This is a genomic window from Alkalihalobacterium sp. TH-98, from assembly GCF_057473385.1.
Genome location: NZ_JBYCKM010000013.1, coordinates 1 through 57,671 on the forward strand (window position 1 = coordinate 1; position 57,671 = coordinate 57,671).

Annotated in this window: 42 protein-coding genes and 2 riboswitches (1 of these 44 running past the window's edge); of the genes, 16 read left to right on the plus strand and 26 right to left on the minus strand. The window is 34.9% G+C overall.

Annotation, left to right across the window (positions count from 1 at the left end):
• Positions 1-395: 395 nt before the first annotated feature.
• From AC2VNP_RS05970 to betB, 7 genes are all read right to left on the minus strand, one after another.
• Positions 396-1,706, minus strand: a complete 1,311-nt coding sequence (locus AC2VNP_RS05970) for an NCS2 family permease (RefSeq protein ID WP_486916469.1) — start codon at positions 1,704-1,706, stop codon at positions 396-398.
• 309 nt (positions 1,707-2,015) lie between these two features.
• A riboswitch (purine riboswitch) is annotated at positions 2,016-2,117 on the minus strand.
• Positions 2,118-2,202: 85 nt separating this feature from the next.
• Positions 2,203-3,741, minus strand: a complete 1,539-nt coding sequence (guaA, locus tag AC2VNP_RS05975) for a glutamine-hydrolyzing GMP synthase (protein ID WP_486916520.1) — start codon at positions 3,739-3,741, stop codon at positions 2,203-2,205.
• Positions 3,742-3,890: 149 nt separating this feature from the next.
• A riboswitch (purine riboswitch) is annotated at positions 3,891-3,992 on the minus strand.
• A 33-nt stretch (positions 3,993-4,025) separates the two neighbouring features.
• The gene (locus tag AC2VNP_RS05980) at positions 4,026-6,203 is read right to left on the minus strand and encodes a transglutaminase TgpA family protein (protein ID WP_486916470.1); all 2,178 of its coding nucleotides are present in this window, start codon (positions 6,201-6,203) and stop codon (positions 4,026-4,028) included.
• A gap of 5 nt (positions 6,204-6,208) precedes the next feature.
• On the minus strand, positions 6,209-7,408 hold the full coding sequence (locus tag AC2VNP_RS05985; RefSeq protein WP_486916471.1) for a DUF58 domain-containing protein: 1,200 nt from the start codon (positions 7,406-7,408) through the stop codon (positions 6,209-6,211).
• The gene (locus AC2VNP_RS05990) at positions 7,405-8,364 is read right to left on the minus strand and encodes an AAA family ATPase (protein WP_486916472.1); all 960 of its coding nucleotides are present in this window, start codon (positions 8,362-8,364) and stop codon (positions 7,405-7,407) included. Before AC2VNP_RS05990 ends, AC2VNP_RS05985 begins: the two co-directional genes overlap by 4 nt.
• A 263-nt stretch (positions 8,365-8,627) precedes the next feature.
• Positions 8,628-8,813 (minus strand): hypothetical protein, encoded by a 186-nt coding sequence (locus AC2VNP_RS05995; protein WP_275120801.1) that lies wholly within the window; start codon positions 8,811-8,813, stop codon positions 8,628-8,630.
• 384 nt (positions 8,814-9,197) lie between these two features.
• On the minus strand, positions 9,198-10,667 hold the full coding sequence (gene betB / locus AC2VNP_RS06000; protein WP_486916473.1) for a betaine-aldehyde dehydrogenase: 1,470 nt from the start codon (positions 10,665-10,667) through the stop codon (positions 9,198-9,200).
• Between the two features lie 309 nt (positions 10,668-10,976).
• Here betB and cudC (AC2VNP_RS06005) point away from each other — a divergent pair, with 309 nt between their 5' ends.
• The 5 genes from cudC (AC2VNP_RS06005) to cudC (AC2VNP_RS06025) all read left to right on the plus strand — a co-directional run bounded on the left by cudC (AC2VNP_RS06005) (position 10,977) and on the right by cudC (AC2VNP_RS06025) (position 15,696).
• Positions 10,977-11,537: a choline uptake/conversion transcriptional regulator CudC gene (gene cudC, locus AC2VNP_RS06005; RefSeq protein ID WP_486916474.1), complete on the plus strand. Its 561-nt coding sequence runs from the start codon at positions 10,977-10,979 to the stop codon at positions 11,535-11,537.
• 114 nt (positions 11,538-11,651) lie between these two features.
• On the plus strand, positions 11,652-12,686 hold the full coding sequence (locus AC2VNP_RS06010; protein WP_486916475.1) for an ABC transporter substrate-binding protein: 1,035 nt from the start codon (positions 11,652-11,654) through the stop codon (positions 12,684-12,686).
• Between the two features lie 112 nt (positions 12,687-12,798).
• Positions 12,799-13,650 carry an ABC transporter permease gene (locus tag AC2VNP_RS06015; RefSeq protein ID WP_486916476.1) on the plus strand — a complete coding sequence of 284 codons (852 nt, stop codon included), beginning with the start codon at positions 12,799-12,801 and terminating at the stop codon, positions 13,648-13,650.
• Positions 13,651-13,671: 21 nt separating this feature from the next.
• Positions 13,672-14,844 (plus strand): quaternary amine ABC transporter ATP-binding protein, encoded by a 1,173-nt coding sequence (locus AC2VNP_RS06020; RefSeq protein ID WP_486916477.1) that lies wholly within the window; start codon positions 13,672-13,674, stop codon positions 14,842-14,844.
• A 300-nt stretch (positions 14,845-15,144) separates the two neighbouring features.
• Positions 15,145-15,696 (plus strand): choline uptake/conversion transcriptional regulator CudC, encoded by a 552-nt coding sequence (gene cudC / locus AC2VNP_RS06025; protein ID WP_486916478.1) that lies wholly within the window; start codon positions 15,145-15,147, stop codon positions 15,694-15,696.
• A gap of 153 nt (positions 15,697-15,849) precedes the next feature.
• On the opposite strand, the gene betA is transcribed toward cudC (AC2VNP_RS06025), so the two are convergent.
• The 6 genes from betA to AC2VNP_RS06055 form a co-directional block, all read right to left on the minus strand.
• Positions 15,850-17,535, minus strand: a complete 1,686-nt coding sequence (gene betA / locus AC2VNP_RS06030; protein WP_486916479.1) for a choline dehydrogenase — start codon at positions 17,533-17,535, stop codon at positions 15,850-15,852.
• 1,053 nt (positions 17,536-18,588) lie between these two features.
• Entirely contained in the window at positions 18,589-20,373 is a 1,785-nt protein-coding gene (locus AC2VNP_RS06035; RefSeq protein ID WP_486916480.1) for a hypothetical protein, read from the minus strand.
• 895 nt (positions 20,374-21,268) lie between these two features.
• On the minus strand, positions 21,269-22,039 hold the full coding sequence (locus AC2VNP_RS06040) for a hypothetical protein (RefSeq protein WP_486916481.1): 771 nt from the start codon (positions 22,037-22,039) through the stop codon (positions 21,269-21,271).
• Between the two features lie 248 nt (positions 22,040-22,287).
• Positions 22,288-23,583 (minus strand): hypothetical protein, encoded by a 1,296-nt coding sequence (locus AC2VNP_RS06045; protein WP_486916482.1) that lies wholly within the window; start codon positions 23,581-23,583, stop codon positions 22,288-22,290.
• 335 nt (positions 23,584-23,918) lie between these two features.
• A complete protein-coding gene (locus tag AC2VNP_RS06050) occupies positions 23,919-26,444 on the minus strand; it encodes a DEAD/DEAH box helicase (protein ID WP_486916483.1) in 2,526 nt (841 codons plus the stop codon).
• Positions 26,445-26,454: 10 nt separating this feature from the next.
• The gene (locus AC2VNP_RS06055; protein WP_486916484.1) at positions 26,455-27,387 is read right to left on the minus strand and encodes a HamA C-terminal domain-containing protein; all 933 of its coding nucleotides are present in this window, start codon (positions 27,385-27,387) and stop codon (positions 26,455-26,457) included.
• A gap of 360 nt (positions 27,388-27,747) precedes the next feature.
• Between AC2VNP_RS06055 and AC2VNP_RS06060 the strand changes: the two genes are divergently transcribed.
• From AC2VNP_RS06060 to AC2VNP_RS06075, 4 genes are all read left to right on the plus strand, one after another.
• Complete coding sequence (locus AC2VNP_RS06060; protein WP_486916485.1) at positions 27,748-27,939, plus strand: hypothetical protein; 192 nt, start codon at positions 27,748-27,750, stop codon at positions 27,937-27,939.
• 160 nt (positions 27,940-28,099) lie between these two features.
• Positions 28,100-28,270, plus strand: a complete 171-nt coding sequence (locus AC2VNP_RS06065) for a hypothetical protein (RefSeq protein ID WP_486916486.1) — start codon at positions 28,100-28,102, stop codon at positions 28,268-28,270.
• Between the two features lie 6 nt (positions 28,271-28,276).
• Positions 28,277-29,698: a recombinase family protein gene (locus tag AC2VNP_RS06070; RefSeq protein ID WP_486916487.1), complete on the plus strand. Its 1,422-nt coding sequence runs from the start codon at positions 28,277-28,279 to the stop codon at positions 29,696-29,698.
• Entirely contained in the window at positions 29,691-31,307 is a 1,617-nt protein-coding gene (locus AC2VNP_RS06075; protein ID WP_486916521.1) for a recombinase family protein, read from the plus strand. Before AC2VNP_RS06070 ends, AC2VNP_RS06075 begins: the two co-directional genes overlap by 8 nt.
• Positions 31,308-31,629: 322 nt before the next feature.
• Here the strand turns inward: AC2VNP_RS06075 and AC2VNP_RS06080 are convergent, their stop codons facing one another.
• From AC2VNP_RS06080 to AC2VNP_RS06105, 6 genes are all read right to left on the minus strand, one after another.
• Positions 31,630-31,854, minus strand: coding sequence for a YdbC family protein (locus tag AC2VNP_RS06080; RefSeq protein ID WP_486916488.1), 225 nt, complete (start codon positions 31,852-31,854; stop codon positions 31,630-31,632).
• Positions 31,855-31,921: 67 nt separating this feature from the next.
• Positions 31,922-34,105, minus strand: a complete 2,184-nt coding sequence (locus AC2VNP_RS06085) for a Z1 domain-containing protein (protein WP_486916489.1) — start codon at positions 34,103-34,105, stop codon at positions 31,922-31,924.
• 67 nt (positions 34,106-34,172) lie between these two features.
• Complete coding sequence (locus AC2VNP_RS06090; RefSeq protein ID WP_486916490.1) at positions 34,173-37,130, minus strand: type III restriction-modification system endonuclease; 2,958 nt, start codon at positions 37,128-37,130, stop codon at positions 34,173-34,175.
• A 3-nt stretch (positions 37,131-37,133) separates the two neighbouring features.
• Positions 37,134-38,948, minus strand: a complete 1,815-nt coding sequence (locus tag AC2VNP_RS06095; RefSeq protein ID WP_486916491.1) for a site-specific DNA-methyltransferase — start codon at positions 38,946-38,948, stop codon at positions 37,134-37,136.
• A 13-nt stretch (positions 38,949-38,961) separates the two neighbouring features.
• Positions 38,962-39,747, minus strand: coding sequence for a DUF4391 domain-containing protein (locus AC2VNP_RS06100; RefSeq protein WP_486916492.1), 786 nt, complete (start codon positions 39,745-39,747; stop codon positions 38,962-38,964).
• Positions 39,748-39,750: 3 nt separating this feature from the next.
• Positions 39,751-42,990 (minus strand): helicase-related protein, encoded by a 3,240-nt coding sequence (locus tag AC2VNP_RS06105; RefSeq protein ID WP_486916493.1) that lies wholly within the window; start codon positions 42,988-42,990, stop codon positions 39,751-39,753.
• Positions 42,991-43,312: 322 nt separating this feature from the next.
• On the opposite strand from AC2VNP_RS06105, the gene AC2VNP_RS06110 reads away from it, so the two are divergent.
• The 4 genes from AC2VNP_RS06110 (at position 43,313) to AC2VNP_RS06125 (ending at position 47,429) form a co-directional block, all read left to right on the plus strand.
• Positions 43,313-44,110 carry a tyrosine-type recombinase/integrase gene (locus tag AC2VNP_RS06110; protein ID WP_486916494.1) on the plus strand — a complete coding sequence of 266 codons (798 nt, stop codon included), beginning with the start codon at positions 43,313-43,315 and terminating at the stop codon, positions 44,108-44,110.
• Positions 44,111-44,446: 336 nt separating this feature from the next.
• On the plus strand, positions 44,447-44,689 hold the full coding sequence (locus AC2VNP_RS06115) for a helix-turn-helix domain-containing protein (protein WP_486916495.1): 243 nt from the start codon (positions 44,447-44,449) through the stop codon (positions 44,687-44,689).
• A gap of 96 nt (positions 44,690-44,785) precedes the next feature.
• Positions 44,786-45,985, plus strand: a complete 1,200-nt coding sequence (locus AC2VNP_RS06120) for a site-specific integrase (RefSeq protein ID WP_486916496.1) — start codon at positions 44,786-44,788, stop codon at positions 45,983-45,985.
• Between the two features lie 229 nt (positions 45,986-46,214).
• Entirely contained in the window at positions 46,215-47,429 is a 1,215-nt protein-coding gene (locus AC2VNP_RS06125) for a site-specific integrase (protein WP_486916497.1), read from the plus strand.
• Between the two features lie 83 nt (positions 47,430-47,512).
• Here the strand turns inward: AC2VNP_RS06125 and groL are convergent, their stop codons facing one another.
• Both groL and groES read right to left on the minus strand, forming a co-directional pair.
• A complete protein-coding gene (gene groL / locus AC2VNP_RS06130) occupies positions 47,513-49,144 on the minus strand; it encodes a chaperonin GroEL (protein ID WP_418201696.1) in 1,632 nt (543 codons plus the stop codon).
• A 50-nt stretch (positions 49,145-49,194) separates the two neighbouring features.
• Positions 49,195-49,479: a co-chaperone GroES gene (gene groES, locus AC2VNP_RS06135; RefSeq protein WP_275120793.1), complete on the minus strand. Its 285-nt coding sequence runs from the start codon at positions 49,477-49,479 to the stop codon at positions 49,195-49,197.
• 607 nt (positions 49,480-50,086) lie between these two features.
• Here groES and AC2VNP_RS06140 point away from each other — a divergent pair.
• The 3 genes from AC2VNP_RS06140 to AC2VNP_RS06150 all read left to right on the plus strand — a co-directional run bounded on the left by AC2VNP_RS06140 (position 50,087) and on the right by AC2VNP_RS06150 (position 52,526).
• Positions 50,087-50,803, plus strand: a complete 717-nt coding sequence (locus AC2VNP_RS06140; protein WP_486916498.1) for a CPBP family intramembrane glutamic endopeptidase — start codon at positions 50,087-50,089, stop codon at positions 50,801-50,803.
• Entirely contained in the window at positions 50,800-50,994 is a 195-nt protein-coding gene (locus tag AC2VNP_RS06145) for a YdiK family protein (RefSeq protein WP_275120791.1), read from the plus strand. The genes AC2VNP_RS06140 and AC2VNP_RS06145 overlap by 4 nt, the downstream gene beginning before the upstream one ends.
• A gap of 278 nt (positions 50,995-51,272) precedes the next feature.
• A complete protein-coding gene (locus tag AC2VNP_RS06150; protein WP_486916499.1) occupies positions 51,273-52,526 on the plus strand; it encodes an MFS transporter in 1,254 nt (417 codons plus the stop codon).
• 76 nt (positions 52,527-52,602) lie between these two features.
• On the opposite strand, the gene AC2VNP_RS06155 is transcribed toward AC2VNP_RS06150, so the two are convergent.
• The 5 genes from AC2VNP_RS06155 to tatC form a co-directional block, all read right to left on the minus strand.
• Entirely contained in the window at positions 52,603-54,021 is a 1,419-nt protein-coding gene (locus AC2VNP_RS06155; protein WP_486916500.1) for a DHA2 family efflux MFS transporter permease subunit, read from the minus strand.
• Between the two features lie 387 nt (positions 54,022-54,408).
• Entirely contained in the window at positions 54,409-54,939 is a 531-nt protein-coding gene (locus tag AC2VNP_RS06160; RefSeq protein ID WP_486916501.1) for a DoxX family protein, read from the minus strand.
• 332 nt (positions 54,940-55,271) lie between these two features.
• Positions 55,272-56,060, minus strand: coding sequence for a carbon-nitrogen family hydrolase (locus AC2VNP_RS06165; RefSeq protein ID WP_486916502.1), 789 nt, complete (start codon positions 56,058-56,060; stop codon positions 55,272-55,274).
• Positions 56,061-56,078: 18 nt separating this feature from the next.
• Complete coding sequence (locus AC2VNP_RS06170) at positions 56,079-57,254, minus strand: aminotransferase class I/II-fold pyridoxal phosphate-dependent enzyme (RefSeq protein ID WP_486916503.1); 1,176 nt, start codon at positions 57,252-57,254, stop codon at positions 56,079-56,081.
• A gap of 258 nt (positions 57,255-57,512) precedes the next feature.
• Positions 57,513-57,671: the final stretch of a twin-arginine translocase subunit TatC gene (gene tatC / locus AC2VNP_RS06175; RefSeq protein ID WP_486916504.1), read on the minus strand. 612 nt of this gene lie beyond the right edge of the window; the window shows 159 of its 771 coding nt (coding positions 613-771); the start codon falls outside the window, past its right edge; it ends in the stop codon at positions 57,513-57,515.

The window sequence follows — 57,671 nt, forward strand, 5'->3', positions numbered from 1 at the left end:
CTCATTGTCACAAACGTGACGTTTTTAAAACATTGACGAGATATCATGTATCTCATTTATTTCGCTTGGCTTTTTGTTCAGTTTTCAAAGAACTTTATCGTCGCTTGTTGTTGGCGACTTTTATAGTATATCAAGTGTCTCTCTTTGTGTCAACAACTTTTTTACAATGCTTTTTCTTGAAAGTTTGTTTCGTTGACAACGAATATAAATATACCAAGTTACCGAGCAAAGATCAACATCTTTTTTGAGGAAATAGTTTCCTTTATAAGCGGTACACTCTATTTTACTCAAATAAATCAATCTTAAAGCTGTACAACTAGAGATCTTCTTTTCTATATTACTACATACAAAATCAAAAGGGATCCGCTTAGCGGATCCCTTTTGATATCTTTTAATTAATGTAAGAACGCAAAGAATAGGACAAAGATAACGAATAACACGTACATAATTGGATGAACTTCTTTACCCTTACCTTTTACGATCATTGTTATCGGATAGAATATAAATCCTAACGCAATCCCGTGGGCGATACTATATGTTAACGGCATTGCTACTACTGTTAAGAATGCAGGAACTGCAATCTCAAATCTCTTCCAATCGATTAGTCCCAGCGATGATGCCATTAAGATACCAACGATGATTAAAGCCGGCGCTGTAACTTGCGGTGTAACAACCATAAGTAGCGGCGAGAAGAATAATGCTATTAAAAACAAGCCCGCTGTAACAACTGATGTAAATCCTGTACGCCCGCCTGCTGCAACACCTGATGAAGACTCAATGTAGGCTGTCGTTGTTGATGTTCCTAGAATTGCACCAATCGAAGTTGCACTTGAGTCAGCAAGTAATGCCCTATTTGCACGTGGAAGTTTATTATCTTTTACAAACCCAGCCTGGTTCGCAACCGCATATAATGTTCCAGCTGTATCGAAGAAATCAACAAATAAGAAAGTTAAAATAACTACTAATAATTGAATAGTTAAGACTTGACCCCAACCTACTTCACCAATATAAGTGAATGCCTGCCCAAATGTAGGAGCTAAACTCGGAACTGAAGAAACAATTTGTTGTGGCATGTCAATTAACCCAACGATGATCCCAGCAATAGCTGTTAAGATCATCCCGTAGAAAATTCCACCTTTAACACCACGAACCATAAAAATAACTGTAACAACTAATCCAAAGATTGCAAGTAATGTAGTACTTGCTGTCATATCACCTAGCGTTACTGCTGTAGCTTCATATGGCACAACAATACCCGCACTCTTTAATCCAATAAAAGCAATGAACAAACCGATACCGGCACCAGCTGCATACTTCAATTCAGCCGGAATGGCATTAATAATAATTTCACGAACACCTGATAATGTAATAATAATAAAGATAATACCGGAAACAAATACACCGAACAACGCAATTTGCCATTCAATCCCCATACCAATAACAACGGAAAATGCAAAGAATGCATTTAGCCCCATACCTGGAGCTAGAGCAATCGGATAGTTTGCAACTAGACCCATAATTAGAGTACCGATTGCAGCAGCCAATGCTGTAGCAACAAAGACAGCCCCGATATCCATACCTGTAGCACTTAAAAGATCTGGATTAACAAATAAAATGTAAGCCATTGATAAGAACGTTGTTACCCCCGCAATTGTCTCTCGCTTGTAACTCGTTCCATTTTCCTTAAAACGAAAAAAACGATCCATTGAAAATTACCCTCCTCATTATTGTCTAAAAATTATTCTTCCCAGATTTTCAACAAATCATTTGAGACTATCTCAAAAGTCAGCAAGCGCAAGCGCCCGTTCAACTGCATCAGGACTGGAGCCATCCGTTGAGATAAAGGAAAACACGGCAAACGGTAGTAAACCGATGTTGACTTATCGTAAAGTGGAGAGCGAAGTCCATTAGCCGCTAGGCGCTGGAGCTAAACAAAAAAGCTCTAGGATTTCTACCTAGAGCTTTAACGACAAAAAATCTGGAAGTCACATATACGACACGTCACCCATCGTCCATGTTGACATCCGATCTTTCGTAGTTAAGCTATTTACGGTAGCTTGGTAGAGACTCACGGGCCATATTCCCATGATTATACGATCGATGGTTCTATTGCTATTTCAATAGCATTAGTTTATCAACATAGTAATGAAGTGTCAATAATAAAACCGAACATTTTCTGTTTATTTTTTTATATCGTTCGTGTTATTCCCATTCAATGGTAGCTGGCGGTTTAGATGTAATATCATAAACTACACGATTTACATGTTTAACCTCATTAACGATACGCGTAGAGATAATTTCTAACACATCATAAGGAATTCTTGCCCAGTCTGATGTCATTCCATCTATTGAAGTAACCGCACGAATACCTACTGTATAGTCATACGTTCTAGCATCACCCATAACACCAACACTTCTCATATCAGGAAGTGCTGTGAAGTATTGCCAAATTTCACGATCTAACCCAGCTTTTTTAATTTCATCTCTTAAGATTGCATCTGATTCACGAACAATCTCCAATTTTTCTTCTGTTATTTCACCTAGTACACGAATTCCAAGACCTGGTCCTGGGAATGGTTGTCTCCATACGATTTCATCCTTAATTCCTAACTCCGAACCTAACTTACGTACTTCATCTTTAAACAATGTATTTAAAGGTTCAATTAACTTAAACTTCATATCTTCTGGTAATCCACCAACGTTATGGTGAGATTTAATCGTTTGAGCGGTAGCCGTACCACTCTCAATAATGTCGGTGTAAAGCGTACCTTGAGCTAAGAAGTCCATATCTGTTAATTGAGAAGCCTCTTCTTCAAAGACATAAATAAATTCATTTCCGATAATTTTACGCTTCTGTTCAGGATCTTTAACACCTGCTAGTTTAGATAGGAAGCGCTCTTGAGCATCAATTTTAATAACGTTCATATTGAAACCTTCGCTGAATGTTTCCATAACACTCTCAGCTTCACCTTTACGAAGAAGACCGTGGTCAATGAACATACATGTTAATTGGTCACCAATTGCTTTATGAATTAATACTGCAACTACCGATGAGTCAACACCGCCACTAAGCGCACATAAAACTTTTTTATCGCCTACTAGATCACGAATTTTTTGCATTTCTAGTTCAATGAAGTTTTCCATTGACCAGTTTCCTTCACATTCACATACTTTGTAGACAAAGTTTTCTAACAGTTGGTTTCCATACTGTGAATGACGAACTTCTGGGTGGAATTGTACCCCATAATACTTTCTTGCAACATCACTCATCGCAGCTACAGGACATGATGGGTTTTGAGCATCAACTACGAAACCTTGAGGAGGAGCGATAATTTTGTCTCCGTGACTCATCCATACTGTTTGCTCAAGCGGAAGTCCATCATATAACTTTGAAGGATTTTCGATTTTAATCGCAGCTTTACCATATTCACGGTGTTCAGCCGCTTCTACTTTTCCACCAAAGTGTTGTGTCATTAATTGCATACCATAACAAATTCCTAGGATCGGAATACCTAAATCATAAATGGCTTCATCACATTTAGGCGCCCCTTCGACATAAGCACTGTTAGGTCCACCTGAGAAAATGATCCCTTTAGGATTCATTTTCTTAATTTCTTCCGCTGTAATTGTATTCGGGTGTAATTCACTGTATACACCTAAGTCACGAATACGTCTCGCAATAAGTTGGTTATATTGACCACCAAAGTCTAGTACAACAATCATTTCATTGATGTTCTCCATCATTCATCCACCTTCTATTATGATTTAACTCATAGACAAAACTACGCCTATTCGCCGACTACGAGAATTTTAATTCTCTTATGTAGTAAAGTATAGAAAAAGCTAGAATTCCTTCGTACCTATGCTGCGAAGACAGAATCCTAGCTTACTCTCTAATATCCCGCCTTCATAGTCAGATCATTTACGGTGATCTAGTAGAAACACTTAGGCCTTATCCCTAAGAATATATGAAGGATTAAATTAATAAAATCACGGATATATTTTATCAATCACCTGCAGCATGGTCAAGAACCGATCTTTTTAATTAAATTTTCCCACAACTTCTGATTTTCTTTCCAAACCTCTTTTGCATGACTGTTACCATAAGATACTTTTTCATAGTTTAACGTAATTTCCGTCATATCATTCATCGAATAAAAAGAATCTATTCGAGCTGCAAATTCACGTAACGTTTCACTACGCTTTTTTACTATGCCATTATATCCTAAGAGCCAAATAAGTGAATGGAAGGCTAATTCAAAAGATCTCTCATTGTTAAGTTTTCCATAGCGATAAAGTAAAAATTGAACGAGTATTTTTTTCCGGAACACAAAGGCTATAATCGCTAGTATTAATAACGTTGTGATCACAACAATCCAAAAAGCAAACTGAAAGACCAATCCATCGCGTTTAGGAGAAGTCCCTGCTGCCACCTCTTCTTCTTGAACCTCAGCAAGTGTCTCTTCTACTTCTGGTTCAACGGTTGGGTTTTCCATCTCACGTTCCCACTGAGCTTCTAATTCAGGTGTTTCAAAAACAAAGTTGGAGGCATTATTAAAGCCTTGAGTCGGCTCAAACGGGACCCATCCATGTCCAGGAAAATAAACTTCAACCCATGAATGTGCGTTGGCATTCGTAATTTGATATATACGGTTACCATCCAATAAGTTTTCCACTCTTTCCCCTTGAGTAAAGCCTTTGACCCATCTAGCCGGAATTCCAAGCGTCCGTAACATGACAACCATAGACGTCGAGTAATTATCACAATACCCTTGCTTCGTTTCAAATAAGAACTGATCAACATAGTCTTCATCGGGTCCTGGTACTGCGACATCCTTCGTTTCATATCGGAATCCCGCCATACGGTAATAACGCTCAATTGCTTTTACTTGGTCGTAACGATTGTTAAAGTTCCTCGTGATATCTGCAGCCAGCTCTCCTACTCGGTCTGGTAATGTATCCGGAAGCTGTAAATAAATATTTTGGATGGCTTCAGGATCACCACCTGTCACTTGTCTTAACTTCGAAACTGAAAAATGCGGTTCTAAAAACGTTAGATTATACGACTCAAGATGAATCGGATCATTACCATAATACGTATTCGCTCTTCCTGTATGAGCGTCGAAGAAAACGGAAATATCAATAATCGATCCGATAGAAATATCCGTCGGTTCACCAGCATAAAACACATGTTGAAAGTTTTGATACGGTTCAAATGAAATAGAGGCTTCTACTGTTTTCACTTCTACTTCTTGTTCGAATAATGGATAGTGCATTTCGAATTGTTCTTCCGGCGTCGTTACTTCCCAGCCTTTCCCTGTATAAAAGTCTTTAGATTCTCCGCGCCAATACTGTGCTTGAGGAGTGACAGCTTGGAAGACAGGTGTATCATCATCCTCAAAGCCGCCACCAAGCCTTCCATCATTATTACCGTAACCAATTCGTTGCCGCAGCGTACCACTTCCTTGACCTGTGTCCATTCCAATGGCTGCTTTCATAAACGGTACAGGGTCTGCCCACTGAGGTTCATACTTAGGAGCCGCATATCCGAAACTGCTTGCTACTAAAAGGACAACACATAATGAGGCGATCAAACGGATAGGTAATATATTAGAAAACGTCTTTACGTTTTCACGTTCAATCGTTCGATACAAGGTCATTAATCCGAGAAGTAAAAAACCTACCATAAATATACGCACAATGGAATAAGTCGCATCATACGGTGTAAACGTATCAATCACTGTAATATATATAATCGTAAAAAGTAGGAAGAATAAGATTCTCTTCGCATACACTGTCCAAAAAAACAGTAAATAACTCATGACAGCTAAAAGAATAAAGAATAGTAAACTTCTAAACATATCCGTAAGACCAACCCAATTTCCAGCAACCATCATCATGACATTTTGGGACAAGTCATTTAGAAACAACTCAAACCAGAGTAAGGACAGAAAAGATCCTTCTAAAAACATTAAGTGAAGTCCGTATAAAATAATTCCTAATTTTAAAGGTAATGAGATCCATACTTTCACTTGCATGAAAGTCAATAAGAAGAAAAATAACGTGACGCCTATAAAAAACGTAATATATCCAGTATCTGTTATATATGGTAGAGGCAATAACCATTCTAATAATAGGATATAGCTTAACATATAAAGGAAGAAGTGCCTTCCTTTATGAGCTTTCATATTAGCTGCAACCATAGTCATCACCTGCTTTTCATCAGTTCCGAATTAAACTTTTCATCGGTAAATTGATACACCTTGACTCTTTGCATACGAAGAGACTGTACATACTGTTGATCTTCAACTTGTCCAGAAACCCAGCAAACAATCACTTGAATATTCATAGCTCTTATATATTGGAGCCATTCGTAATCTTGTTGACTTAGCGAAACGGTTACGATTATAATCGTTCCATTACGATAAGGTTCTAACAAACTAGTTTCCGTCGGTAAAAACTGCTCTTTTTCTCCTTGAACCTTTGCTAGATGATAATATAGCATTTGATAATGTTCTAACGTTGTGTCCGGAATTAATACTTCAGTATCGGTTCCAACACTTACAAAACTTAGAGCATTTTGATTTTCATAACAATGTTCAGCTATGGAAGCTGTTAGTTCAACTGCTCTTTCAAACGTTTCCTTCGTGCTTTTTCCAACATACCGATTAAAAAATAAGTGAAACGCTTCCCCTTGTGACGTTTCAAATTCCTTCGTCATCAGTTTCTCACTACGAGCAGAATGCTTCCAATCAATACTTGTTAACCGATCGCCTGGAATATAGTGACGAACACCCGCTATAGACAGCTCTTCTTCTAACGAATGAGCAAAAGAAACACTTTCTCCAAATCCACCACCCGAGTTTACACTCCAACTCTTCAAAGATTGATAGTGAGGAAAGACAAGAATAGTTGTTTCAACACTTACCGTCTTCTTCCGCTCAAAGAAACCAAACATATCGCCAATGACAACTTCTATCTCACGGAAGCGATGCTCTCCCCTCGGCAGTTTTTCAATCGTATATTTGAAATCAAGCGTTCTTTTAAAAGACAGAAAGAAAAGAGCACTATTATTCACGTCACTACTTACCTCTAGACCTTGAGTAAGTTGGTCCTTCACTCTGACAAAGCAAAATGGATGAATAAGTTTATTTTTCACAAACACTTCTACCTCAATATCATCATAGGCTCTTAAGGTGTCTGCGCTCAACGTACGATAGGCGTCAATGCGCTGAAACGTAAACAAGAAGACACTAATTGATAATAAGCTAATCACGACGATACTATAAAATAAAAACCAACTAACAAATCCACCCTGGAACATCGCATAGGCAAAAAGAGTTATGTTTAACAGTAGTAGAAATAAAGGTTTTACACCCTTTTTAAGAGAAGAAAGAATCAGCTTCATCGACGAGCTGCTTCCTTTTTAGCCGTAGGAACCGGAATTTTATCTAACATATTTTTAATGAGCTGTTCTGAGGTCATTTTTGCCATGCTCATATCTGTTTTTAAGAGAATTCGATGTGAGAATGTATATGGCGCTAATAGTTTAATATCATCCGGAATGACATAATCTCTACCTTGTAAGAAAGCATACGCTTGAGCCGCTTTCATAATGGCTATCGAGCCACGCGGACTCACCCCTAAACGGATCCCCCGATTCTCACGTGTTTCATTGACTATACTTAAAATATAATTTTTTACTAATTCATCAACAAAGATGTCCTTTACTTTTCGTTGGATCTCAAGGACTTCTTCCAGTGATAAAACCGTTTCGAGTTTTTCAATCGGATGCCCTTTTTCAATTCTTTCTAGAACATCAAGCTCTTCTGCAAACGAAGGATATCCCAGTTTTAATTTAAATAAAAACCGATCTAATTGTGCTTCTGGTAAAGGATACGTACCTGCATATTCAATTGGGTTTTGAGTCGCCATCACAAAGAACGGTTGTTTTAAGCGAATCGTTTCCCCATCAATCGTCACATGACCTTCTTCAAGAGATTCGAGCAGGGCTGCTTGAGTTTTCGGCGACGTACGGTTAATTTCATCTGCTAAGACGATATTGGCCATAATTGGACCTGGACGAAACTCAAAACTCATTGTTTTTTGGTTGTATATTGAAACACCTGTCACATCAGAAGGGAGCAAATCTGGTGTAAATTGTATTCGTTTAAACTCAGCACCTAAAGTTTTGGCGATCGCTTTAACCATCATGGTTTTTCCAACGCCAGGAACATCTTCTAATAGAACGTGCCCGCCAGAAAGCAAGGCAACCATACTTAATTCAACTTCTTTTCGTTTACCAACTACTACTTTTTCAATATTATCTAATGCTTCCACAAGCCGATCTCTTACGTTAGACATAACAGAAAACCTCCATTTTCAATAACAACCTATCAATCTTATCTTAGCATGTTCAAATTCTCACGCTACTATCTTTCATTTCCAATTTTACTATAGTCTTAATCATATAGGCGAATAATATTAGGGTATTTATTATAAATTTAAAATTAAAAAACAACTTTAAATAGAAGAGTTTTTTAGAGTGCTATCTTTATTGTACTAGGATTAATTACTCTTCTTTTGGAAAGAAAAAAAAGCCGTTGATATACAACAGCTTACGAAAGTTAAGAAGAACGGATCCCTGATGAAGCATAACTTTGAATCATCTTTTGTAAATTTTTATGTGACTCTCTTAATTTAACCGTTTCATCCATTATTCTTTGAAAACCTTCCAAATCTTTATCAGATGCATTTAACACAGACTTTGGAATTCCTTCTGCAATTTGTTGTAAAGATAAATCTCGGCTCACGACAATGACCACCTTCCTATTCTTTTCTTGGACCTGTGATTTTGCCCTGTTAATTATTTATGGGTGGAACTGAATTTCTCCTGCAAACAATACCTAATATTTATCTACACTTAACACCACAATCACTGAAATATAGTAAAGATCATTCCGCATTTAACAAAAATCGACGGAAATCCACGCATGAAAAAGCTATATGTAGAAAAATTTTTATATGGTAGCAGGCACCTTTAATACAATGCAGTATTAAAGGTGCCTGCTACCTCGATGACACATGACAATAGCCCCTGCCTTGGATTTGCAAAGCAGGGGCTTTTTTGACACTTGATCGCTTTTATTAGAATAGGAATGATTAACACTAATCCATAAATAGATAGATGGATAGAGCTAGAACCAGTTGATAGGTTGAGGTTTAAGGTTTTGGAATATATGCTTTGTTTCTGTATATTCTTCAATACCAATTCTTCCTAGTTCGCGTCCAATACCAGACTGCTTAAATCCACCCCATGGTGCTTGTGGGAAGTAAGTGTTGTAGTCATTAATCCAAACAGTACCCATACGCATTTTTGCTACACAGCGTTCAGCTTTTACAATATCGGTTGTCCAAACACCACCAGCAAGCCCGTAGATAGAGTCATTAGCAAACTTAACTGCTTCATCTTCTGTACGGAATTTCTCCACCGTAATAACAGGTCCAAAGGCTTCATCTTGAACAACCTTCATGTCTGTTGTACAGTCTGTAAAAATAGTAGGTAGGTAGAAAAAACCATTTTGTAGTTCTGGATTTTTTGGACGGCTACCACCAACTGCTAATGTAGCACCTTCTTTAATACCTGTTTCTACATACTTTTCTACTTTTTCAAGGTGGTCAGCTGAAATAAGTGGGCCCATTTGTGTATCTTCGTCAAATCCGTTTCCAATCTTAAATTTTTTCACTCGCTCAACAAGTGCGTTAACGAACTCATCGTGAATACTCTCTTCTACAATAAGCCTTGTACCTGCTGAACAAATTTGTCCTGCATGGAAGAATACACCGTTTAATGCTTGGTCAACAGCTGTCTCAAAATCAGCATCCGCAAAGATGATGTTAGGGTTTTTTCCCCCAAGTTCAAGTGCAAGCTTTTTCACATTTACGCTTGCGGCTTGCATAATCTTCTTTCCTGTTACAAGTCCACCAGTAAAGGAAATAAGGTCAACATCAACGTTGCTAGCAAGCTCAGCACCAACTGTATGCCCCGCACCTAATACTAGGTTAGCAACTCCAGCAGGCACTCCTGCCTCTTCCATTAATTCGAATACTTTAATCGTAGTAAGAGGTGTGATTTCACTTGGCTTCATAATGAGTGTGTTACCTGTAGCTAATGCTGGAGCCAACTTCCACGATGCCTGTAATAATGGGTAATTCCAAGGTGTAATTTGACCACACACTCCAACAGGTTCACGGACTACTTTACTAATAGAGTTAGGAACTGGAGAATCAATTAGGTCTCCGCCATCTTTATCTGCAAGATCTGCATAATAGCGAAATACTCCAGCGATATCATCCATGTCCGCACGGCTTTCCTCCACTGTCTTACCAGTATCTAAAGATTCCAATGTAGCAAGTTCTTCTTTATCTCTTTCTATTAACTCAGCAATTCTCCTTACGATAGCCCCTCGCTCGATTGCTGGAGTAGAAGACCAATCTCCTTTATCAAAAGCTTCTCTTGCTGCAGAAACAGCAAGCTTTGTATCCACCTCATTCCCTTCTGTTACTTTAGCAATGACTTCCTGATTAAATGGGTTTATGATCTCTCGAACTTCTTTTGTTTGAGATTCAACCCATATTCCATTAATAAACATCCTTTTTACGTTCATTTATTTGAACCCCCTTACAAAGATTAACTTTGTTTTAAAAAAAATTAACGTTTTGAATGATTTTAACTCTAACATAACCAAATAAAAATTGTAAACTAAAAAACTATTGAGGTTTTCAAACAAACCAATACTTTTTTAAATATAGAAAGTTTTTTAATAAGCAAGTAAATGTGACAACAAATTGAACCTTTCCATTTGACATAATTTTTATTTACGATATGCTAGTAATTATAAAACGATCAAAACGTTCAAAATAAATTTAACAAATTTAATTCGCTAAACAGCTAACCTTGAAGGGATTTGATAAATGTGACAGATAAAAATATAGAAGAGAAACTAGAATATGCGAAAGATTTAGTAATCAATTCTATCTCAGAGACAATGGATTTATATGGCGTAACCCCTTCTGTCGGCAGGTTATATGGAGCAATGTTCTTTCATCAACATCCTATGACACTAGATGAAATGAAGGATGAATTGGGAATGAGTAAGCCGAGTATGAGTACCGCAGTTCGAAACCTGCAGGAAAATGAAATGGTTCAGAAATCCTGGAAAAAAGGTTCAAGAAAAGATATGTATACTGCTGAAAAAGATTTCTTTAAGAACTTTATTCATTTCTTTTGTAAAAAATGGGAAAAGGAAGTCCATGTAAACGAAGAGGCTTCCTTCAAAGCACAAAAACTTCTTATGGAAATCATAGAAGATCCAGAGGCCTCCTTAGAAGTTAGAGAATCGGCACAGTCTTATTATAATTCTATTGAGGAATCACTAGTTTACTACAAATGGCTCGAACGACTTGTGAATTCCTGTCGCTCAGGTGAAATTTTTGAGTTCTTACCGAAGGAAGAGACAAACGAGGAAAAAAAGTAAAAAGTATTTCATTCTTTTAAGGAGGTGGTAGTTAAATACCACATCACCAATGGTTTTTTCTTAATATTGCGACAAGAGACGTGTAGAAAAGAAGAACACAAAGGAGATTATTGTATGAATTTATTAATTAGAAATAGGATTAAAAGAATTTTATTAACATTGATAGTATCTAGTTTATTTATTTTTACTGCAGCATGTGGAAACCAAGAGAGTGGCTCAAATGCTTCTGGTAATAATCAAACGATTACGTTTGCAGATGCAGGTTGGGATAGTATCCGTATTCATAACGCTATCGCTAGTACAATTATAGAAAATGGATTTGGCTATAACACAGAAGTAATTCCAGGATCTGAAACTGGTTCCTTATTAGGAATTAGTAATGGAAGTATCGACGTTTACATGGAAATTTGGACTGGTAATTTCTATGATCAGTACAGAGATGCAATTGATCAAGGGGATATTATAGAGCTTTCCGTTAACTTCAGTGATACAAGTGAAGGTCTCTATGTACCTACCTATGTGATTGAAGGAGATCCTGAAAGAGGTATTGAGCCAATGGCTCCAGACCTAAAGTCTATTCATGACCTTCCAAAATATTGGGAGTTATTTGCAGATGAAGAAAACCCGAGTAAAGGAAGAATTTATGGTTCAATTCCTGGTTGGGCAGCAGATACGGTATTAGAGGCAAAAATGGTCAATTATGGTTTAGATGAGTATTTTAATTACTTTCAACCAGGCTCTGATACTGCATTAAATACTTCACTTATCCGTGCGTATGAAAGAGGAGAACCTTGGGTTGGGTATTATTGGGAGCCGACTTGGATTTCTGGTCTGTATGATATTACCCTATTAGAAGATGCGCCGTATAACGAAGAAGAATGGTCAGATGGGTATCGAACAGAATTCCCATCTCAAAGATTAACTATCGCTGTGAATAATGAATTTACAGAACAAACACCAGATGTAACTAATTTCTTAAGTAACTATGAAACTAGCAGTGAGATCACAAGTAATTTGTTAGCACACATGGAACAATATGATGCAACAGATAGAGAGGTTGCTATTTGGTTCCTGGGTGAATATGAAGACTTATGGACGACTTGGGTAGACGAAGAAGTCGTCGAAAAAGTGAAGACAGCAATTCAGTAATCTTGAAATCACCTGACTAATTAAGTTTAGTTAGGTGATCTCATACAACAAAGAGTTATTAATTCTATTGAGGAGGTGCAGGTTGCATCTTTCTACCTTGCAACTATAAAAGATGAACAATTTCCCTGAATTTCTTGAATTTAGCTTAGGTAAATATATTGAGCTATTTGTTAAATGGTTAGATACTAATTTCTCAGCATTTTTTGATGGCATTGGTGCTCCGTTATTGTGGGTAATGGTTAACATCGAAAGCTTTTTATTATGGATGCCATGGTGGTCATTCTTAATTGTTATTATTCTTTTAGGATGGCGTTTTACCTCACTTGGTGCAGGTATCATTTACGCACTTTTACTTATCCTTGTGGGCTCGTTTGGTTATTGGGATTTCATGATGATGACCTTAGCTATTGTTCTTGCTTCTGTCTTTATATCGTTACTTATTGGCATTCCAATTGGAATACTCATGGCCTATAGTAAAATAATTGAAACTATTATGAAACCGATTTTAGATGCAATGCAAACCATGCCAAGTTTCGTGTATTTAATTCCAGCCATGATCTTATTTGGTTTAGGAAAGGTTCCCGCCGTGTTTGCCACTATTATCTATGCTATTCCTCCTGTAATCCGATTAACAAACCTAGCCATTAGACATGTATCTAAAGACATGGTCGAAGCAGCATATTCTTTCGGTTCTTCCCCCTGGAAGGTTCTAACAAAGGTTCAATTACCACAAGCACTCCCTACAATTATGACAGGAATAAACCAGACTACAATGATGGCATTAGCAATGGTAGTTATTGCTTCTATGATTGGTGCACAAGGTTTAGGTATGGAAGTTTTAATCTCCATTAACCGAGTCGATATTGCAAGAGGTTTTGAAGCAGGTCTAGGTATTGTTATTTTAGCAATTATAATGGATCGAATTTCACAAGGCATCGCAAAGAATTCAAAGGTACCAGAATAAAATGAAAGTAGGAGTTCGATTATGACTGAAAAGGTAAAAGTTGAAAATTTAACGAAAATATTCGGACGAAATCCGAAATCGGTAATAAAGAAATTAAAACAAGGTGTGTCAAAAGAAAAGATATTAAAAGAATCAAACCATACTGTTGGAATTAACGACGTCTCCTTTTCCGTGAATGAGGGAGAAATCTTCGTTATTATGGGGTTGTCCGGAAGTGGTAAATCAACCTTGATAAGATGTTTAAATCTATTAAACAAGCCTACGGATGGGAAGATTTTTGTTGATGGCGAGAATATTATGGATTACTCCAAACAGAAGTTAAGGGAGTTTAGACAATCCAAAATAGCCATGGTATTTCAGCACTTTGGGTTATTTAGTCACCGTAATGTGATTGATAATGTGGAATATGGTTTAGAGATAAAGAACATAAGTAAAGAAGACAGGTTGAAGAAGGCGCAACAAGCTCTGGTTAATGTAGGTCTAGCAGGATGGGAAGATAAAATGCCCCATGAGTTAAGTGGAGGAATGCAGCAACGCGTTGGGTTAGCAAGAGCACTAGCTACTGAACCAGACATTCTTTTAATGGATGAACCATTTAGTGCCTTAGATCCTCTTATTAAAAGAGATATGCAGTTAGAATTGATGGAGCTCCAATCAAAATTAAAGAAAACGATTATTTTTATTACGCATGATATTAATGAAGCGTTTAAAATTGGAGACCGCGTTGCCGTAATGAAAGATGGACAAATGGAACAAATCGGTACCCCCGAAGAAATCATTGAGAAGCCAAAGAGTGAGTACATTAAAGATTTCGTAAAAGATATTGACCGTTCCAAGGTTTTACAGGCGCAGCATGTAATGTTTAAAACAAACGCTGTCGTGTATCTAAAGGAAGGGCTCAAAGCAGCTGTAAACGAAATGCGTACAAATGGTATATCCAGTGTATTTGTTCTTGATAATTCTCGTAAACTCCAAGGACTGATTACGATCGATGATACCATTAAAGCGATTAAGGAAAATAAATTAATAAAAGATATTCTCATCGAAGACTATTTTACAACTAATACAGAAACTTATTTACAAGAACTAATTCCTAAAGCAACTCAATCAAAATACCCTATTGCTGTAGTTGACGATGAAAACCGTTTTGAAGGAATTATATCCCGAGTTTCCGTGTTATCTGCTCTAGTTTAATAGGGATAATAAAATTTCAAACTCAATGTAACTTATAAAAGAGAATCAGTTGATAAAAAAATGTTAACACCTCAAAACGAAGTTATGTTAAGTTAAACTAGAACAACGCCTGTAATTTCTTAATTACAGGCGTTGTTCTAGTTTAGAAAATTATCAAAATATTAGTTAGTATTTTATCTCCAATTGGTTATAATCACATGTTATCCATTGACATTTAGTCTGAACCTATATTATAAAGTTTGTAATGAAGGTTAAACTAATTTTTAACACGCTTTACTTTTAAATTGAAGGAGAAGCTATATGAGTGAATCTACTGAAAGTTCCAGAATGAAAATAGAACAAGCACAAGATAAAGTCATTGGTGCCATTGCAGAAACAATGGATTTATATGGTGTAACACCAGCTGTTGCTAATCTTTATGCAACGATGTACTTTAAAGATCAGATGACTCTTGATGAAATGCGTACTGAGCTTGAAATGAGCAAACCTAGTATGAGTACTAGTGTCCGTAAGCTCCAAGAAATAGGAATGGTGAAAAAAACTTTTACACGAGGTTCTAGGAAACATACTTATGTTGCTGAGAAAGATTTCTTTCGTTCATTTATGATATTTTATTGTCAAATGTGGGAACGTGAAGTTAAGACAAATTTGAAAGCAATTGAGGAAGCACAAGAAGATTTAACAAATGTCATAAAAGATCCCACCAGTGCACCAGAGATTGTTACAGAAGCTAACAAATCCTACAGTCAATTAGAAGATTCTAAAACATACTATCACTGGTTAGAAGACTTAGTTGTAAATATAAGAAGTGGTAAAATTTTTGAGTTTATACCTAAAGATCGTCGAGGTTAATTTGAATAAAATAGTAAAAAAAATAAAGAAGTTGGTCCCTCCTATTTGGAAAGACTAACTTCTTTTGTATTTAAAAAACAATTAAACAATATTTAAATTCATTTTGTAAAAATACATTTTAAAAGAGATCATCTTATGAAAGCATTGTTTAGCTTATGCTTTTATTGTCCCTGCGTCGGGTGAATGTACTCCATGACGGTAGAAATCGGTATTAATAGGCTCTAGCGGTGTACGTCCAAGGATGATGTCCGCTGCCTTTTCCGCGAGCATCAACACCGGTGCATGGATATTGCCGTTAGTGACATAAGGCATGGCCGACGCATCAACCACACGTACATTTTCGAGCCCATGTACCTTCATGGTTAGCGGATCTACCACGGCCATTGGATCAGATGCTGGACCCATCTTTGCCGTGCAACTCGGATGAAGTGCAGTCTCAGCATCATTCTTTACCCATTCTAAAATCTCTTCATCTGTACGAACAGAAGGACCAGGTGAGATTTCTCCCGAATTATACGGTGCTATAGCGGGTTGAGACATAATTTCACGTGAGATTTTTACCGCTTCAATCCACTCACGGCGGTCCTGTTCAGTTGAAAGATAGTTGTAGACCATGCTCGGATGTTCTTTAGGATCTTTCGAACGAATTTTTAATGAACCTCTAGCATCAGAGTACATCGGTCCGACGTGTACCTGGAAGCCGTGAGCCGTGTCTGCTTTTTGTCCGTCATACCGCACAGCTACCGGAAGGAAATGGAACATCAAGTTTGGATATTCAACGTCATCGTTTGAACGAACAAAACCTCCACCCTCAAAATGGTTGGTTGCTGCTGGACCTTTACGCCCAAGTAACCATTGTAAACCAATCCATGGCATCTTTAATTTATTTAAGTTAGGCTGCTCAGAAACCGGTAATGGACAAGCGTATTGAATGTAGGCTTCAAGATGATCCTGAAGATTTTCACCTACACCTGGTAGGTTCACTACCGGTTCAATGCCAAGTGAGCGAAGGTGATCTGCATCACCTACTCCTGAAAGTTGAAGTAACTGAGGGGTATTGATGGCACCACCTGAAAGTATTACTTCACCTGCAGTGACTTGATGAGTCTTTCCGTTTCGTTGATATGTCACACCGTTTGCGCGTGTTCCGTCAAAATCAATACTTGTCACAAATGCTCGTGTTAGTACAGTTAGATTTTCACGCTCCATAGCCGGATGAAGATATGCACGAGAAGGCCCAAACCGTCTACCCTTGTACACATGCTTATCAAATGGAGCAAAGCCCTCTTGCCTGAAACCATTGACATCAGGTGTTTTTGAGTAACCAGCCTCAACAGCTGCGTCGAAGAAAGCTTGGAATAAAGGATTCGTAGCTGGACCTCGCTCCAATTTAAGTGGACCATCGTGACCACGAAATTCATCATTTGGATCAGCAGCTAAAGCATTTTCCATTCGCTTAAAATACGGAAGGCAATGTGCAAAATCCCATGTTTCCATCCCTGGATCTTTTCCCCAACGTTCATAATCTAATGGGTTTCCTCTTTGGAAAATCATCCCGTTGATTGAGCCTGATCCTCCAAGCACTTTTCCACGGGCATGTTTGATACGTCGTCCATTCATATGAGGCTCCGGTTCAGATGCGTATCTCCAATCGTACATCGGTTTCCCTGCTGGGAAGGGCAAAGCTGCTGGCATTTGAATAAGTAAATCCCATGAAAAGTCCTTACGTCCTGCCTCTAATACAAGAACACTACGTGTCCCATCTGCACTTAGACGGTCACCCAGTACAGAACCTGCACTACCGCCACCAATGATAACAATGTCATATGTTTTATTCATTTTCCGTACCTCCTTAGATGTTGACAATTGACTGAAGTGTTCAAAAGTATATTAATAGTATTCACTCGAATTCCTCCTACAGTTATTAAAAACAGTTAATAGTTTTATAGTTTTTTAAATAAAATTTACTTAACCCATTTAGTGCCTGAGGGTTGAGATTAAATAAAATCCTTAACCTCTAAGTCCTCCACCAATCCGATTTTGCGAAACTTATATCAGTTCCGACATTTTACTCTACCCTTTACCTGAGTAAAATGTGGTTGATGTAATATGGAAACCAGACCCAATTCATTCATGTGGATCTAACATTTCACCTTAGTGTTAATTTTGTTAAATTTTTATTTAACATATTTAATGTTTTTAATTTATCATATTATCATTTTTTTGTAAACTAATGTCTATTCTTAATTACATATCTTTTGCATTCACTTATGAAGGAAAATACAATCATGTAATTAGCAGCACCGTACACAATCACCTATCGTCATATAACAAAAGAAATGAAAAAGAAGCTTCCCAAGGGATTTTGGATCCTTTGAGAAGCTTCTAATGTTTTGTAAGTGTTAGCAAATTAATTAAAAATCCTTATAGATCAAGGAGTGAAGCGGCTTATTACATCATGCCGCCCCTATGGTGGGAGTGTATATTATCTTTAACGTGATGTGCGTAGAGTGCGATATATCAAGGTTTTTCTAAATTCTTACTGTAACATCTTTAACCTGAATTTACGTTTTTGAAATGAGTGCGTTAGCATTTGGTTAGCAAACTGTAATCAACCTATTTGGTTTATGAATAAAAATAAAAAAGAATAAAACGCAACCTGCCTTATCAATACACACAGCGACATTAAAATAAATAGCATCAATTATTGCTTCTATCTATTGCCATTGCCCAAAACATTGTACCAAACAATCTATTGTAGAGAACATTTTTCATTTAACACTATTTGGTCAATAAAATCCATACTGAAAATATTCTTCTGTCTAATAAGTAACAATAAAAATTTTCTTTTGCTTATTATTTAATTTTAAAACGAAGAATAGTTGTGATAAATTAAACCCTAATTAATTCCTGTCTATTATCAAAAATTTGTATATCTCCATCTTCAGACACTTTTATTGCTAACGAGTATTTTGAAGCTACATAAGCTGCATTGGTCTTTGCACCCCTATATATGTTTACAGGAGGATTTTCTTCTACCTCATTGTTATTAATTTCATTATCATTTATTATTTCTCCGAACAAAAGAATATTTAATTTATAATCCATTATTACTGCTCCATCAACAGAAGAAATTAATTCAAAAAGGTATTTATCACAACTTCTAATGTTCAATGAATTGCCTATTTGAGTCTCTATAATTTTTTTATACTCTGTTGCTTGAGGAGTTCCACCTTTTAATATCCTTTTATAAATCGTCGAAGTATAATGGTTACTTCTTTTTAATAAGCATATTAAAGCGCCAATGTTTTTCTCTGATAAGTTTTTTAAGTAGTTATATAAATCTATAGCTCTTGGAACTGAATACTCAATTTTATCTCGGATGTACTCGATACCATTACTTTCTTGAATATATTGCTCCAGTATAAAATTAGATAAAATACTTCTGAGAAAAAAGAGGTTTCTAAGTTTCCATTGTCCATTCTGAAATGTAATTTCATACTCTGCCGATTCTTTCCAGTAAATCCCCTTCTTATTTATATAGACAAAATCTAAATTATCTAACTTCTCTTTCTCTGCTTTAATAGAATTGAGTAAATCCTCCAAATACTTTAATGATGACTCTATTTCATTTTGACGATTCTCCAACTCTTCGAGTTGAGTTTGAGGATCTTGAAATTCTTTCAAATTATTAATTATTTGTAATAAGTTTCTTAACTTATTGAACCCCTCAATTATTTTAGGGTATTTTGAAAATTTTTGAATAATTTCTTCTGGTAATAACTCTCTATATTCGTGCATATTATTAATAATTTGATCAATATTTATTCTTTTATCTACCAGTTGGACATAACTTTTTAGTTCATCTTTATATCTCTCAACTCTTTTTTTAGTTTCTTCAAAATTATCTTTATTTGCCAACCCAAAAGTATTGCTTGTTGAACTGTTTTGATCTAAGGAACCATCTGTTGCTAACTCATAAGAGAAAAACTTAATATGTGATTCCTCAAAATCTCTTTCTCTATCATTCATAATGTCAGATATACTTTGTTTACCTTTCAATTTTTTGGCTAACCCTATTATGTTATAGCTTGAATCTACAACAAATGATAGTGACTTTGAATCGATTAGTTTTAAACTTTGCTTATCTTCTAATAGAACATGTGACTTTTCGTTTCTAACAGGAATAAACTCAATCGAAAGACTTAGTAGATGTTCCTTCACATTAATATCATTATTCTTTATAATAATAAAGCTGAACTGATTCCCCTGCTGTTCATAAGTCTTTCCACAGTATCGCTTTAAATTATCTATAAAATATGAAAGTCTTTTAACATCAAAGTCTTGTTTATTGTAAGTTATAAAACCGTGAACCAAATCCTCTATTAAAATGTGGTTATAGATTGGCTTATATTCTAATTCTTTATATGTTTTGTAAAATCCCACCAGAACTTCCAGAATAACTCTTTTCATTTTATTAATATAAATATCTACAATTGCTAAAATATTTTCTGAGATATCATTCACTCTTAAATCAAGTTCATATTTATCTTCATCAAAAAACAATGTTATCTTAAAACCTAAAAATTCATTAATAGCTTCTATATACTCATTATAGAAACTTACTATTTTTTCATCATATAAAATTTCCTTATTTTCCACATCAGTAGTAGGCATAATATACTCCTCACAATAATATTCTTTTATGTACTTAAATCTTATTAACTAATATTCCCCTATACTTCCTAGGTTTCTACAAAAATTTATCTAATTCAAATCTATAAAAACCTTGAGTTCTTGTAGCTACCAAAGATTGAATTAGTTACAAGATTATTATTGATATCTAAAGAAATATTATTAAGCTGATTATCTTTTTGAAGCTTAGTAATAAGACTCTAATTTATTTAGATGATAATTAACAAAGTCATCTTCTATTTTTAGTAACAATCGCTAGATTAATTATTTCTGAATCCGATTTGCCGCATAAATCTACATAGACTTCCTTACTACTCTCAGCATAATAATTCTCCATAAGAAGCTCCCATGTAAAATAGACTATTTCCTTCCCGCACTCTTTTTTTAAAAATAATTAAAGGTCAAGGCTATATTCTCTTTTAATGAGTTGTTCGATTAACTTGAATGTACATCTTATAGTAGTTTTCTTGCATGTTTGTTAGTTAGGCGTGAAAACTCAAAATCAGAATGTAGTTATTAACATCCTTAACAAACACAGTTTATATTTTATCTATAATACTTAATTCGGACCAATTTTCTATATTTCCCTTGGAAGCTGTTCCCTTAGGTGAGAGTGTGTAATATCTTACACGACGTGTGCGTAAAGTGCGGTTTATCAAGGATTTGTTAATTTGTTACTGTAACATCTTTAACGGGGATTTATTGTTTTTCACTGGATTGCGTTAGCATAATGTTAGCAAAAACAACGCAAGCATTTAATTGCTTTAACAAGAACTCCACCTTTAGTTGACTAACTTTTTTTAAAAATTTGTACCGGGTTGGTATTGTAATCAAATAAGAATAAGTTAGTTACAGATAACTTTTTACATGACCTTTCCTAACTTGGCAAGAGTTCATGGCGCATTTTTAACTTCAGCTTCTTTCTTAATTCTTCAATTTGGACAATTACTTCGTCATTAGATAACCATTCTTCATTAACCCTTATTTGGTCCCAAGGATAATCTGGGTCAAAATTCACCCATAATCCGTGAAGTTTTTTTAAAAGATCTCTTGCAATATTTTCAACTTCTTCCGATAAGTAAAGTACCATGAAGTAATAATAATCATTCGCTTCAATAAACTTTTCCTCTGCTTCATTATAATTGAGCCTCTGTAATCTTTTATTTAACAAAGAAATAGCATTATTTTTATCTGTATCCCAGTAACTTAAAATAAGTTCAATATCATTAGATGTGAACAGTTTATTCTCCATATAAGATTTAACATCGCTAGCATTAGCATTTTCAAATGTTAATACCCTCTGTGTTCCTCTTAACCTTCTAATAGAGCCATTACATATTTCTATAAGTTTAAATAGTTCAGGGTAACACTCGTGTCTTTTAGTTGTATATAATTCAAAATTAGTGAATAGTTGATTCTGCTTTAACTTTAGTTCCTCTATTTCAACATCAAAACTCCGTTTATGGGTTTCAAGATCCTTTTGAATATCTCCCTTAACATTTTCAGTAAGTTTAGTAATCTCAGCAATGTCCTCTTTGGTAGCAACGTTTTTTCCTTTTTCTTTCATATAACCAGGCAGAAATTTCCATGTAAATAACCCTAATAAAAAAACAGTAATCATTATTATTATTTCATTTAAATATTCCATAAATTATCTCCTTACCTATACCGAAAAATGCTGTTTTTCTATTAATTACAATAGCTGAACGTTAGCATTTTTTAGTGAATTATTCAACTACATTAAATTAGATAGTTAATATCATAGACTTATACATCTTATTTCCCATAATAATTCTTTTAAGTTAAACTTACATCTTCTAAGTTTCTCAATTACATTCTTAACAGTATTTTTAGAGAATTTGTAATCATCCCCAAAGTAGAATTAAAACATTTCAACTAATTGACCTTCTTTAACTTATACAAAGCAGTAATTTCACCTGTTTCATCGTATTCTACTTGTAGGTCAATTTGTTCATTTATTAAATCTGCATTTTTCCCTTGTTTTAATTGGTTTAGTTGTTCTTCCATATCTATGATATTTTTGGTGATTTTCTTGTTAAGGTCGGTGATCTTTCCATCTAATGTTTCTTTACGTACATTAACTGCACTTTCAAATCTAAATTTCCCATCCAGCTTTATTTGTTTTCCTTTTGTTATTCTATTAAAATCATCTAAATGATTAATAGTTTTCTTATAATCACTTTCAATATCAGTAAGCCTTAAAAGACTTACCTCATCAGTTCCTTCAATATAGGTTCTCAAATTTAAACAAATGACCATTAATTCTAGGTTCCCAAAGCATAGAGATAGATCTTTTTCAAACGTGATAGCTATAGTTTCAACCTCTGTTACAACACTATCTATATCATATTTAATTACTTCCTTTACGTTTTTAATGCTATTAATAATATTCGGCTGTTCTATAAAAATAGATTGTAAATCTTGGTAACAATCAAGATAGATATCCTCAATTTTAGCAAAATATGCATGGTTACTATTTATGATACCCTTTTGCAGATCAGGTAATATAGATTTTAAATATCGAACCGCCCCTTGGATTCTTCCAAGTTTATCATTTCTGTTGTATCTCAATAGTGTATTAACCTTATTATCAATAATATTTAACCTTTGGTTGATATTTTCTAAATGTTCTTGTGCCGAAATAACGGTCATTACTCCAAGTGCAACATTAGCTAATTGTGCTGGGTTTAGTTTTTTCACATTCTTTATCCCAATTGAACCATGACCATGGATTTTATGTTTAGAATCAATTACCATTGCTCTATATTCATTTGCCGCTCCCTTTGTTTTCATCAACGTTAATTCGCCAGACTTCACTTTATTTACAATCTCTTCACTAAATTTTATAATGACCTTCTTATCCGTTTTTAGAATATCTGCAGTTGATGGAGTTAGTTTGACAAGATTATTAATATTATCCTTTAAACTTCTATTTAGAGGTACTAGTTGTGGTGGCTCATATTCCTTTATTTCAAAACTATCTATACCTTTTACTTCCCAAGGTAGTTCATGACTTTCATTATTCCTTTCTACCGTAATAATTTTCTCAAATCTATCTTGATTCGATGTTCTATTATAGTTATTAACTCTTGCTATACTTTTAATAGTTAAAAAAACTACTATCATTGTCACTATGAGGAAAAGAGTTATATTAATAAAAACTCCCTGCATTTACAACAACCCCTTTTAGTAAATTTTCGACACTTCCATTTTTCAAAGAATTAAATATGACACTAGAATATTTTACCATGAATTTGGTTGTTTTTATTTATAAAGTGTTGAATAACTTAATCGCTAACTATCTACATCAATGACCCAATAGTAAGAGCTGGGAGTGTGTCATGTGACGCAAGAAATATAAAAAGAGCTTCTCATAAGTTTGGTCAACTTATGAGAAGCCCTCATTCACTTTCATATCGCCAGCATAATGTTAGCAAATGTTCACTTAAATTTATTACATATAAAAGCAGACAACTAAGAATGTTTCCTTTAATCTATCTTGTTTTTTACAAAATTGCATCTAACTGTACTTTTACCCAGTGATCCATATCTTTACTTTCTTTACTAAGTTTACTTTGAATTTTATACTCTAAATTTTCTTCCTCTGTAATATCTAATAAATATTTATCAGTTAAAAATATAGCAGTTTCCCTTGGAATACCCATTTCTATTAATTTTCTAGGAACTGTTCTATAAGCCCCCATTTCAAGAAAAGATAAAAAATTACTATCCGGATATACAATGGTATAGATTGGCTTTAATAATGCTGAAAGTTTATAAGTAATTGTATTTTGAAGCGTTGAAATTGTTTTCTCAATTTTACTTGAGTCGTTATGATAATTAGTGTTAAGTATATCCGCTAAGGAAGTTTCTTTAATCCATTTCTCTGAATTGATACATAGTGATTGTATTGTACCATTATTGTTTATACCTAAGTATTTATTATAGTAATATGGGTAGTATTCCTTCATAAAGTGGATTACATAATATAAGTTATTTGATAGATTCCTTTCAATCGGTGAATGTGGTAAGTACGGTTTATTTTTATCATTATACATCTTATTCAATTCTACAGGGTCCCAATATCTATTTTGAAAACAAATATCTTTTGGTATAGATAATTTTTCGATGGCACTTTTAATCTTTTTTAATTGAGCATAAGAAATACTTATCCCCACAGACTCTAGTTTGTCCTTTGCTCCTAAATCATATTTTAAAATATTATATCTTATGTAAGGTAATAAATATGCATTATTAAAATCTTGGCTTGTGGGTATATTTTCCTCAAGACATTGTACAATAAAATCTTTATTATTATTGAATTTCTCTTCATATCCTGTCTTTAATTCTTTTTCGGTATCATCAAAAAAAGTTTCTTGTTCACTTTGTTCTATTACAAACGAATTTTCATCCATAACATACGTTCTTCCAATTAAATCTTTTAATAACCTCCCTGCTCTTCCTCTTAAATTAGCAAATTCATAGTTTGACAATTTAGGCGGGTCTGAACTTCTTTTTACAACGAATAGATTAGGATTTCTAATAATTACATTTTGTGCCGGGAGATTTACCCCTTGCATAAGAGTTGTAGTACATACAATATTTTTTATAACTTTTTCTGAAATGGCACTTTCAAGAACTTTTCGAATATGATGCGGTAGTCTACCGTGGTGATAAGCTATATTCTTTTTTAAAGTTTCGACTAAGTCATATTTTGGATGTACAGTCTTTTCTACATATTTAATCAAAGAGGATACCTCTTGATTAACATTTGACAAACTTTCCTTAATAGCTAGTGCTGTTTTTCTTGCTTGTATAGAATTTGGGGAAAAAATTATATTAATAGAGTCATTACCTAACGAATTTAAAACAGATACTAAATAATTATGGAAATTTTCAGTGTACCTTTGCTGACCAATACCTTTTATATCAACCGAATTAGTTATTTGTAGAACATTTGGTGCATCTAAAACATCGGAATATTGCTTAATATAATAATTATTATTTTTCTTACTAACTGAATATGTTAAACTTACCACCGGTGAGTGCATTGTTTCTTCCTGTTCTGCTTTTTCTCCGAAGATATCCTCAGCCAACTCTTTTATTTTATTTATTCTAGGTCCAGAAATTATTATCTTCTCAGGTTTTGTGTTATATCTAAATTCTATTAAAGTATCATATAAAGTTTTTGCACGGTCTTCGTTATCCATTGTTACTCTTTCAATGTTTTGAATCTCATCCACAATTAAATACCTTAATTCTGGGTAAGGATTTGCATTATATGCAAAAGCACCAATAGCTCTTTCTTGTGTCAATACATAAACTTTATTCACATTACTATGTTCTTCATAATAAGTATTTAATATCTGGTACTGTTTTAATCCGAACATATTTAGCAATTTTCTAAAGTCAGAGGAAACTTGAGAAACCAAACTTAAATTAGGAACTATGTATACAACTGTTCCATTATTGTTCAATAATGTCTCCATAACCTTTAATGCAATTACAAAAGACTTGCCGGCTGACGTAGGGGCCGAGATACCAGTTATTCGAGCTTGGTTAATTTTTTCCCAAACTTCTCTCTGGAACTTAGTTAATGAAAAAGTATTATTATTAATGTTGACTTCATACTTAACTCTATTTAAAGCAACAGATATTTCAGATATAAAGCTATGAAGGCTTAGATGCTTATTACTTTCTTTGTCATAGTCCTGATCTATCATTATTGCTGTAGGAGATAAACCAATCCTTGATAGTGCAATAACAAAAAATTCTTCTATACCACGCCAATCCTGGTCCTTATACTTATACACCAATGCACATAGTAAAGTAACAATTTTATGAGACCGTTCATCAGTGTTCCTCGATAACTCATCTATTAGTCCAATAATGCTAGGTAAATCATCTTCTAGTATCAGAGTCGGTCTTTTTTTAATAAATCCAAGCCTACTTGCTACACTCGCTAGGTCAATATTTAATAACTTTTTTATTAATTTATTGTCAGAATCACTCAATACATAATCCTCTAACATTTCAACCACCTTACCTAATTTGATTTTGAAATTCTCTTACTAATTGATCTAACTTCCAAACAGGAAACAAAATATAATTTATCCTTTCTAGCAAAACATCATCAATTTCATTAAAAATATCCTTTTCAATCTTGCTACACTTATCAATTAATACACTTTCAATTTGTTTTTTTATTTCGTTTTCACTTATTTTCTCTATTTTACTTGTTTCGTTATAACCTACTACACATACTAAATGAACTTCAGTGTTTTTAAGTTTTCCTCTTTTGTAAGCCCTCGCAACTTTATCTAATTTCTCATCTAAAAAATCATCATATGTATAAAGTCCAAGTTCTTTTCTATGATCATAGTATGTTGATAGAATACTGGTAACCGATGTTTCAAAAGCTGCTCTAAAACGATAATCAGCTGTATATATTTTAGATTCACCTAATATAATTATATTTTTATGGTTTTCTTTTTTATAATGAATTGCATCTGCCCCAAATCTTTCATGACCTGTTGACGTTGTTATAGGCATTTTTCTTATTAAAGGAACAGCCTTGAAAAAGTGTTGAATAAAATTAAATAATATTAGCTCCCCCATCTGACCTTGAAGGTTTAGATCTCTGTCATCTCTATCCCGAAAATAATTTAATGCCAGTTTTCTAAGCTTTGAATTGGCATTTTGTTCAGAACGCCTCTCTTCATGTATCAATTCATCAATAATTTTCTTTGCTTTAGTGTTTGAATAAACCCATTCACATATTGTATTAACTAGTTCCTCCAAAAACTCCTCTCTGTATTCTTGTAAATCTACATAATTAATGCTTGTTCCATAATGCTCCTTATTAGGTAACAAGTTAAAACTTTGATTTATAAAATGAATGTGGTTCATTAAAGAGTCAGTATGCGTTAGCAAGTTATCTATTGTTTCATCAGTTAATTCCATAAAATCGTACATAATAGATTCACACCTTTTTTGCTTTAAAATTTATATAGCTAAGTCCTCTACCAACCCCCTGGAGTTCAATATATAGTAAAAGACCCTTTTAAAAGTAACCTCAAGTCTAATTCTACAGAATTTTACATACTTATCCAATAATTTTCATTTTTTTATTATTACATTGTTTTTTTAAAATTACTTTTTCTATTAAAATATCCAAAATCCCAAGATATAATGATTTTCGATTAACCGGTTAATTCAAATTTTAAATATGTAACAAAACAAGCGAAGACCGCTGTTACATGACGTTATCTCTAAAGGGATAGCCATGTTCTGCGGTCTTTTCTTTCTATTAGCGACAGATGGAGGAAAGTTCAAATGACAGAGGATAAGAGCAAAAAGCGCGAACTCAATGAAGAATGGATTGATAGACTACTAGACACTTGTGACGAAGCGGGCATCTCGAAGCACGTTATTCAAAGATTTATTCATTACTATGTCTGTCAAGGGGGTGACCACGGTGCAAAACTTAATTCAACTACTCAAGGAGCTAGAAGTACAATCAGTTGAGCCAAAGATACTAATTCTACCACGAGACCATAGCAAAAAAAGTGATCTTTCATACCAGATGCAGCTCGATTTAGAATCACATGACGAAAAGTAAATAGTATAAATTTCTCCCTACCCGTCAATGATTGTATTAATTTTAATCTGACGGGAGGGAATTATTTTGGATTTTAAACCTGTAGTTAAAGTGGCTTTCAATGAAGAACTTCAAAGAGAATCTCAATACTTTTTAAAAAGACTTATCGAAAAAATTGTTATTGAACAACTTGAATTAACTCCAACTACGAAAGGAATGTTGCTAATGGAAAGTGAGAAAATCATAGAAAAGGAGTAAAGTTTTATGTTTTATATTGATAAGGAACAAATATATGAGGAATTTATTGCTGTGTACTCAAGGGTTAGTACCGCTCAACAAGATATTCAAAAGCAAATTCAAACTGCAAAAGCGTATATTAACAACCATCAAATTAATGAAGATAAGATCATATGGTTTAAGGACGAAGGTTTTTCCGCCAACAAATTAACAACTAAGGAGATACCAAAGTTACAGGAGCTACTTTTGCTCATTAAACAGGGTAAAGTAAAGACCATTATTGTCTATCATCGTGACCGTTTAGCAAGAAATTTCTATGAATATGTTGCATTGGTAAAAGAACTTTATAAATACAGAGTAAAGGTCATCTTTACCGCAAGCAATCAGCCACCATTTTCTAAAAAACTATCGATTGAGGCTTTGTATGGAATGTTTGCTCAAAGTGACGGAATGAATATATCTTCTAGAAGAAGTGATACGAATAAACAATTCCCCTCAAACATTTTTGGATATCAAAGAATTGGAAAGAAGAAAGATGTGAAATATATACCCAATCCTCAAATTGAACATTCTCTAAAATCTTTTTTCTACGATGTAATGAAAGTTGAAAGTGCAGAAGATTTATTCCAAGTACTAATGACGTACAAGAAAGTTTTAAATAATAAACAATACCAGAACTTGTTAAAGTATTTGAGAAATCCTTTTTATACAGGACATATGGAAACCATATATGGATTCGAAAAACTCAACCACGTTACACCAATTATTTCATTGGAAGATTTTCAAGCTATGCAAGAAGTACTGAGTAACTTAAATGAGGATTTAGTAGGAGCTATGATGGTGGCAACAACACATAGCATTGTAGCCCCAGATTGCAGCATTTGCAAACAGAAAATGAATTTTAGAACTGCAGATTTAGGAGAGAATGGCTATTATGTGTGTCAAAAGAAGCATAAAAAAATAAAAATCGAGGTTAATCAACTGAATAACTTAATTTCACAACACTTAAACCACGTTATTAACAACATTGATCCAGACAAGGTTAAAGTCGAAGTTACTGCTTATTTAAATAAACTTAAAGGTCTTAATGATTCCAAAATTATTACTCTCAATAGAAAATTAGCTGCAATTCATAAAGAAATTACAGAAAAATTCTCACCTGAACGAAGTACTAAATACGAAAAGCTAGTTTACAAAGCTAGAAGTACAAAAACAGAAATTGAAGAAACTTACTCTCTATTGATTAAAATCGAAGATGCTAAGAGTCAATTAAAAGAACACGTTCAAATGATTAAAAATAACATTAGCGGAGAATTACAAGGCTATGATTTATATTTCTTGTCCAATTTATTTTTTTCTAAAATAGAAGTTAGCACAGATTCTATCATTTATTACGTGAACTTGGGTAAATTCATTAAGGAGGGTGATCCCATTGAACTTAATGAGTAGTTACTGCTACCAACATAATGGAATATATATCCTCACTGATAAATCATTAGAAAACTTTGAAATAGCAAAGATGCCTTGGGATATTTATAGGGATAATATAACACTTCTAACAGCATATATTCGTTGGTCAGATGAAAAACAAACATCTGGCCATTCACTCAAGACACAATTGTTAGAGGTAATAGCAAGAACTAAAATGGAAGGTTTCGAAGTTATCGTTTTATTTATAGATGAAGCTACATCTGGTTTTCATGTTCCAGCTCAAAAGCGTGAAAAAATGATAGAGATGAAAAACTTTATTCTTAGTAATAAAAATGCAATTGGTACTATCTTTTATGATGAATCAAGACAGACAAGATTAATTGATGATTTTGTTTTAGGTATTCTAAGACCAATAAAAGATATCAAGCCCAACTTTAAAGTTTACACTACGAAGATAGATGGCGAATGGGATGAAAATAATCTTCAGGTACAATTAAAACTATCATTTGCTCATGAAGAGTCCGTCGAAAAATCAACTAAAGCATATGACTTCCATAATATATTAGTTAATAACAAACCCAAACCTAAACGCCCCCCAGCACGTAACCCTTTGGGTTATTCGCTAACTATTGAGGAACCTGATAAGTTTGAAACAAACGATTATGCGTTTATTGTACAACTCATTTTTTATTTATATAGCTATGGTTATAGTGAAGCCAAGATTGCTAAGCTTCTAAATGAAGCTGATATACCACCACCATTAATGGAAACCGAGGGTTGGTGGGATTCAAGCATAAGATATATACTAAACAATTACTGGTATGCAGGCGACTTAGCTTGGTTTGCTCGCACTAGCTTTGAAAATAGTAAGCGAAAACCAGAAGGTGAATTTTTCTTTAAACCCAAACACCATGAAGCGCTTATCGGAACAAATCTCTGGAATATAACTCGTTACTTTAGAAAGTACAAAAGAAACAAAGACAAAATGAATAGTCCTTTCATTTTAAGAAACTTAACTATATGTAGCACTTGTAATACGAAACTAGCTACTAAAAACTCGACACCAGTTAAATCGAAAAAGAAATATATGTACTATCGATGTCCTTCATGTAATCAAAAAATAAACATGGATGAATTAAATAATGTAATCTTGAACGACTTTTCAAAAAGATGGTCAAAAGAGCTAAATCAACATCAAAAAGAAATGCAAAGTATCCTAATTAGCTGGAATAGAGTTTTGCACAAAAAGAGTAATGAAACAAAGGATATTATCTCATCTTTAAAATATAAATTCAGTATGCTTGATCAAAGTCAAGAATTCTATAAAGATCTTAAAGAGAGTTATGAACTTCAAATCAAATTGCATGAAAAGGAAAATGCAAGATTAAATATCGCACTTGAACAAATAAAGCAATTACAAAAAGATGGTAAACAATCTGAGTTAATTGACCGATTCAAACAAAACATTCAAGAATACTCTTTGGAAGAAAAGCGGTCCATTATCTTACTCGCTATTGAATCTGTAGAAATTGATTTTGAAAGAAAAAACCATATAAAAATCGAGTATCGATTAACTCCTTATGTTGAACTAGAGAACTTAATAAACTCTATTAATGATACTGCTTAGCTGCTGTTTAATAAACAGCAGCTTTTTTATGGAAAACTTCTGCTTACTTTACCTAAAAAATAAAAATTGCACTACTTATTAAACCTAAAGATTTTGCACATTAGCATATTTTTTGTTTCTAAAAGTTCTGAAACCCCTTGATATCAAGGCTTTCCTACTCTTTTCATTAGGGATTATAAGCTTCGAGGGATCCCTAGATACCTATAAAACCTAATTCCATATTATCTTTCTGCCCACTTTACCGAAGGAATATACCTTAAAAAGTTCTCAGGCTATTTAAAATCATATATGGCTACTTACTTCACTTCATTAGAAAGCATGATTATTCTATATCTATATTATTTAATGCTGCTTTTAATTTGCTTACCTCTTCATTCGAAAGTGTTAAGCCCTTACCCATCTTGTCATGATCCGATGACCAATCACGTAAATCATATTTAGGTTCACGACCATTCCAACTAACCAAATTCAATTCTTTTTTCCATCCTTTAGAAGACTCAGACAGAACAGCTATAGTTTCTACAATTTCGAACTTAATTTCAGCCATTACATCCAACACCCTTTCTTGAGTTCACGTCCTATTTATTTTGCTTTAATAAATTTGTTGTTGTAAATTATTCATTAGACTTACTAGTAAAGATGATAGTCTTAGTATTCCCCGGTGTTACAAGAACTGGCCACCAGAACCCAGTTCCCCGCCATTTATTTTCACCTTCTTCTCCGTTTTGGCGAAGTAAGATAAGTGCAGGGATATTTGTAGCTACTTGTTTGGCAATTTTTAATTCACCTTTCTCACCCTTTGGAGTATCTGGAGCATCTTCATACTTCCCATCTTGACGTACGCGCCCTATATTACGATCTTTCCGAACGATGCACCATACTTTTCCTGCATTGTCATCTTCATTATTAACCGATAAATACTCCATACTTGAGATGAAAGACTGTTCATCCCACACTTCACCTACTGTATCATCGTGCGTTGCTTTAATTTTTTCGATAATTTCAGTTGCTACATTCAAGTCTAATAAGAACGGTTCCTCAGAATGGAGACTATACTCATCAATTATAGAATCTAACTCTTTAACTATTTTACTAATATGTGTTTTATAGCCTGTTTGAAAGCCAACTGGCAACAATCGTTTCATTGGTTTCAATGTAGTCGTCTTAGAAAGGAGTAGTTTATTTGGAGAACATGGAATAATATGATTTTTATTATCCTTTTGAATAAAAACGACACCATTATCATTTGTGCCTTTTTCAAATGCACCTCGAAGAGCAGCATCAAAATCATGCATTTTCTTCATTACTTCATAGATTTTTGATGTTGTATAAAACCGTGTAACTGCTAAATCTTCAAGTGGACGGTATCCAAACATTCGAGAATGCTGAAGTACTGTGTCTTGTTGGAATGTTTTCGGATTGCGCCCATAGTAAAACCCTATTAAATTACCAATAGTAATACCGCGATCTAATATTTGACCACCTATGAAAATATTAAGAGGTGTACGTAATTTTAATTGTCCAGTTTCATCTAATAACTGACTAACATCTTTTTCTGAATTAACCTTTGTTATCGTCAAATAATCCTTTTTTAAAGCAATATTCACTTCATGTTTTACTTGGTCAAAAGAAGGAATATCACAGTCTAGGAGTAATAATGATTTCTGCAAGCTGTTATACGACTCTTCGATTAAATCAGACACAAGAACAGGATCTTCATCAATTGCTAACCTTAATAATGCTTTTAACTCATTAACAACCGTTTCCTGCCATTCATGCGCTGCTTTTCCTTGTTCAGTGTGAACGATGAAACTGTACTTTTTTGCTCTTACTCCATTTTGTTTTTCCTGCATTCTACGAATGGTTCCACCAACAATAAAATTAATTACTGCATGACGAAGTGATACAATCTTTTTACTTGTTAACGCTTCTTCGATTTTAAATTTTCTTCTATCTGACTTCTTTAATACTAGTAGTTCGTCTTCTATAATCGGTTCATAAATATAGTAAGCTATAGAACCATCATTTTCACTTTCCTCAAAATAATACTCTCCACCAATGTATGCATCTGGTACAGGTACAAGTTCTGTAAATGCAGGCTTAACCGGCTTGAATACTTTAGATGAATCTTCTATCTTTAAATTTTCTGGTTGTAAATATAATGAATATGGAGTAGCAGTTACTTGAAGAAAGTCGCTATCATTTAATTCCTTTCTAATTTCATCTATCTGTCCGGCAATAATATTAATTTCTGTAATTTCTTTTTTGGTTTTTGAAAAGCCAATGCTAGCAAAGTCAGCTTCATCATCAATAATTAAAACTTTTTTGTCAGAAAGAGATGGGTACGTTTCAAATAATGCTTGATACAAGCGCTTTAAGTTATTTGTTTCTTTTTTCACGACCATGATAACTTTTTGGTCAAGTTCCCACTCACTCAGGTTATCTGGTAAATTCATGATATCGAAGATTTGTAGTTCATCTTCTCGATAGAAGTCTTCAAACTCTTTTTTTAGTCTTTCATATGTTTGTTGAGCTAACGCTCTTGTACCTTTAGTCAAAACAATTGTAAGGTCATATCCATTATCAAAGGAAAGTGCGGTAATTCCAATAAACGTCCTCGTTTTCCCACTTTGAATCTTCCCAAGTAACATACCGGGTCTGTTCACACTTGTGTTATTTTCAATCAATTTATGTACAGTGTTTTCTATACAGTGCTTCGTCTGGTTATCATAGTTATTCTTTTTAGCTAATTCATTATAAAAATATCCATTCGTTTTTATAATACTTGTAGCTTTCATGTGTTCTCCCCCTAAATAGAAAAGGAGAATAGTCTTTCCGCTATTCTCCTTTTAAAAATACTTCCCATTAACGACTTGACATCCTCAACATAAACTCATTAACATCATGCTCTGGTCCTTCAAACGCAACATCTGTATTAATTGCTTCAAAGTGTTTTCGAGCAAATTGAATTTTTGCTTGTTCTTCTGGTCGTAGGAATTCTTCTATATCTGTTCCTTTTGTTTCTAAAACAAAGTATAGTTTTTCAATGCCATCTTTATTAATTACAGCTGCCCAGTCAGGATTATAATTGCCAACCGGTGTTTCAATTTTAAACCAATTAGGTAGCTTAACATATACTCTGACATTTTCATCATTTTCAAATCGCTTTGCAAAACTTTCTTCTATTTCTGAATCATACAAAACATGATCGAAAGGTGACTTTTTGCTGTGAAGTGCATTGTCATTCAGATAGGCAAGTAATTCTTCATTTTGGAAAAGCTCTACAGCATAATGAGACTCATCATCCATTTTGAAATACTTAATTCCGTCTCTAAGAATTAATTTCAATTCTCGTTTAATGATTTTTTCTACTTCTTCTATAAATTTTTGTGGATTGTTCTTAAAATCTTTAAGCCGTTTACTACCCGTTAAAATTTCTATAATGGTTTTACGGGTTAAGTTCGTACGATTTTGTAATTCTGTTATGACATCCGGAAGATTATGGTGAACATCTATGTAATCTTCCAAACGTTCACTAACAGTAACACCCTGGATACCAGTTACACGGTCAAGAGTAGAGATGCCATCTTTACGAGAAAGGATTCTTATTTTTTCTATACGATTCATCTTTTGGATATTTTTTATTGTATTCCTTATCAACTCATTACTATCAAAATCGATCGTAAATACCGTTTTATACTTTATCTTATCCCAAAGCTCAATAAACTCTTGACTATCAACCACTGCTTTATTTAGTTTTACTTTTCGCTTCTTACTTCCATCCTTAATAGGAAGACTACTTGTAATATGCTTCAATTCTTTCACAATGGCCGCTTTCCAAGGATGAAATTCCTCTGGAATCTCTATTTCATAGTTTTCTAATGCCTCTTTTAATACTGATGTAGCCTTATCCTTTTTATCTATATAGTCACTTGTTTTTAAACTCTCATATAACTTTTTAGATAGATCGTATCCAAGCGCTACTTTTTCTTCTGATTCTTCATCTACATAAGCAAGCTTTGCAAAAATATGTTTTTCAATTTTGCCAAAAGTAACACCAGTTTCGTCTTCCATTTCTTTCTGTAAGTTAGCAACGAAATCCTCATACGATTCATTTGCCATCACTGTTAATGTGTTTACATTATAGTCTGCTACACGTTTACCATCTTGATTTACCGCTAAGCGAAGTCCTCGACCAATCTCTTGTCTTCGGCTCACGTACGTACCACCCGAATCTTTAAGAGTACAAATTTGGAATACGTTTGGGTTATCCCACCCTTCACGAAGGGCAGAATGTGAAAAGATAAAACGAAGCGGTTCACTTAAACTTAACAAGCGTTCTTTCTCTTTCATGATTAAACTGTATACATCTGAATCTGCTAGCGTATTTCCTTTGGTATCCTTTACTTTACCTTTCTTATCTTGGGCAAAGTATCCGTTGTGGATTTTGTCAATTTCAACATCAACGTCAATATCATTGAACAACGTGTTGTACTTCGGCTTTTTAATTAGTTTCTTATATTCTTCTTCAAACATTAATGCATACTTTCCCTTGTTTGCATTTCCTTCTCTGTCATATTCTCTATAATGTGCAACTTTATCGATAAAGAACAAACTCAGTACTTTAATACCACGGTGGTTAAACCTTAGCTCTTTATCAAGATGTTCTTGAATTGTCGTGCGGATTTGATAACGTTTAATATCATCATCATTGATATCACCAATCGTTCCACCAATGTTTAAATAATGACCATTGATTTCAATTGATTCGTTACCTTCTGACCAATCAATTTGCTCAACGATATAATTTCGATACAGCTCTCGCTCTCCAGAGATATCAAATAAATCATCCCCATACTTAACTGTCCTAGTCATGCGTTTTACTTTTCCGCTTGATTCAACATCCAGCTCTACTTTTGCTTTTCGTTCTTTTACTTCTAGTAATTTAATATAAGGGAGATTAAAGGCTTGCTCTGAACGAACAGACATCACTTCAATTTTTTTTACTAGCTTATCATTATATGCATCAACGGCATCTAATCGGTATATCATATTATATTTATCAACATGAGTCGCTGAATAACGTAACGTACATAACGGATCTAGGGACGAAATTGCTTCTTTTGATTTAGGTGTTGTATCAACACTCTGCGGCTCATCAATAATGACAAAAGGGTTTGTTTGCTGAATAAACTCAATTGGACGATAACCGTTAAGGCGATCATTGGCACGGTGAATAATATTTGCCTTATCCTCTTTTTCAGGATCAACAAAACTCTTTCGAAACGCATCGATATTAATAATCATCACTTGTATTGTCGTCGCTGTCGCAAAATTCCTAACTTGTTCAAGCTTGTCAGAGTCATAAATAAAATACTCTAACGGTTGTCTTTCATAGTGTTTTTTAAAATGTTCTTCTGTTATTTGCAATGATTTATAAACACCTTCACGAATAGCTACAGAAGGGACAACAATTACAAACTTAGAAAAACCATATTGCTTATTTAATTCATATATCGTTCGTAAATATACATACGTTTTCCCAGTGCCTGTTTCCATTTCAACTGTAAAGTTCATACCATTTAGGGACTCACTTCGAGCTAGTCCATTATTAATTTGTATCTCTTGTACATTTTTTAAGATCTCATTCGAGCTAATATCTAAACGATTTCCAATACCTAAATCGGTCTGGAACATCCCCGCATCTTCACCATAAGAAACAGTAAAGTTAGATTGTCTAACTTCTTGTCCTTTAAAAATATTTACAATAGAATCTATGGCTTGTTTTTGATAAGGTAAGTCAGATTGAAACTTTAACTTCATAACTTACACGCTCCTAACGTCTGTGATTCCACTCTTTTTCAATGTTTGAATGGCATTAGTTTTCACAGAGTCATTCAAGAAGCCTGATTCTTTAAAGATTACTTTCGGTTCAAAATCTTCTTGTTTAAGCTTTATCATTTCATTAACAATTTCTAAATCAATCTCGTCCTCTAAACATAGGAGAACAGAACCAAAGGCGACATTGTAAATAACCTTGCCACCATAAGAGATTTCTTCTATTGGTGTTGTTAAAGGAATACCAATCTTCAATAAAATCTCATACATTAAATCTTCCCTTGTACGGTCTTCTTTGATATTTTCAAGTTGATCTAAGAACCCTTGCTCCAAATCTTCTAGATTAGGATCCCAAAGCTTTACATTTGATGAATCGAGTTTGAATACTTTAAAACCGATATCTAAATCTGTTTTACCTGTTTCACTAACAATCTTTACACCAGCAAGACGAATACGTTCTAAGCCTACGTTGCTTATATTTTCAAACCCCATTTTGTAAGCTTCAGACTTCTCGCTGGTTTTTTCTGGAATTTGGACCATTATGTAATTTCTTTTTCTATTATCAATAGCATTTAACAATGTTACTGCATGAGCGGTTGTTCCTGAACCCGAGAAAAAATCTAGTATAACATCATTTTCTTGTCCGTTACTTACCATACCAATCAAATAAGTTAGTAACCTTGTTGGCTTTGGTGTATCAAAAGGTGATTTGGGAAATAATTCTTTTAATTCATTGGTCGCTTCCCTTGTAGTACCTACTTGTTCTCCAATCAATACATTTTCTGGAGTTCGTCCTTCTTGGTTTTTCAAATATATTTTTCTTATAATCTTAGTCTCGTCCTGAGAAAATATAATTTCACCAGTACTTAATTTTTCTTTGAGAGTATCTTTAGACCATCTCCAACCATTATCTGGTGGAGTAATAAGTTTGCCACTTGGCGTTTCAATATTATATTTTAACGTCTCCCTTAAACTGGGGCTTCTGACATCACCACTTCTCCAATCCCCGTTCGGATCATTATCTGGATTTGAATAAGCTCTATTATCTTCCTCTGTTCTTGCAACCCTTATTTTTTTTAGAGCCGATGATTTTCTATATACTAAAACACTATTATGGTGTCTTGAAAAATATGGTTCATCATTTTTACTCTGCTGAGTATGCTTCCATATAATATTCGTCAAAAAATTACTTTCTCCGAAAACTTCGTCACTTATTTTTCTTAAATTTGCTACCTCTGTTTCGTCTATCGAGATAAAAATGACACCGTCATCTTTTAATAAATTACGGGCTAACTTTAATCTAGGATACATCATATTTAACCAATTGGTATGGAATCTACCACTTAACTCTGAATTAGAAACTGCTGATTGATTAGTAAATTCCTTATATTTCTGAATGTTATCTTGAAAATCATCTTTATAAACAAAATCATTTCCTGTATTATAAGGTGGATCGATAAAAATCACTTTAACCTTTCCAAAATAAGACTTTTGAAGAAGTTTCAATACCTCAAGATTATCTCCTTCAATGTATAGATTTTCCGTTGTATCCCAGTTCTTACTTGATTCTTTATCAGGTCTTAATGTACCCGTAGAAGGGGTTTGAGCCATTTTTAAACTTTGTGTTTTCCCATGCCATGTAAATTCATATTTTTCTTTATGTACTTCAATTTCTTGACCTAGTATCAGTTTTAACCTCTCAAAATCAACTTTTCCTTCAGTTACAACTTCTGGGAACAGCTGTTTCAATGTTTCAATATTTGTCTTCGTTAAATCCAACGATTTACCATCTAGCTTTTCCATTCAAATCATCTCCTTACGAACCTAATTCTTTTTTCAGTTCTGCAATCTGCTTTGTTATTTTTTGAACCTTTACATTAAGCTCGACCTTTTTATTAAATTGTGATTCTTTCTTTATCGTTGCTTTAAGCTTTGTAATGTCTTCTTCTAGCTTTTTGATTTGTTGGATGCGCTGCTGTTGTTGCTTGTGTTTATGCTCATCTTTTTCCACATAATACCTGCCCGTTGTTTCAGCATTTTGTAGTGCTTCTACAGCAAGATCCATGCCCTTATAAAACTCAAAAAAGTTAAAAAAACTCAAGTTTGATATATGAATAGATTGAATAAATTTATTTTGCATGTCTGTCATACTGTTCATGTCAATCCAATTACTTCGGTGAATTTCGATTAATACACTACTTGTTTTATCGACTTTGTTTAGTCTTTTCATACACGAGGTAACTATGAGTTTGTCATGTAACGTGTAAACAATGATAACTGGATTAGGCAATGCCCCATGTATAACCTCATCTATTATTGCCACTTGTTTATCGTTTGCTTCTTCTCGTAAACGAACAGTGATAAACATTGTTCCTTCGTAATGTACATCTTCATCAATGTATGGCTGTATGTTAATCGTAGAAGGTGTAAACAAATAAGTTAGTTCAATTCGTTCTACAAATTTTGTGATAACATCTTTTTCTTTTTTATTTAAATCGGCATACTCATGAAACATCTTTTTATCTAACTTTTTATTCAGTGCTTTAAGTTTTGAGTCTAAACCAATCCTTTGATAAAAGGAAGAGGGTACCATCTTCATCATTCCTTACTTTATAATTAAATACGAGATGATTTCAAAATCATTTAAGCTTGTATTAGCACTAGTTACAAGCTCATCTAAGTTTCCTAAACTAAAAATATTTAATGTCGATTGCTCTTCCATTTTTCCAAGTATTTCATTAGTTGCTTTTTCAAGTAACTCTTTATACTGACTCATATCTTTGCCATTGTTCGTTTCGTTATAAAACTGATTGTATAACATTTCTTCAACCGAGCTTTGACCATGGCATAAAGAGCGATAAATATCTAAAATCTTTTTTACATGAACATGGTTGTATAACACTTCTCCATCTTCCTTCATAAAAACGAGATAGTATGGATGCAATGCATTTTTCTCATTTGTATCAGTAAAATTATTGATTTGTTTTAAGCAGAAAATAATACCTTGTTCAATTTCCTCTTTGATTTTTTCGTTTCTATTTGTTGTTACACTAAACAAGCCTAATGGAGCATTTTTAACGATCTCTTCATTTGTTTTCATGTAATTTAACAAATCCATCCGAAAATCATCCATTGTGAAGTCTGTTAGTGAAATGTTACCTGACATATCTTCCAAATCAATCACTTCTGATTGCAGCTTTTCTAACTGTTTACGGCGATATTCTAGATCTTTCATTTTATTACTATTTTCAGCAATGACATTTTCTTCACCTGTTGATGAAATATCTAAAATGGTCATTCGGTCTTTTACTCTACCTACTAAATTGATGTATTCATCAAGTTCCATTGATGGCCAGTAATTTACAAGTTGAATCTTTTCATTTTTACTTCCCAAACGATCTATACGTCCAAACCTTTGAATAATTCTTACAGGATTCCAATGAATATCATAATTGATTAAGTAGTCACAATCCTGCAAGTTCTGACCTTCTGAAATACAGTCCGTTGCGATTAAAATATCAATTTCTCCCTGCACATTCGGCATCACTTTTTCTCGTTCTTTCGACAGTGGTGAGAAGTTTGTTAACACACTGTTAAAATCTACTTTTTTTATTTTAAATGTTGTTTTTGGGTTATCTGATCCAGTTACTAAGGCTGTATGGATGTCAAAGTATTGCAATACCCATTTATGTAGATTTTCATATAAGTATTTTGCTGTATCTGCATAAGCCGTAAAGATAAGTATTTTTTTGTTTTGACCATTAATAGGACTTTCTATTTTCTCTTTGATTTCTTTCCTTAACGTTAATAGCTTTTCGTCTCTTTGTGGTGAAACTTTCTTGGCGTATTCTAATAAATGAGCAAGGATGTCTCTATCAAAAAGTAAGTCTTGTTTCCACCGAACTAAGTCTACATCCCTTAATAAAATCTTCACCTTAGATCCGATTAGTGCATCTTCTAACTCAGGGTCATCAATATCAATGTCTAAAATGTGTTCTGTAGTATTTGTCGTTGGGGTATAGTTTTGAATTTTATCAATGAAACCGTTAATATTCGCCACAATACTTTCGAGCGTTAATGAAAATGAATGGACAGAGCTTTCTAGTCGTTTAAGTAAACCCGACTTCATTAAGTGAATTAAATTATTTTCGCGATCTGTTTGTTTAAACACTTGGCCATTTGCCACTTTTGTATCATATTTCTCACTATACGCATCTCGCAACGTTGGCATAATATACTGCATTGGGGAATACACAGCAAGGCGTAGCCTCAATATATCGTTATTAATTTTTTCAAGTGACGGGAATTCCCCCTGTTTATCAACATCTATTTTCTTATTTGAAGGTTGTAACCTCGTTGGAAATTGACCAATATCATTCATATTGTAATACTTCTCAATATGTCTTCTTGATCTAGCAATCGTTAACGAATCGAGCAAAGTAAAGTAATCCCAACTTAACATATCTAATAAACGCTCTGTCGTTCTTTTGTCTTCTGATTGATTAGACCACTTATTAAATTGAGACTGCGCCACTCGTATCGTATGTGAGATATTTTTTATATTGGAAGATGACTGAAGTGCAGTATCTTCGCCTTCTGTAATAAAAGCAATTTGATTTTTCAAATCATCTAGCTTGTTGTTAACAGGGGTTGCGGATAGCATTAATACTTTCGTTTTGACACCGGCACGAATAATATCTGACATTAACCTAGAATATCTTGTTACTCGATCATTACGAGCCTCATTATTTCTAAAGTTATGCGACTCATCAATAACGACTAAATCATAATTACCCCAATTAACGTGTTCGAGATTAATATCACCACTATAACCAGACACCCTTGTTAAATCTGTATGATTTAATAAGTCATAAGAAAAACGGTCTTTAGCTAAAATATTTCTATTATCATTCAGTCTATAAATAGACCAGTTTTCCCTAAGTTTTTTGGGTGCTAATACAAGTACTCTGTGATTTCGTAATTCATAGTATTTAATTACCGCTAACGCTTCAAACGTTTTACCAAGCCCTACACTATCTGCGATGATACAGCCACCTTGGTTTTCAATTTTATTTATGGCACCTACTACTCCATCTCTTTGAAAATCATAAAGTTTATTCCAAATGATAGTATTTTCAAACCCTGTTTTAGACTGTAATTCATTAAAATCTTTGGCACCTTCTAAGAATTCTTTAAACAGGTTATATAAAGTCACGAAATAAATAAATTCTGGGGCATTTTCCTTATGTAATGATTCTATTCGCTCAATTATAGAGGCTTTAACGTCATGCAAGGCATCTTTATTTTCCCAAATTGTTTCAAACTTGTTTAATAACTGCTCGTTTGATTCTGGATCATCGACAATATGATTAATGTACATACTAGGTGAGTTGCTGTAACCTAGACCTGCACTTGAGAGCGGCGCACCACCAACCAAGCCAACCTGGCTTCCATTCTTGTTCAAAAGGTGATAGAGACCACCTTGAATTTTCTGTTTAGTTACAGATCTGAAATTTGCTTTGGACTTTAACCAACCAGCAACCTCTCTCGCAATATAGCCTTGTGTTAAGTCCATTTTGTACATATGTTCTTCCTCAACACCGTACAACAAACTTTCATTCTTTTCGATTCTCTCTTTATTAAAATCTTTATCTTCTATAAAAGCTGGTTCTGTAAAAATGAACCTAAGTTCCTCAATTTTAGAAAGTTCTTTTTTTAATTCGACAAACGCGTAAAGTGTAAAATGGGCAGCTGCAACAGAAATTTTACTTCCTTTTTGAATATGTTCTTTTAATACATCGCCTACTAACCCCGTTTGCTTATTATCTATAATTCCTTTATGCATAATTTAGCTCCCCTTCTTCTGTTCAGCTCTGGATACTATAAATTTAGTTCATTTTTAACGGTAGTTATCTAGTAATTTATTAACTAAATTATACCAGTTATTTTACAAATACTAAATGCCCTATATCAATTGTCCTTTATATGTAAAAAACATATTAAATATGAGACTAACCCTAAAAACCGAATTTTTTTCGTTTGGCCCTTCGAACGAAAAAAATTTGAGGGTATCATGTTTCAGAATAAGTTTGTCGAACATGAAGAGTATCATATATCGTGATTTATTCAGATAAATATCAACCTAACAAAACTGGAGGCACATTAAAATGACAATTAAAAGAGTACAGAAAATGAATGAAACGAGTTATAGAGTAATATTCGATCAAGGAATTAACGAAAATGGGATACGGACTCGAAAGATAGTGGGAGGGTTTAAATCACGAGAAGAAGCACAAGACTTTCTAAATTCAACAATTCGGATTGAAAATTTAATAATTAAAAAATTAGCTAAAAAATTACATGAACCTAAAACAAGCAAACCATATAAAGTGCAGACATGGAATGACCTGGAAATTCAGCGATTTCTCAAATTAGCTAAAGGTACTGATAATGGTTTATTGTATGAAGTAACATTAGCTACAGGGTTACGTTTAAGAGAAGTTACTAGCTTAACATGGTCTGATGTTAATTTTCATGAAAAAACATTAACCGTTGACAAAACTTCCACTGGACTGGAAAGAAATTTATTTTTAATCCCAAGTTATCACCAAAGGACCATTTCATTGCCTGAACAAATTATTCTGAAATTAGTAGCCCATAAAAAACAACAAGAACAATTAAATATTGATCTAGGCAAGGAATTTCAAAATAAATTTAATCTTGTTTTCACTAATAAAAGTGGAGGGATTATTACTCCAGGCAAAGTGCAGGGACAGTTTAAAAGCTTAGTTAATAAATCAGGCGTAAGAGAAATACCCTTTCATGGCTTACGTCTAACTCACGCCCACTTTTTAATTCAAAATGGTGAGAGCATTGATGTTATAACAGAGAGATTAGGTCATCACAACATAAAAACAACACTAAACACTTACTCTCATTTTTTAAATACCAATAATAAAGATTAAAAGGGAAAGGCAGCTCAGAGTCAGTTAATGAATATGAGCTGCTTTTTTATTATGTTAATACTTGTAATTACTGCTAATGCGATATGCTTCTCTCTAAATACTTCAACCTCTTCTACGGCTTATAAGTGTTTCATACCGTCACCCCTAAAACATTTCCACTTACATCACAAAAATAATCTAGCAAATACACTATTTCAATTTTAATAAATAAAAACAAAAAAAATTTTTTTCAAATACTTAAAACGGCCAAAATCCAAAGTTATAATGTTTCAGAATTTAACCGGTAAATTCAAAACAAGAGAATAAAAAAAGTAAAAATTAAGGAGGATATTTCTAATGAAAAACACACAAAAATTAAAGACTTGGGATTCATTACCCGACACTTTAACTGCACTTCACATTGCAGAATTCCTTGATATTTCTAGAAGAAGAGTTTATGAGCTATTTCAACTTCACTCTCAGCAAGGTGGTATTCCAAATTTTGAAATTGGGATTTCCAAAAGAGTAGATAAGGAAGATTTCAAGCAGTGGATTAAGCAACAGAAAGAGAAAAAGTGTAGCAAAACATCATTAAATTAGTGGGGAGAGGGAGATTTTATTAACGTTCAATTCTCTTCTCCTTGTTAATAATAATCTTTACAAAATAAAATACAAAAAGATAGCGAGGTTATTAAATTGCAAGGTCATTTTTTTAAAAGAGGTTGCAAGTGTAATTTAGGAAATTGCACTTGTAACAAGAAGTGGACTTACGTCATTGATGTCGGTATTAATCCTAAAAATGGTAGAAGAAAACAAAAAACTAAGGGGGGGTTTAATACAGAACAAGAGGCTCGTTTGGCTGCGGAAACCTATTTAGAAAGAGTAAAAAACGGAGATACCATTGATAAAGATATGAATTTTAAAGATTTTACTCAGGAATGGCTAACTTACTATATTGATAGAAATGCACCTAAGCCCGGTACTATAGATAATAGGGAATATAGTATTACTAAATTAATGCCTTACTTTGGCTATCTAAAAGTAAAAGATATTACAGAAAAAAAATATCAAGATGCATTGGATGACCTAAAGATTAAAGGCTTAGCTAAAAGTACGTTAGAAGGCATTCATACTACAGGAGGAATGATATTTAAATATGCTAAAAATAAAAAATTATTAGATGATAATCCAGCAGTAAATGCCTTTATCAGAAAGGATAAACAAACAATCATTGATGAAGAAGAAGAACTGCCAAAGTTCTTTGAAAAAGAAGACCTTTTAAAATTTTTAGATACCGCTAAAGAAAATGGATTATATATGGATAATGTCATATTTACTACACTTGCCCGAACTGGTATGCGTGTCGGAGAACTGGTATCACTTCAATGGAAAGATATTGACTTTAAGGCTAAAACAATTCGAATCACCAAGACTTACTATAACAAGAAAAATAATACTGTTAACTATCAACTTGTTCCACCAAAAACTTTAAGATCACGTCGCACAATAGCTATAGATTCAACAGTAATAAAAGTGTTAAAAAAACAAAAAACAGAGCAGGAGTTATTAATTCATCGTTTCGGAGAGAAGTACTCAGACTACGGGTATGTTTTTGCTAATTTCCAACGATATCCGGGATTTCCTGTCTTAATTAAAATAGTTGAATACAGAATGAATAGGTTATTAAAATTATTAAAACTAAATACAAAACTTACTCCACATTCACTTCGTCATACACATACATCCCTTCTTGCTCAAGCTGGGGCAACTCTTGAAGAGATTATGGATCGTTTAGGACATTATGACGAAAAGGTAACTAGAAAAGTATATCTTCATTTCACGTCGGAAGTGAAAAGGGCAGCTTCAGATAAATTTAGTAATTTATTAGAAGTTTGAGCTATTTTACTTTTTCGAAAGCAAATTTTATTGTTTGCTTTCATTTACATAGTAGTTATTGTGCATTATATTTTTTTGCTAACAGCTATTTTATTCTTTCATTGGTGTTACTAAAATACGCTTGATCCTCTTAATGTTCTTCAATTTTAGCGGAGGGGTTATCCAATTACAAAGTGGGAATAATGATGGCTGTAACAAATTCACTAAGAAAGTGAGGTTTTTCAATGCAATGAAAGGACATTGTTATCGTAGAAACTGTACTTGCAAGAAGAAGAAAAAGTGTACTTGCGGTGCTAAATGGGCATTTGTAGTTGATGTAGGAATAGACCCAGTTACCGGTAAAAGAAAGCAAAAATCAAAAAGTGGATTTAGTACCAAGCAAGAAGCAGAAACGGCTGCCACGACACTTATTCATGAATTATACGAAGGAACATATGTAGAAGAAACAGATAAAACCTTTGGAAACTTTGCAAGTGAGTGGCTACCAGTCTACAGTGAAATGAAAAATGTAAAACCCGGCACGATTCGAGTTCGACTCCATGAAATTGGGAGGTTGTTACCTTATTTTGCTCAATTAAAGTTAAAAGACATCACCAGAAAGATGTATCAAGATGCTCTCAATGATCTAAAAGATCAAGGGTTATCTGATAGTACAAGGGAGGGGATTAACCGAACAGGAAGAATGATCTTTAGAAAAGCTTTAGAACTGGAGCTTATTAAGAAGGATCCGACTGAGTTTGCTTACGTTAAAAAAGACAAGAAAACGATTGAACAACTTGAAGAAGAGGAAGTTCCAAATTACCTTGAAAAAGAAGAACTTGCCTTGTTTTTAGAAACGGCTAAACAACATGGGCTTGAACATGATTATTTGGCGTTTCTAATACTGGCCTATACAGGAATAAGAGTCGGAGAGTTAGTTGCTCTCAAATGGAAGGATGTGGACTTGTTAAACCAAACGATAAGCATAACCAAAACGTACTATAATCCAAATAATAATACCGTGGAGTATCAATTGCTCCCACCGAAAACCCGCAAGTCTCGGCGGAAAATTGTCGTAGATGAAGACGTTCTTCAAGCTTTAAAAGACCATAAAGAGGTTCAGAATAAAGTAATCAAGCGACTAGGTAACGACTACTACAATAAGGACTTTATCTTTGCCAAGATGGAGCGACAGTTCGGTTATCCTATTGTGATAAAAAACGTTCGAGACCGTATGAAAAGGCTGCTTTCTATTGCCGGCTTAAATGAAGAGTTAACACCGCACTCTTTGCGACACACTCATACGTCACTTCTTGCCGAAGCCCGTGTCTCACTCGAACAAATCATGGATCGTCTTGGTCATACCGACGATCAAATTACAAAAAATGTGTACCTCCACGTAACCCAAGAAATGAAAAAAGAAGCCTCTCAAAAGTTCAGTGAACTCATGAGAAGCCTCCGTTAATTAACCTCAATGTTAGCAAAATGTTAGCATTTCACTCTCACCTTACCAACAAACCCAGTCATACCAAGGGTTCAAGGGGCAGATTACATCATGCCGCCCATACCGCCCATGCCAGCCATGTCTGGCATTCCGCCGCCGCCATTTTCGTCTGGTTGGTCAGCGATTACAGCTTCTGTTGTTAAGAACATTGCAGAAACTGATGCAGCGTTTTGAAGCGCAGAACGTGTAACTTTAGCAGGGTCAACGATACCAGCTTCAACCATGTTTACCCACTCGCCAGTTGCAGCGTTAAATCCAACGCCAACGCCTTCACCTTTTAGACGCTCAACAACAACTGATCCTTCAAGTCCTGCATTGTGTGCGATTTGGCGAACTGGCTCTTCAAGAGCACGTAGAACAATGTTTACACCTGTTTGCTCATCGCCATCAGCTTGAATAGTAGCTACTGCTTTGTAAACGTTCATTAATGCAGTACCACCACCAGCTACGATACCTTCTTCAACTGCTGCACGAGTTGAGTTAAGAGCATCTTCAATGCGAAGTTTACGCTCTTTCATTTCTGTTTCAGTAGCAGCACCAACTTTAAGAACCGCTACACCACCAGCTAATTTAGCTAGGCGCTCTTGTAATTTTTCTTTATCGAAATCAGAAGTTGTTTCTTCTACTTGTGCTTTAATTTGGTTTACACGAGCAGCGATTTTATCTGACTCGCCAGCACCTTCAACGATTGTAGTTGTTTCTTTCGTTACAACTACCTTCGCAGCGCGACCAAGTTGAGTAATGTCAGCAGATTTAAGATCTAATCCTAAATCTTCTGTAATTACTTCTCCACCAGTTAAGATTGCAATATCCTCTAACATTGCTTTACGACGGTCACCAAAGCCAGGAGCTTTAACTGCTACCGCGTTAAATGTACCACGAAGTTTGTTAACAACTAATGTTGCTAAAGCTTCACCTTCAACATCTTCAGCAATAATTAAGATCGGACGACCTTGTTGAACAACTTGCTCAAGTACAGGCAGTACTTCTTGGATGCTTGCAATTTTCTTATCTGTGATAAGAACGTAAGGGTTATCTAATACAGCTTCCATTTTATCAGAGTCTGTTACCATGTAAGGAGAAGCATATCCTCGGTCGAATTGCATACCTTCTACCACTTCAAGCTCAGTTGTAAATCCTTTAGACTCTTCAATTGTGATAACACCATCGTTACCAACGCGCTCCATAGCTTCAGCAATAATCTTACCTACTTCATCATCAGCAGAAGAGATTGCAGCTACTTGAGCGATAGACTCTTTACCTTCGATCGGCTTAGAGATGTTTTGTAATTCTTCAATAGCCACTCGAGTTGCTTTTTCGATACCTTTACGGATAACCATCGGGTTAGCACCAGATGTTACGTTCTTTAAACCTTCGCGGATCATAGCTTGAGCAAGAACCGTTGCAGTTGTCGTACCGTCACCAGCAATATCATTTGTTTTGCTAGCTACTTCAGCAACTAATTTCGCACCCATATTTTCAAATGGATCTTCAAGTTCGATTTCCTTAGCAATTGTTACACCGTCATTTGTAATTAACGGAGAACCGAATTTCTTTTCTAGAACCACGTTACGTCCTTTTGGTCCAAGAGTTACTTTTACAGCATTCGCTAATGCATCTACACCGCGTAACATTGAGCGACGAGCGTCTTCACTGAATTTAATATCTTTTGCCATCGTTTCAACCTCCTAAAATTTTGTTCAATATGTTATCGTTTCGTCATTTATTAACCGATTACAGCTAAAATGTCGCTTTCACGTAAAACTAAGTATTCGCTACCTTCGTACTTTACTTCAGTACCTGCATATTTAGAGAAAATTACTGTGTCGCCTTCCTTCACTTCCAGAGCAACACGCTCACCATTTTCAAGTACGCGACCAGTACCAACTGCTACGATTTTTCCTTCTTGTGGTTTTTCCTTCGCAGAATCTGGAAGAACGATACCACTTGCAGTTTTTTCTTCAGTCTCAACTAACTCAATTACAACACGATCACCTAATGGTTTTAACAAGGAAAACAACCTCCTTAAAATATTGTTTTTTCTCCCCGAGATTATGTAAAAGTTTAGGGTGAGGAGATTTGTTAGCACTCGATGTGGTTGAGTGCTAATTTCAATTATTATAATAATCACTCACATTTTTTTTTGCAAGTATTTTATAAGAATTTTTTTCTAAAATTAATAATACAACTTGTATTAATGACCAAAAGCCTTCAATAGAATAACCATTTGCGCTATTTTATAAACTATTTGTAAAGAAATTATTAGTGTGTGTTCAAAAAGGAGGACAAAAAGATCCAAGAAGTTTGAGGCGGTGCAGTTGCGAGTACCGCAGCGTATGCTATTAATACGTGAGGAACGCAGCAGCAAACCAACGAGCTTCCACAGGATGTGGTGACTTCGACGTTCCCTCAGGACGTGGGGCTCTTAGTCGAAGGTCTTCTACTGCCAGATATTTTTCCCGGACTTTTTGACATCCTCTATTATTTGTATTAGTGAGCTAGACTTTCTTCGGGATGGAGGAGGGTCATTCCTTCTAGTTTTTTAAATAAATATGATAGAATGTAAAATACATGTCCGAATTAAAAACATTACATTTAATACAAAGGGGATTTCTATTGTGTCTAAACGCTATTGGTGGGTATTAATAACATATATCGCCATGCACCTCTCAGCTTTTATCGGTGTTCCTTTACTCAAGCTTTACGATGTACCTTTAGAAAGAATACCTGGCATTTGGAGTACGATTAGCTTTTCTGCAGCATTATTGATCATTATCCTCTTGCTTTTGCCTGATATTCGAAACCGTCATGAAGTACGTGGTCGTTCATCTAAAGCAGATGCTGCGATGTGGTCGATCCTTGGTGTGATCCTTGCATTTGTCGCACAGTACATTTCCATTTACATTTCGGTCTTTATTTTAGGTGTAGAACCTGGTTCTGAAAACACGGAACGAATATCAGAATATGCTCGAATTTTTCCTTTATTCATCATCGTTATGGCTGTCATTGGTCCTATTCTTGAGGAAATTATTTTTAGAAAAGTGATTTTTGGTTCACTCTATAAGAAATACAACTTTATTATTGCTGCGTTAATTAGTTCATTAATATTTGCAGTTGTGCACGCAGATTTAGATTACTTATTAGTTTACACTGCTCTTGCTTTTGTTTTCTCTTATCTATATGTAAAAACAAAGCGAATTCTCGTACCGATTATTGCACACGTTGCGATGAATACATTGGCTGTCTTAGTTCACGTTGTATATGGAGAACGCCTTGATGAATTACGACAACAACTAGATCAAATACAATCATTTATTGGAGGATTTTTAGTATGAGGACGTCTCCTACGTTTATGGCGGTCGTATACGCCTTAATCGGTGTCATGTTCACCTATTTAGCTATTCAAAATGTCCAAGTTGCAGGATGGAACTTTTGGACTTACTTATTTATCGGTTTAGCTGCCGTTGACTTTATGATGGCTTATCGTTTTTTTCAAATGCGAAAGTACATTCGAAAATCAAAATAAAAGAGAACACAGCACTTAATCAAACGTTTAATTAAGTACTATGTTCGTTTATTAATCAAGAGGCTGGTTCATAAAACATGCCCTACTCCGGGGGAATGTTATGAACTAGCCTCTTTTTGTGATCTATTCTTTCCTCCAGCAAAAAACTCATGACGTTCACATTTATATCTAATTGTAGAGATTGTAAAAGTACTGTAAGAAAATTGTAAATCCAAAGGAAAGAGAGGATATTGGTCGGAATATAATAGAGCATTGACTAATTAACATAGGAGCTATTTATGAAAAGAGAACATTTATTTTCTTATGGGAAAATTGCAGTAATTGGCAGTGGCTTTCTTGCCTTAACGCTCGTTTGGACGATCTATAACACATTTATGCCACTCATTCTTGGAGATTATATTGAAAGCAGTGCGATACGTGGAGCCATTATGGGAATTGATAACTTGCTCGCCGTTTTATTAATTCCTGTCATTGGGGCGTGGTCGGACCGTGTTAAGTCTCCGCTTGGACAACGGCTCCCATTTATCGCTGTCGGGATGCCGTTGGCTGCGATTACATTTGCCCTGCTGCCGTTTGTTTCAGGCATTGGTCTTTTCATCCTTTTAGCTATTGATATTGTTTTTCTATTAGCAATGACCGTCTACCGTGCACCGGTTATTTCGCTTATGCCTGACCACACACCATCATCGAACCGTTCTACTGCAAATGGGGTTATTAATTTTATGGGCGGTGTCGGTGCGATTATCGCCTTATTTGTACTTTCTCCTCTATTTGACTTAGACCGAATCTTTCCCTTTGTCATTGGTGGTTGCATTTTATTCGTTGCTTTTATCTTATTGTATTTAGTGATTGACCGTAACCCGCCGTTCACAGATAATACAGCAGCAGACCAAGAGGAAACGCAAGCATTGAAAACATTAAAGGATGGAATTAAAAATTTATTTATCAAAGAAAACCGTGGCAAGCTGTTTATTTTTTATGCGATTTTCTTATATTTTATAGGGTACACAGGCGTTGAAGCACTTTTTTCAATCTGGGCCACTGAGCAATTAGGGCTGACAGGGGGCGAAGCTGGCGTAACACTTGGATTTTTTAGCTTATCATTTGTTTTATTTGCTATTCCCGCCGGTTTACTTGGAACACGTTTTGGTAAAAAGCCCTTAATGTTAATTGGTCTTATCTTTTTACCGCTCATGTTTGCTGTTATTCCCTTTTTAGAGGGCTTACTATTTATTCGAGTCGTTCTGTTCCTAGCAGGGATCGCTTGGGCATGTATTAATGTTCAAGCGTATGCTTTAGTTAGTGACTTAGGTGGAACATCGAAAATTGGGCTGTACACTGGTTTATATTATTTATTTTCAATGTCATCAGCAATTATTGCTCCATTTCTGCTAGGCACCATGATGGATCTCTTCGGAAGAGACAGCTTATTTTTTACAGCAGCCATCACTATGATCATTGCGTTTTTATTTTTAAGAGCGGGTAAAGTTCAGAGTACACATGTCGTTAACGACTCTACAAAGAGCATGTAAGCACTGTCTATCCATTGACTAACTAATACTATAAAAAGCACTCCCTATAACAAGGAGTGCTTTATCGTAGAATAAATTAGGATACACTTTTTTCTTGGACAGGTGCTTCTTTTGACGTTTTTCCAAGTAGATAACCAACTGGTACCGTAATGGCGGTAAGAACAGCTAGAATGATAAAGCCTTCATTAATGGCTTGTAAGTTCGCCATTTCAACCGAACCTTCTACCCCATAAAGTTGTGCTTTTCTTACTTCATAATAAATAGAAATAAAAACAATTCCTAATGCGGAACTCATTTGCCTTAATACATTATTCATCGCTGAACCTCGGGAAACGATTTGTTCAGGAATCGCGTTCATACCTGCTGTCGTTGCAGGCATACTGCATAACCCAAATCCAATCCCTCTGATCGCCATAATGATAATAATGAAAGCAAGTGACGTTTCCATCGTCATAACACCTAATAAAAATGTACTTATGGTGGATATAATTAACCCTGCCGTTACAACGCCTGTTGCCCCTCTTTTATCGAGAAGCCGCCCGCCGACGGTCATGAAGATCCCAGTTAATAACGCAGCAGGCAAAAATACAAGACCAGTCGTAATTGCGTTGTAGCCATACACATTTTGTAAGAGAAGCGGCAGAAGGAAGATTCCTCCAAACAAACCTATAGACGTAATTCCAGAAATCCATACGCTTAACGAGTACGTCGTAATTTTAAATATAGACAAATCTAATAGTGGAAACTTTTGTCTTTTCTCAATCATTACAAATAAAACTAAGCTAATTAATCCAACGATAATTAAGACGATATTTGAAGCGTATGTTAAATGCTCTAGACTTGATGTTCGCCCTAAGGCAAGGAGGATCAATCCGACCCCAAGTGTTACTGTAATAAAACCCCAGCGATCAAACGTAATCGACTTATTCAATTCCGTTTCTTTTAAATACTTTGATGCAAACCAAATCCCTAATAATCCTACTGGTACATTACATAAAAATAAGTAATGCCAGCTCCCTGTCTCGATAATAATTCCGCCGATTGTCGGCCCAATTGTCGGCGCCATCATCGCAGCTACCCCGTAAACTCCCGTTGCAAGACCTCTTTCCTTACGCGGAAAATTAGCAAAAATCAGTGCCATCGACAATGGCATCATGATGCCCCCGCCAATTCCTTGAAGTCCTCTAAAAAAGATGAGTGACGATAAATTCCATGAAAAAGAACCTAGGATAGAACCTATTACAAAGATACTTAAACCGATGATATATAACCGTTTTTTCCCCCACTTATCACCTAAAAAACCAGTAACCGGCATGATCATACCCATAGTTACCATAAAGATGGTAATAACCCAACCTGTCGAAACCGCATCTGTGTTAAATACGTTCATAAGCTGCGGCACTGCTGGATTGAGCATACTATTATTTAAAATTAACGTGAAGGTCCCGATCAAAACAGCTATGACGACCATCCATTTATCCGATATATTTCCCATACAACCCACCATTTCGTCTGTCGAAATAAATTACTATAACTATACCACGGATAAAGTTGTTTCGGGTACTATTTTGTTTTCCAGTTGTTAGGGGCTTAGGAGACGAGCTTTCTCGGGTAAGAGGATATTACAGGGGTTAAGTGTTCGTGAAAAAGTACCTGTTAATGCCTTTGAAGAAAGACGAAATGGTTCTCATGGCCTGAACCTAATCTTTCATTAGTGCAGTTTAGAGGATATAGAAAAATTAAATCAATAAAAAAAGAAGCTGCCTTTTTGTTGTTGTAAGTCTAATGACTCGCACACATTTTTCTAAAAAGCAGCTTCCAAGACGTTTATTTTTGAGGGGTAAAGCGATAGTCAAGATTGAATATAGATTGATTGTAACCGTTAAGCAACTTTGACGATTTTCTTTTCCTGATCTAACATTGAATTTCCTGACTTCTTCATAAACAGGTGGCGTAAATACGGTAACACCCAACGGTCTCCACCGTAACGACCTGCATTGGCACCTGCCGCTAAGATAAACATTGAGATTAGTAACATCCAAGGATTAGTTGAAATAGTTCCGGCAAACATAAAGGCAAAGTTCATCATAACTCCAAAGAATGCAGCTGCACTAGTTAAAACTCCTAGGATAAGTCCTAAACCAACGAGAAATTCTCCCCATGCCACCATAAAACTAAATAGTTCCGCATTCGGTATAGCAAATCTTTCTAGAAATACTACGTAATTTGGATAAATCATTGCCTCTCCTTGTAATACAGGATTTGCTACAGAACCTTGCAAATAACCTCCAGCATTAAAATCTCCAGTAATCTTTGACCAGCCTGCTGTTAACCAAGCCCATCCTAGATAAACGCGTAAGAACAAAAGGATCCCCGCTGAAATTGAATGATTTCTAAGAAACTGACCAAACATATTTATTCCTCCTCTAGGCTGTTGATTTACATTTCACCTGGTCGCGACAAGTTTGAATGCTTTGTTTGTGAAGTGTTTCACAATTCATATGATAAAGCACTTCTCCACTCTTGTCTATAAGTTTGCTCACCGTTTCACAAACTGTTCAAAATATAGTCCCTACTAGAGTTCTAATACTGGCATACTCTTTGGCCCGCTCCTTTGAGTAGTACCCTTTCTTCTTCACCTTCCTCCATGACTGTGAAAAAGAAAGGGCATTTTCCTGAACGAAGACCGTATCATCAATTTTTAGTTCAATAACAAGAGGTTCTTTTTATAAGCAATAGGAAGCTCTAGTATAAGTTTGGCACTCTACTTTTAAACACAGGAACATTTTGACGAACGTCTTGCACATCTTTTAATTGCAAATCTGCTGTGATCGTTTCTTCTTTGTCTTGTGACCCTTGAGCAACTGTATCTCCCCACGGGTTAATGACGAGTGAACGGCCACAAAATTCAACCCCGTCGTACGTACCCACTCGATTGGATGACACGACGTACATTTGATTTTCAATCGCTCTGGCTTGTTGTAAAGTCGTCCAATGACTCTGACGCGCTTCTGGCCATTCGGCAACGATAAATAACACTTCAGTTCCTGCTAAAGCTAGCGACCGTGCCAGTTCTGGGAAGCGTAGGTCATAACAAATGATAACCCCTACTTTAACGCCATCAAGATCAAAGGTTTGAACTTTTTTCTGACCTCCAGCTAAGTATAGATGCTCATTTAACATCGGAACGAGATGAATTTTATCGTACTGATGAACTTGTTCACCTTTTCGGTTATATACGAGCGCTCGATTGTAAATGTAATCGCCCTCTTTTGTGGCGATAGAGCCTCCAACGACATTTACTTCGTATTGTTTGGCGAGTTCACTTAATAGGGTGGCTGTTTGTTTCTGATCATCTTCTGCGACTTGATCTAATGTAGTTAATGTATAAGCTGTTGTCCACATTTCCGGCAGGACAACGACATCAGGCTTATCTTCTTGGCTTGCTGTTTGCTCGAACCACTGTTTAACTTTTTCGTGGTTCTCTTCAGGTGCACCTGGGATAATATCCATTTGGTAGATCGCAATTTTCATTCGTTAAGCCCTCCGATCCTATTTAAAAAGTTCTAGTTTTTTAATCCGTTCCACCGCTTCTTTTAATCGATCTTCTTCTTCTAAAAGGCCCACTCGAACGTAGCCTTCTCCACTTTCACCAAATCCTCGACCTGGTGCAACCGCAATATGCGCTTCGTACAGCAGGATGTCGGCAAATTCTTCAGAACTCATTCCTTCAGGACACGGTAACCAAGCAAAGAACGAACCACTTGGTGCCGTTACATTCCAACCAATCGATTGTAAGCCTTCAATAAGGACATTGCGACGTCCTTCATATTTTTGAGCTAACTCATCTACGCATGTTTGCGGACTAAGAAGGGCGGTAGCTGCTGCCTGCTGAATTGCTCCAAACAAGCTGACATACATATGATCTTGGTAAAGGTTAAGCATTTCAATTACTGAAGCATTCCCGACAGCAAAAGCGACACGCCACCCTGCCATATTATACGTCTTCGATAATGTATAAATTTCAATTCCTATGTCTTTTGCACCTTCAGATTGAAGAAAGCTTACCGGCTTTTGTCCATCAAAACCGATACCACCATACGCAAAGTCATGAACGACACAAAAATCATGCTGCTTTGCAAGAGTTACTGTTTCGTCATAGAACTCCTTCGAAGCAGTTGCACCGGTTGGATTGTTCGGATAGTTCAAGAACATAAGCTTCGCTTGTTTTAATGCCTCTTCTTGAATGGTATTGTAATTAGGGAGAAACGCATTTTCTTTCTTGAGAGGCATCATTTCCATTCTGCCTCTAGCAAGCGCAACCCCTGACCAATAATCTGGGTAACCAGGATCTGGAACAAGTGCTACATCTCCTGGATTTAACAAGCATTGACTAACTTCAACCAGTCCGCCCTTTCCTCCAAAAAGAATACAAACTTCTTTGTTTGGGTCGAGTTCTACACTATATTCGCGTTTATAAAATTCAGCGATTGCCTCTTTTAGAAACGGATATCCGCGAAAAGGTGGATATTTATGATATTGAGGAAGATCAGCTGCTTCTTTTAAACTTGCAACTATATGTTCAGGTGTCGGTTGGTCAGGGTTGCCTTGGCCAAGATTAATAATATCTGCTCCCTCTTTGATTAAGACGCTGACTTTAGCCACTAGACTTGCAAAATATTGTTTCGGTAATTCTGCCATCGTCTGATTCATTTGAAACTGTTTCATCTCTTCACCTACATTTCATTCCTTTATTAATCTAAACCCATCGTATGAAGCATAACCGCTTTTGTCAACGGGTCAAGTAGTATTAGTGTGGTTACTCAAATTCGCTGTGCCCCACCTTTACCAGTGCAGTGCATTAAAGGTACCTGCTACCTTCAGTAGTGCAGTGCGTTAAAGGTACCTGGCACCCTACAAAGTATATGTGATGGTTCTACTCATAATTTTATGTGATAAGAAAAGGCTGCATTCGTGGAATGCAGCCTAAGCGTGATTTTCATTTTCAGTCTGTTCTTCTTTAAGGCGTTCTGCTTCAAGACGTTGTGCTTTTCGATACGCAACTCTTGATATGACAATACTAATCTCATAGAGCAAGAATAACGGAACAGTTACCATTAAGTGTGAAATTAGTTCTGGTGGTGT

Excerpts from the sequence above, each read along its gene's own strand:
- AC2VNP_RS06145 (WP_275120791.1), top strand. The coding sequence starts at position 50,800 with ATGAGGACGTCTCCTACGTTTATGGCGGTCGTATACGCCTTAATCGGT.
- betA (WP_486916479.1), bottom strand. The coding sequence starts at position 17,535 with ATGAATAAAACATATGACATTGTTATCATTGGTGGCGGTAGTGCAGGT.
- AC2VNP_RS05985 (WP_486916471.1), bottom strand. The coding sequence starts at position 7,408 with ATGAAGCTGATTCTTTCTTCTCTTAAAAAGGGTGTAAAACCTTTATTT.
- AC2VNP_RS06070 (WP_486916487.1), top strand. The coding sequence starts at position 28,277 with ATGTTTTATATTGATAAGGAACAAATATATGAGGAATTTATTGCTGTG.
- AC2VNP_RS05990 (WP_486916472.1), bottom strand. The coding sequence starts at position 8,364 with ATGTCTAACGTAAGAGATCGGCTTGTGGAAGCATTAGATAATATTGAA.
- AC2VNP_RS06060 (WP_486916485.1), top strand. The coding sequence starts at position 27,748 with ATGACAGAGGATAAGAGCAAAAAGCGCGAACTCAATGAAGAATGGATT.
- guaA (WP_486916520.1), bottom strand. The coding sequence starts at position 3,741 with ATGGAGAACATCAATGAAATGATTGTTGTACTAGACTTTGGTGGTCAA.
- AC2VNP_RS06165 (WP_486916502.1), bottom strand. The coding sequence starts at position 56,060 with ATGAAAATTGCGATCTACCAAATGGATATTATCCCAGGTGCACCTGAA.
- AC2VNP_RS06045 (WP_486916482.1), bottom strand. The coding sequence starts at position 23,583 with ATGCAGGGAGTTTTTATTAATATAACTCTTTTCCTCATAGTGACAATG.
- AC2VNP_RS06075 (WP_486916521.1), top strand. The coding sequence starts at position 29,691 with ATGAGTAGTTACTGCTACCAACATAATGGAATATATATCCTCACTGAT.
- AC2VNP_RS06105 (WP_486916493.1), bottom strand. The coding sequence starts at position 42,990 with ATGCATAAAGGAATTATAGATAATAAGCAAACGGGGTTAGTAGGCGAT.
- AC2VNP_RS06055 (WP_486916484.1), bottom strand. The coding sequence starts at position 27,387 with ATGTACGATTTTATGGAATTAACTGATGAAACAATAGATAACTTGCTA.
- AC2VNP_RS06020 (WP_486916477.1), top strand. The coding sequence starts at position 13,672 with ATGACTGAAAAGGTAAAAGTTGAAAATTTAACGAAAATATTCGGACGA.
- AC2VNP_RS06080 (WP_486916488.1), bottom strand. The coding sequence starts at position 31,854 with ATGGCTGAAATTAAGTTCGAAATTGTAGAAACTATAGCTGTTCTGTCT.
- betB (WP_486916473.1), bottom strand. The coding sequence starts at position 10,667 with ATGAACGTAAAAAGGATGTTTATTAATGGAATATGGGTTGAATCTCAA.
- AC2VNP_RS06115 (WP_486916495.1), top strand. The coding sequence starts at position 44,447 with ATGAAAAACACACAAAAATTAAAGACTTGGGATTCATTACCCGACACT.
- AC2VNP_RS06095 (WP_486916491.1), bottom strand. The coding sequence starts at position 38,948 with ATGGAAAAGCTAGATGGTAAATCGTTGGATTTAACGAAGACAAATATT.
- AC2VNP_RS05970 (WP_486916469.1), bottom strand. The coding sequence starts at position 1,706 with ATGGATCGTTTTTTTCGTTTTAAGGAAAATGGAACGAGTTACAAGCGA.
- cudC (WP_486916478.1), top strand. The coding sequence starts at position 15,145 with ATGAGTGAATCTACTGAAAGTTCCAGAATGAAAATAGAACAAGCACAA.
- AC2VNP_RS06035 (WP_486916480.1), bottom strand. The coding sequence starts at position 20,373 with ATGCCTACTACTGATGTGGAAAATAAGGAAATTTTATATGATGAAAAA.
- AC2VNP_RS06100 (WP_486916492.1), bottom strand. The coding sequence starts at position 39,747 with ATGATGAAGATGGTACCCTCTTCCTTTTATCAAAGGATTGGTTTAGAC.
- AC2VNP_RS06155 (WP_486916500.1), bottom strand. The coding sequence starts at position 54,021 with ATGGGAAATATATCGGATAAATGGATGGTCGTCATAGCTGTTTTGATC.
- AC2VNP_RS06015 (WP_486916476.1), top strand. The coding sequence starts at position 12,799 with ATGAACAATTTCCCTGAATTTCTTGAATTTAGCTTAGGTAAATATATT.
- AC2VNP_RS06085 (WP_486916489.1), bottom strand. The coding sequence starts at position 34,105 with ATGAAAGCTACAAGTATTATAAAAACGAATGGATATTTTTATAATGAA.
- AC2VNP_RS06160 (WP_486916501.1), bottom strand. The coding sequence starts at position 54,939 with ATGTTTGGTCAGTTTCTTAGAAATCATTCAATTTCAGCGGGGATCCTT.
- AC2VNP_RS06170 (WP_486916503.1), bottom strand. The coding sequence starts at position 57,254 with ATGAAACAGTTTCAAATGAATCAGACGATGGCAGAATTACCGAAACAA.
- AC2VNP_RS06150 (WP_486916499.1), top strand. The coding sequence starts at position 51,273 with ATGAAAAGAGAACATTTATTTTCTTATGGGAAAATTGCAGTAATTGGC.
- groL (WP_418201696.1), bottom strand. The coding sequence starts at position 49,144 with ATGGCAAAAGATATTAAATTCAGTGAAGACGCTCGTCGCTCAATGTTA.
- AC2VNP_RS06090 (WP_486916490.1), bottom strand. The coding sequence starts at position 37,130 with ATGAAGTTAAAGTTTCAATCTGACTTACCTTATCAAAAACAAGCCATA.
- AC2VNP_RS06010 (WP_486916475.1), top strand. The coding sequence starts at position 11,652 with ATGAATTTATTAATTAGAAATAGGATTAAAAGAATTTTATTAACATTG.
- AC2VNP_RS06050 (WP_486916483.1), bottom strand. The coding sequence starts at position 26,444 with ATGTTAGAGGATTATGTATTGAGTGATTCTGACAATAAATTAATAAAA.
- AC2VNP_RS05980 (WP_486916470.1), bottom strand. The coding sequence starts at position 6,203 with ATGGTTGCAGCTAATATGAAAGCTCATAAAGGAAGGCACTTCTTCCTT.
- AC2VNP_RS06125 (WP_486916497.1), top strand. The coding sequence starts at position 46,215 with ATGAAAGGACATTGTTATCGTAGAAACTGTACTTGCAAGAAGAAGAAA.
- AC2VNP_RS06040 (WP_486916481.1), bottom strand. The coding sequence starts at position 22,039 with ATGGAATATTTAAATGAAATAATAATAATGATTACTGTTTTTTTATTA.
- AC2VNP_RS06110 (WP_486916494.1), top strand. The coding sequence starts at position 43,313 with ATGACAATTAAAAGAGTACAGAAAATGAATGAAACGAGTTATAGAGTA.